Source organism: Mycolicibacter sinensis (assembly GCF_001673565.1).
Classification (GTDB): domain Bacteria; phylum Actinomycetota; class Actinomycetes; order Mycobacteriales; family Mycobacteriaceae; genus Mycobacterium; species Mycobacterium sinense_C.
Genome location: NZ_LZMF01000132.1, coordinates 1 through 57,671, shown reverse-complemented (window position 1 = coordinate 57,671; position 57,671 = coordinate 1). Strand labels below are relative to the sequence as shown.

General features: G+C 70.1%; 47 protein-coding genes (1 of these 47 running past the window's edge). 15 read left to right on the top strand and 32 right to left on the bottom strand.

Annotated elements, in window-relative coordinates:
* Both A5648_RS18995 and hemL read right to left on the bottom strand, forming a co-directional pair.
* Positions 1–522, bottom strand: partial view of a histidine phosphatase family protein gene (locus tag A5648_RS18995; RefSeq protein ID WP_065026030.1) — the 5' portion only. 87 nt of this gene lie to the left of the window's left edge; 522 of the gene's 609 nt are visible here — the first part of the coding sequence; the start codon lies at positions 520–522; its stop codon lies off the left edge, out of view.
* The gene (gene hemL, locus A5648_RS18990; RefSeq protein WP_065026029.1) at positions 522–1,844 is read right to left on the bottom strand and encodes a glutamate-1-semialdehyde 2,1-aminomutase; all 1,323 of its coding nucleotides are present in this window, start codon (positions 1,842–1,844) and stop codon (positions 522–524) included. The genes A5648_RS18995 and hemL overlap by 1 nt, the downstream gene beginning before the upstream one ends.
* Before the next feature lie 95 nt (positions 1,845–1,939).
* On the opposite strand from hemL, the gene A5648_RS18985 reads away from it, so the two are divergent.
* Positions 1,940–2,323 (top strand): nitroreductase family deazaflavin-dependent oxidoreductase, encoded by a 384-nt coding sequence (locus A5648_RS18985; RefSeq protein WP_065026046.1) that lies wholly within the window; start codon positions 1,940–1,942, stop codon positions 2,321–2,323.
* Positions 2,324–2,375: 52 nt separating this feature from the next.
* Here the strand turns inward: A5648_RS18985 and A5648_RS24955 are convergent, their stop codons facing one another.
* Positions 2,376–3,932, bottom strand: a complete 1,557-nt coding sequence (locus A5648_RS24955; protein WP_165607373.1) for a PGRS repeat-containing protein — start codon at positions 3,930–3,932, stop codon at positions 2,376–2,378.
* 128 nt (positions 3,933–4,060) lie between these two features.
* On the opposite strand from A5648_RS24955, the gene A5648_RS18975 reads away from it, so the two are divergent.
* The gene (locus A5648_RS18975; RefSeq protein WP_082966588.1) at positions 4,061–5,302 is read left to right on the top strand and encodes a JmjC domain-containing protein; all 1,242 of its coding nucleotides are present in this window, start codon (positions 4,061–4,063) and stop codon (positions 5,300–5,302) included.
* Between the two features lie 104 nt (positions 5,303–5,406).
* Entirely contained in the window at positions 5,407–6,807 is a 1,401-nt protein-coding gene (locus A5648_RS18970) for a PPE domain-containing protein (RefSeq protein ID WP_065026028.1), read from the top strand.
* Positions 6,808–6,826: 19 nt separating this feature from the next.
* On the opposite strand, the gene A5648_RS18965 is transcribed toward A5648_RS18970, so the two are convergent.
* Positions 6,827–8,230, bottom strand: coding sequence for a PPE domain-containing protein (locus A5648_RS18965; protein ID WP_065026027.1), 1,404 nt, complete (start codon positions 8,228–8,230; stop codon positions 6,827–6,829).
* A 165-nt stretch (positions 8,231–8,395) separates the two neighbouring features.
* Between A5648_RS18965 and A5648_RS18960 the strand changes: the two genes are divergently transcribed.
* From A5648_RS18960 to A5648_RS18950, 3 genes are read left to right on the top strand one after another with little or no spacing between them, the layout of a single operon-like run.
* On the top strand, positions 8,396–9,439 hold the full coding sequence (locus A5648_RS18960; protein WP_065026026.1) for an ABC transporter permease: 1,044 nt from the start codon (positions 8,396–8,398) through the stop codon (positions 9,437–9,439).
* Complete coding sequence (locus A5648_RS18955) at positions 9,440–10,426, top strand: ATP-binding cassette domain-containing protein (RefSeq protein WP_065026025.1); 987 nt, start codon at positions 9,440–9,442, stop codon at positions 10,424–10,426.
* 48 nt (positions 10,427–10,474) lie between these two features.
* On the top strand, positions 10,475–11,293 hold the full coding sequence (locus A5648_RS18950; RefSeq protein WP_065026043.1) for an alpha/beta hydrolase: 819 nt from the start codon (positions 10,475–10,477) through the stop codon (positions 11,291–11,293).
* Positions 11,294–11,298: 5 nt separating this feature from the next.
* Here A5648_RS18950 and A5648_RS24140 read toward each other — a convergent pair whose 3' ends face one another.
* From A5648_RS24140 to A5648_RS18895, 11 genes are all read right to left on the bottom strand, one after another.
* Entirely contained in the window at positions 11,299–11,577 is a 279-nt protein-coding gene (locus A5648_RS24140) for a hypothetical protein (protein WP_342707278.1), read from the bottom strand.
* A gap of 24 nt (positions 11,578–11,601) precedes the next feature.
* Positions 11,602–13,698, bottom strand: a complete 2,097-nt coding sequence (locus A5648_RS18940; RefSeq protein ID WP_065026042.1) for a heavy metal translocating P-type ATPase — start codon at positions 13,696–13,698, stop codon at positions 11,602–11,604.
* A gap of 26 nt (positions 13,699–13,724) precedes the next feature.
* On the bottom strand, positions 13,725–14,015 hold the full coding sequence (locus A5648_RS18935) for a hypothetical protein (RefSeq protein WP_065026023.1): 291 nt from the start codon (positions 14,013–14,015) through the stop codon (positions 13,725–13,727).
* A complete protein-coding gene (locus tag A5648_RS18930) occupies positions 14,009–14,566 on the bottom strand; it encodes a hypothetical protein (RefSeq protein WP_065026022.1) in 558 nt (185 codons plus the stop codon). Before A5648_RS18930 ends, A5648_RS18935 begins: the two co-directional genes overlap by 7 nt.
* 60 nt (positions 14,567–14,626) lie before the next feature.
* Entirely contained in the window at positions 14,627–15,631 is a 1,005-nt protein-coding gene (locus A5648_RS18925) for a PHP domain-containing protein (RefSeq protein ID WP_065026021.1), read from the bottom strand.
* Between the two features lie 57 nt (positions 15,632–15,688).
* The gene (locus A5648_RS18920; protein WP_065026020.1) at positions 15,689–16,120 is read right to left on the bottom strand and encodes a hypothetical protein; all 432 of its coding nucleotides are present in this window, start codon (positions 16,118–16,120) and stop codon (positions 15,689–15,691) included.
* Positions 16,117–17,097, bottom strand: coding sequence for a porphobilinogen synthase (gene hemB, locus A5648_RS18915; protein WP_065026019.1), 981 nt, complete (start codon positions 17,095–17,097; stop codon positions 16,117–16,119). Before hemB ends, A5648_RS18920 begins: the two co-directional genes overlap by 4 nt.
* A 4-nt stretch (positions 17,098–17,101) precedes the next feature.
* Entirely contained in the window at positions 17,102–18,820 is a 1,719-nt protein-coding gene (locus A5648_RS18910) for a uroporphyrinogen-III synthase (protein WP_065026018.1), read from the bottom strand.
* Positions 18,821–18,841: 21 nt separating this feature from the next.
* On the bottom strand, positions 18,842–19,774 hold the full coding sequence (gene hemC, locus A5648_RS18905; protein ID WP_064856788.1) for a hydroxymethylbilane synthase: 933 nt from the start codon (positions 19,772–19,774) through the stop codon (positions 18,842–18,844).
* A 5-nt stretch (positions 19,775–19,779) separates the two neighbouring features.
* The gene (locus tag A5648_RS18900; protein ID WP_065026017.1) at positions 19,780–21,159 is read right to left on the bottom strand and encodes a glutamyl-tRNA reductase; all 1,380 of its coding nucleotides are present in this window, start codon (positions 21,157–21,159) and stop codon (positions 19,780–19,782) included.
* 63 nt (positions 21,160–21,222) lie between these two features.
* Positions 21,223–21,498, bottom strand: a complete 276-nt coding sequence (locus A5648_RS18895) for a glutaredoxin family protein (RefSeq protein WP_065026016.1) — start codon at positions 21,496–21,498, stop codon at positions 21,223–21,225.
* Positions 21,499–21,534: 36 nt separating this feature from the next.
* On the opposite strand from A5648_RS18895, the gene A5648_RS18890 reads away from it, so the two are divergent.
* The 3 genes from A5648_RS18890 to A5648_RS18880 are packed head-to-tail and all read left to right on the top strand — an operon-like array spanning position 21,535 to position 23,529.
* The gene (locus A5648_RS18890; RefSeq protein ID WP_065026015.1) at positions 21,535–21,993 is read left to right on the top strand and encodes a nuclear transport factor 2 family protein; all 459 of its coding nucleotides are present in this window, start codon (positions 21,535–21,537) and stop codon (positions 21,991–21,993) included.
* Between the two features lie 54 nt (positions 21,994–22,047).
* Positions 22,048–22,941 carry an HAD family hydrolase gene (locus A5648_RS18885; RefSeq protein ID WP_109470849.1) on the top strand — a complete coding sequence of 298 codons (894 nt, stop codon included), beginning with the start codon at positions 22,048–22,050 and terminating at the stop codon, positions 22,939–22,941.
* Positions 22,942–23,001: 60 nt separating this feature from the next.
* Positions 23,002–23,529, top strand: a complete 528-nt coding sequence (locus tag A5648_RS18880) for an FAS1-like dehydratase domain-containing protein (RefSeq protein ID WP_065026014.1) — start codon at positions 23,002–23,004, stop codon at positions 23,527–23,529.
* A 5-nt stretch (positions 23,530–23,534) separates the two neighbouring features.
* On the opposite strand, the gene A5648_RS18875 is transcribed toward A5648_RS18880, so the two are convergent.
* From A5648_RS18875 to A5648_RS18840, 9 genes are all read right to left on the bottom strand, one after another.
* Positions 23,535–24,557 (bottom strand): lysophospholipid acyltransferase family protein, encoded by a 1,023-nt coding sequence (locus A5648_RS18875; protein WP_065026013.1) that lies wholly within the window; start codon positions 24,555–24,557, stop codon positions 23,535–23,537.
* Positions 24,558–24,561: 4 nt separating this feature from the next.
* Positions 24,562–25,677, bottom strand: a complete 1,116-nt coding sequence (locus A5648_RS18870) for an SDR family oxidoreductase (RefSeq protein ID WP_065026012.1) — start codon at positions 25,675–25,677, stop codon at positions 24,562–24,564.
* Positions 25,678–25,762: 85 nt separating this feature from the next.
* Positions 25,763–25,864 carry a 30S ribosomal protein bS22 gene (locus A5648_RS22920; protein WP_003402602.1) on the bottom strand — a complete coding sequence of 34 codons (102 nt, stop codon included), beginning with the start codon at positions 25,862–25,864 and terminating at the stop codon, positions 25,763–25,765.
* A gap of 186 nt (positions 25,865–26,050) precedes the next feature.
* Positions 26,051–26,308, bottom strand: a complete 258-nt coding sequence (locus A5648_RS18865) for a helix-turn-helix domain-containing protein (protein ID WP_065026011.1) — start codon at positions 26,306–26,308, stop codon at positions 26,051–26,053.
* Positions 26,309–26,446: 138 nt separating this feature from the next.
* The gene (gene proC / locus A5648_RS18860; RefSeq protein WP_065026010.1) at positions 26,447–27,307 is read right to left on the bottom strand and encodes a pyrroline-5-carboxylate reductase; all 861 of its coding nucleotides are present in this window, start codon (positions 27,305–27,307) and stop codon (positions 26,447–26,449) included.
* Positions 27,308–27,393: 86 nt separating this feature from the next.
* The gene (locus A5648_RS18855; RefSeq protein WP_082966587.1) at positions 27,394–28,248 is read right to left on the bottom strand and encodes a thioesterase family protein; all 855 of its coding nucleotides are present in this window, start codon (positions 28,246–28,248) and stop codon (positions 27,394–27,396) included.
* 21 nt (positions 28,249–28,269) lie between these two features.
* Positions 28,270–29,112: a sugar phosphate isomerase/epimerase family protein gene (locus A5648_RS18850; RefSeq protein WP_065026009.1), complete on the bottom strand. Its 843-nt coding sequence runs from the start codon at positions 29,110–29,112 to the stop codon at positions 28,270–28,272.
* Positions 29,113–29,129: 17 nt separating this feature from the next.
* Complete coding sequence (locus A5648_RS18845; RefSeq protein ID WP_065026008.1) at positions 29,130–30,191, bottom strand: hypothetical protein; 1,062 nt, start codon at positions 30,189–30,191, stop codon at positions 29,130–29,132.
* Positions 30,188–31,183 (bottom strand): Ppx/GppA phosphatase family protein, encoded by a 996-nt coding sequence (locus A5648_RS18840; protein ID WP_065026007.1) that lies wholly within the window; start codon positions 31,181–31,183, stop codon positions 30,188–30,190. The genes A5648_RS18845 and A5648_RS18840 overlap by 4 nt, the downstream gene beginning before the upstream one ends.
* A gap of 71 nt (positions 31,184–31,254) precedes the next feature.
* Here A5648_RS18840 and A5648_RS18835 point away from each other — a divergent pair, with 71 nt between their 5' ends.
* The 5 genes from A5648_RS18835 (at position 31,255) to A5648_RS18815 (ending at position 38,444) form a co-directional block, all read left to right on the top strand.
* Positions 31,255–32,040 carry a hypothetical protein gene (locus A5648_RS18835; protein ID WP_065026006.1) on the top strand — a complete coding sequence of 262 codons (786 nt, stop codon included), beginning with the start codon at positions 31,255–31,257 and terminating at the stop codon, positions 32,038–32,040.
* A gap of 197 nt (positions 32,041–32,237) precedes the next feature.
* Positions 32,238–33,029, top strand: coding sequence for an ABC transporter ATP-binding protein (locus A5648_RS18830; protein WP_234787480.1), 792 nt, complete (start codon positions 32,238–32,240; stop codon positions 33,027–33,029).
* Positions 33,011–35,542 (top strand): ABC transporter permease, encoded by a 2,532-nt coding sequence (locus A5648_RS18825; protein ID WP_065026005.1) that lies wholly within the window; start codon positions 33,011–33,013, stop codon positions 35,540–35,542. The genes A5648_RS18830 and A5648_RS18825 overlap by 19 nt, the downstream gene beginning before the upstream one ends.
* 13 nt (positions 35,543–35,555) lie before the next feature.
* On the top strand, positions 35,556–36,908 hold the full coding sequence (locus tag A5648_RS18820; protein WP_065026004.1) for an FAD-binding oxidoreductase: 1,353 nt from the start codon (positions 35,556–35,558) through the stop codon (positions 36,906–36,908).
* A 90-nt stretch (positions 36,909–36,998) separates the two neighbouring features.
* A complete protein-coding gene (locus tag A5648_RS18815; protein ID WP_065026003.1) occupies positions 36,999–38,444 on the top strand; it encodes an amidase family protein in 1,446 nt (481 codons plus the stop codon).
* Here the strand turns inward: A5648_RS18815 and A5648_RS18810 are convergent.
* Positions 38,441–38,908 carry an SRPBCC family protein gene (locus tag A5648_RS18810; protein ID WP_065026002.1) on the bottom strand — a complete coding sequence of 156 codons (468 nt, stop codon included), beginning with the start codon at positions 38,906–38,908 and terminating at the stop codon, positions 38,441–38,443. The two genes, A5648_RS18815 and A5648_RS18810, sit on opposite strands and share 4 nt — an antisense overlap.
* Before the next feature lie 134 nt (positions 38,909–39,042).
* Between A5648_RS18810 and A5648_RS18805 the strand changes: the two genes are divergently transcribed.
* The gene (locus A5648_RS18805) at positions 39,043–40,590 is read left to right on the top strand and encodes an HNH endonuclease signature motif containing protein (RefSeq protein WP_065026001.1); all 1,548 of its coding nucleotides are present in this window, start codon (positions 39,043–39,045) and stop codon (positions 40,588–40,590) included.
* Between the two features lie 19 nt (positions 40,591–40,609).
* Here the strand turns inward: A5648_RS18805 and A5648_RS18800 are convergent, their stop codons facing one another.
* The 7 genes from A5648_RS18800 to A5648_RS24950 all read right to left on the bottom strand — a co-directional run bounded on the left by A5648_RS18800 (position 40,610) and on the right by A5648_RS24950 (position 57,284).
* Positions 40,610–41,602 carry an NAD-dependent epimerase/dehydratase family protein gene (locus A5648_RS18800; RefSeq protein ID WP_065026000.1) on the bottom strand — a complete coding sequence of 331 codons (993 nt, stop codon included), beginning with the start codon at positions 41,600–41,602 and terminating at the stop codon, positions 40,610–40,612.
* Positions 41,603–41,607: 5 nt separating this feature from the next.
* Positions 41,608–46,980, bottom strand: a complete 5,373-nt coding sequence (locus A5648_RS18795) for a non-ribosomal peptide synthetase (protein ID WP_065025999.1) — start codon at positions 46,978–46,980, stop codon at positions 41,608–41,610.
* A complete protein-coding gene (locus tag A5648_RS18790) occupies positions 46,977–54,059 on the bottom strand; it encodes a type I polyketide synthase (RefSeq protein ID WP_065025998.1) in 7,083 nt (2,360 codons plus the stop codon). Before A5648_RS18790 ends, A5648_RS18795 begins: the two co-directional genes overlap by 4 nt.
* Positions 54,060–54,230: 171 nt before the next feature.
* On the bottom strand, positions 54,231–54,914 hold the full coding sequence (locus A5648_RS18785) for a response regulator transcription factor (protein ID WP_065025997.1): 684 nt from the start codon (positions 54,912–54,914) through the stop codon (positions 54,231–54,233).
* A 58-nt stretch (positions 54,915–54,972) separates the two neighbouring features.
* A complete protein-coding gene (locus tag A5648_RS18780) occupies positions 54,973–56,157 on the bottom strand; it encodes a sensor histidine kinase (RefSeq protein ID WP_065025996.1) in 1,185 nt (394 codons plus the stop codon).
* A gap of 128 nt (positions 56,158–56,285) precedes the next feature.
* Positions 56,286–57,035, bottom strand: coding sequence for a phosphoglyceromutase (locus tag A5648_RS18775; protein WP_065025995.1), 750 nt, complete (start codon positions 57,033–57,035; stop codon positions 56,286–56,288).
* 117 nt (positions 57,036–57,152) lie between these two features.
* Entirely contained in the window at positions 57,153–57,284 is a 132-nt protein-coding gene (locus A5648_RS24950; RefSeq protein ID WP_267887838.1) for a hypothetical protein, read from the bottom strand.
* Between the last annotated feature and the right edge of the window lie 387 nt (positions 57,285–57,671).

Genomic DNA, 57,671 nt, shown 5'->3' with positions numbered 1-57,671 from the left:
CCGCCGACGCGGGTCGTGCCAGAGTCTCTTGCCGCTCAGGTGCTGCCGCACCGTCCACACCGGCAACTGGTGGCTGACACACACCACCTCGTGGCCGGCCGCACGCGACCGGGCCTTGTCCACCGCGGTGGCCATCCGGGCGGCGATCTCGGCATAAGGTTCGCCCCAGGTCGGGGTGAGCGGATTGCGCAGGTGCCACCAGTACCGCGGGTTGCGCCACGCGCCGTCGCCCGGCGAAACCGGCTTGCCCTCAAAAATATTGGTCGACTCGATCAGGTCTTCGTCGGTGTCGACCGGCAGCCCGTGACGGGCGGCGATCGGCGCGGCGGTCTCCTGAGCGCGCTGCAGCGGCGAGGCGATCACCGCGACGATGTCGGCACCGGCCAGCATGTCGGCGGCGGCAATCGCCTGGGCCCGGCCGGTCTCGGAGAGCCGGAAGCCCGGGATCCGGCCGTAGAGAATGCGGTCCGGGTTGTGGACCTCGCCGTGGCGGATCAGGTGTACGCGGGTTTCTTCGGCCATCAGGGTTTCGGCTCCGGGGTTGCGTCGCGGGCCGCTTCGGCTGCCCTGGGCAGCGCGGCCGCGATCCGTTCGAAGGCGTCATCGGACAGTGCCGCCGAGACGAACCAGGCCTCGAAGGCGCTGCACGGCAGGTAGACGCCGGCGTCCAGCAGGGCGTGGAAGAACGGCGGGAAGCGCCAGGTGTCACTTGCGCGTGCGGCGGCGAAGTCGGTGACCGGTTCCTCGGCGAAGAACACGCTGAACATGTTGCCGGCCCGCGGAATCTGGTGCGCCACACCGGCACCGGTCAACGCCTCGGTCAGCAGTGCGGTCAGCCGGTCGGCGTTTTTGTCCAGCGCGGCGTAGACCTCGGCGTCGGCGGCGCGCAACGTGGCCAGCCCGGCGGCGACCGCGACCGGGTTTCCCGACAGCGTGCCCGCCTGATACACCGGCCCCAGCGGCGCCAGCCGATCCATCACCTCGGCCCGGCCGCCGAAGGCCGCAGCGGGCAACCCACCGCTGATCACCTTGCCGAAGGTGAACAGGTCGGCCTCGACGGGATCGACGCCGTACCAACCGCTTTCGGTGACCCGGAAGCCGGTCATCACCTCATCGATGATCAGCAACGCCCCGTGCTCGGCGGTGATCTCCCGCAGTGCGGCATTGAAGCCGGGCGCCGGCGGCACCACGCCCATGTTGCCGGGGCTGGCCTCGGTGATGACGGCGGCGATCTGGTCACCGAATTCGGCGAACGCCGCGCGGACGGCGTTGACGTCGTTGTAGGGCAACACGATGGTGTCGGCGGCGGTGGCGCCGGTGACCCCGGGCGAAGACGGCAGCGCCAGGGTGGCCACCCCGGAGCCGGCGTCGGCGAGCAGCGCGTCGACGTGACCGTGGTAGCAGCCGGAGAACTTGACCACCTTGGCCCGGCCGGTGAAGCCGCGGGCCAGCCGCAGCGCACTCATGGTGGCCTCGGTGCCGGAGTTGACCAACCGGACCTTGCCCACCGCGGGCACCCGGCGAATGATCTCAGCCGCCAGCTCGGTCTCGGTGCGCGTCGGCGCCCCGAACGACAGGCCGGAACCGGCGGCGGCGCGAACCGCCTCGACCACCGCCGGGTGGGCGTGGCCGAGGATCATCGGGCCCCAGGAGCAGACCAGGTCCACATACCGGTGGCCGTCGGCGTCGGTGAGCCAGCAGCCCTGGGCCTCGGTGATGAACGGCGGCGTGCCGCCGACCGAGGCGAACGCGCGGGCCGGCGAGTTCACCCCGCCGGGAATCACCGCGCAGGCCTCGGCGAACAGCCGCTCCGATGCCGCAAGGAGACGATCCGCATTAGCCACGACGACCAGTGTCCCAGCTCCTGCAGCTCAGCCGACTACAGGGTGTAGTTGTTCAGGGGTTGAGGTGGCTGCGCACTCGGAGTTGGATGGCGACCATGCAACTACCGCAACGTCTGGCCCGGTTCAACCGGCACGTCACCAACCCGATCCAGCGCATGTGGGCCGGCTGGGCGCCGTCCTTCGGAATCCTCGAGCATGTGGGCCGGCGCTCCGGCAAGCCCTACCGCACCCCGCTCACGGTGTTCAGCACCGACAACGGGGTGGCCATCATGCTGACCTATGGCCCGGACCGGGACTGGCTGAAGAACATCACCGCCGCCGGTACCGCCAAGGTGCGCCGGCACGGCAAAACATTCACGGTCACCCAACCTCGGGTGGTGAGCCGAGAAGAGGCCGCGGCGCACGTCACCGGATTCGGTCGCCGCGCGTTCGGGCGGCTGCCCTTCGAGCAGGCGGTGCTGCTCACCAGGGCGGGCTGAGCAGTGCAGTTCTGCGTGGCGCACACCCTGCTGCTGGACCGCGCCGGCTGACCTAGCCCGTCTCGGTGCCGGGGTTGCCAGGCTGACCGGGGTTGCCGTCCGGGTTTCCGGCCCCGCCGGCTCCGGCCGCGCCGGCCTTTCCGGCTTGGACACCATTGCCGCCGTCACCGCCGTCGCCACCCGGTCCGCCCGGACCGACCGAGCCACCGGCGGCCGCCGCACCGCCGGCACCACCGGTACCTCCGGCACCACCGGCCACCGCGGCGGCCCCGTCTCCGGCGTTGCCACCGTTGCCACCCATCCCGCCAACGCCGCCATCGGGATGCGCCGCCGTACCCGCACCACCCGCACCACCGGTGCCACCCTTGCCGCCGCCGCCGCTCTCACCGCTGCCCGGGTGACCGACCATGCCCTGGCCGCCGTTGCCGCCGTCGCCGCCGTTTCCGGCGGTGCCGGCCCACGATCCCGCCGCGCCGCCGTTGCCCCCGGCGCCGGCCACCCGGCCGTGGCTGGGGACGCCGCCGTAGCCGCCTGAGCCGCCGTCACCGCCACGACCACCATTGCCACCGTTGCCGTCGGAACCGGCCAGCGCGTCGCCGCCGTTACCGCCCGGGGCGCTGAAGCCGCCGGGCCCGGCGTTGCCCATGAACACCAGGTCGCCGGCGTTACCGGCCGCTCCGCCATCCCCGCCGTTACCGCCGCTCGGGTGGTCGGCGGTGCCGGCCCCGCCGTTGCCGCCGTACCCGCCGGAGCCGCCCGGACCGCCGAAGCCGGCCACCCCGTTTCCGCCGTCCCCGGCGTTGCCGCCGTGGCCGCCGTCGCCACCGCCGTTGCCCCAGCCGCCGTCGCCGCCGTCGCCACCACGCCCACCGGCACCGAACAGCGAGATGGCGTCGCCGCCGAGTCCGCCGTCACCGCCGTTGCCCGCGGTGCCGGAAATGCTGTCCAGTCCGTCGCCGCCCCAGCCGCCTTCGCCGCCGTTGCCCAGCAGCCAGCCCCCGGTGCCGCCGTCACCGCCGGCGGCTCCGGAACCGCCGTCACCGCCCCAGCCGCCGTTGCCGACCATCAAGGCGTTACCGCCGTGGCCGCCGACCACACCCGCAGCGATGTTCTCATCACTGCCCGCGCCGTAGCCGTTGCCGCCGTCGCCGAACAGCCAGCCGCCGTCACCGCCGTCGGGGTGATCCACGGTGCCGTCGACACCGTGACAGATCAGGCCGCAGGCACCGTCGAATGCGAAGAGCGGGTTGATGATCGGATCGATCAGGGCGCCCGGGCCCATGATCCACAAGTTGCCCAGATCGTGGATGGTGGCGTAAAGCTGGTTCTGGATCAACCCGGCGAAGACGACCTCGACCACCGACGTCCAGGTGTAGAGATCGGTGCCCACCTGGGACAGATCCAAGGTGTCCGCCGCCGCCGGACCCGGGTCGGCCGCAGCGAAGGCGTCCATCAGCCCATCGAGGGAGAACAGCTCATCGAAGTCGGCGCGCGCCGGCGCGGCGGTCAGTGGGCTGAGCCCGAGCGCCAGGAACGTGCCTACCGACGTGGCCGCGCCGACGGCACGAGAGGGGCGAGGGTTCTGGTTCACAGCGCGACGACCGGGCATCCACCGAACTTATCCAGCCGGGTACGGATTCCACAACTACGGATATTCGAAGCGGCATTGTTGGGCAGGTGCGGATCAACGGATCGATAGCCGCCGCAGATACCAAGGGGCGTGACACTGGACGCCGGGTGTATTTTGTGCCGGTGTCAGCCGGTGGTGGCTTCTCAGGCCCGGGGTCCCCGCTTGCCTGGTTGCTGGCACCGGTGACGGTGCAGACTTTCCTCGATGAACTGTGGGGCGCCGCGCCGCATCACATCGCCCGAGACAGCGCCGACTACTTCGACCTGCTGGCCGGCCCGTCGTCGGCCGAACAGCTCCTGGCCGCGCTGCGCACCGAGCCGTCCGCGGTGCGATTGGTGCGCGGGGCCGATCATCTGCAGCCGCAGGACTACACCCTCGCCGACGGCACCCTGGACCTGGCCCGGGTTCACGCCGAGATGGCCGGCGGCTACACGGTCATCTGCAACAACATAGAGAAGTACCTGCGCCCGATGTCGACGCTGACCCACGCGGTCGAGGTGGAGCTGAACTTCCCGACGCACGTCAACGCCTACCTCACCCCGCCGGCCTCGACGGGATTCCTGCCGCACTATGACCACCACGACGTGCTGGTGCTGCAGATCCAGGGCAGCAAGAGCTGGTACTTCTACGGCGACCATCCGGTGCCACCGCACCTGATGCAGCAGATGCATGAGGTCGACCCGGCCGGGCTGCCGGAGCCGACCAGCCTGAATTTGGCCGCCGGGGACACTTTGTATCTGCCCCGGGGCCGGGTGCATTCGGCTGAGACGACATCGCAGGCATCGGTGCATCTGACCGTGGGCATTCACGTGCCGACGGTGCTCACCCTGCTGACCCACACGCTGCACATGCTGAGCCTGGGCGACGATGCGGTGCACACCCGTTTGCCCGCAAGGCATTTGGACGACCCGCAGGTGCGCGCCGGCCTGGGCACCTTGATCCGGGACGGGCTGGCCGCCATCGCGGCTCCCGAGGCGCTGGCCGAAGGCCTTGGCGCCATGCAGGATTTCCTGCTGCGGCGCGCCCGCTGCCCGGTCGTCGGACAGGTCTCCGACACCGTCGGCCTCGACACCGACACGGTGGTGCACAAGCAGCAGCCGCTGTACTCCCGGGTGACCACGACCGCCGAGGGCGTCGGCCTGCAGTTCGCCCAGTTGATCGTCAGCGCCCGTCCGGACCATGAAGCGGCGATGCGGTTTCTCTCGGAGCGCACCGACCCGTTCCGCATCGGCGAACTGCCCGGGCTGACGGACGCCCAGCAGGTGGAGCTGGCGCGGAGTCTGATCATGAGTGGATTCCTGGTGCGGCCGACCACCTGGACCACCCAAGCCGCACCGGCGATTCCATAAATGCGGCGATTACCGGGTGCAAAATCCGTATTCCCAGCAGACATCCAGTTATTATTCTTGATTTGAGGATAGGATCTAGGCGTTCGCAACGGGGAAAGGTGACCATGACGGCACCAATCTGGATGGCGTCGCCACCGGAGGTGTACTCGGCGCTGCTGAGCAGCGGTCCGGGTGCCGGGCCACTGCTGGCGGCCGCCGGCATGTGGGACGCGTTGAGCACCGAATACACCGCGGTGGCGCAGGAGCTGTCCACGATGCTTGCGGCGGTGCAGGCCGGCTCGTGGCAGGGACCGAGCGCGGAATCCTATGTGGCCGCGAACGTTCCGTACCTGACCTGGCTGGCCAAAGCCGGCGCCGACGCGATGGCATTGGCGGTCCGGCACCAGAGCGCCGCCACGGCCTACACCTCCGCGCTGGCGACGATGCCGACCCTGGCCGAACTGGCCGCCAACCACGCCGTGCACGCGGTGCTGCAGGCTACGAACTTCTTCGGGGTCAACACCATTCCGATCGCGCTCAACGAGGCCGACTACGCCCGGATGTGGGTGCAGGCGGCCAGCACGATGTCGACGTATCAGGCGGTGGCCGGTGCGGCCGTGGCGTCCTCCCCGGCTGCGACAACGGCGCCCACGGTGCTCAACCCCGACACCCCCGTCCATCGCGACCACCAGCACCGGCCGAACCAGCAGCAGACCCAGGACTTCGGCAACATCTACCAGGAGAGCTGGTGGACCACCCGGATCGCCGAGATCAACGAGGCCATTCAGGCCGATCTTTCCAGCAACAATCCGCTGACCAGCCTGATCAGTGACCCGGTGCTGATGACGATCGCCCCGCATTACGCCGGTGAGATCGTCCTGGGGATGGCGCCGACCGTGACGGCGCTGACCGAGACGATGCTCGGCCTGGTCGCACCGGCGTCGCCGCTGGCCGGCCTCGCCGCGGTCGCCGGGCTGGCCGGCATCAACGTTCCGGCCGCACCGGCGCTGCCGGCCCCCAGCCCGCCGGTGCCCGCCGCGTCCGCTGCTGCGCCGACGTCGCTGGCCGCCCCGCCGGCCCCGGCCTCGGCCACTCCCCCGGCGATGGCTCCGCCGACACTGGCCCCGGCCGCCACGGCTGCCGGCGGCGTCCCGGTGATGCCGCCCCCGATCACCGGAGCGGAAGCCGCAGTCTTCCCGTACCTGGTCGGTAGCGGCCCGACCTATGGGGCAGCCACCCCGATGCGCCTCGCCGCACCAGCGGCGGCCCAGCGCTCCCCCGCGCCTGCCGCCGCCGCGGTCACCGCGCCCACCGAGCGTCAGGCCCGCCGGCGACGGCACCGTCAGGGGCTGAGGGACCCCGGCAACCGCTACGAATACCTCGACTCGGCGAGCGGCGCGGGACAGCTGGGTTTCACCGGCACCGTGCACCAGGAAACCGGTTCTGCGGTAACGGGTTTGACGACTCTGACCGACAGTGCCCCGATGCTGCCGCACACCTGGGAGAGCCCCGAAGGCTCGGGCTGATCCAGATACCCCGACCGTCTCAGTGGCCCAGCAGCCGCATCTTCTGCTCGTTGTACTCGTCGTTGGTGATCAAACCGCGATCGCGCAGCTCGGCGAATTCGCGGATCTCCGCGGCGATTCCCATCATCGACGGCCCGGGGGTGCCGTCGCCGTCGGCCTCACCGGCCGGCGAATCCGCAGCCGAGCCGGCGGTCCGTTGCGGCGTGGGGACGTTCGCCGGAGCCGGCGCGGCGTCGGCGCGGCCGCGGCTGACCGAGCCGGCCAGCGCGCTGCCGCCCATGCCGGCCAGCGCCATCTGGCTGAACGCGCTTCCGGCGCCGGCGAGCGAGGCCGCCGGTGCGCCGCCGACGCCCGGTCCGGCCAGCGGCGTCGTGTAAGACAGCGTGCGGACCTCCGGGGCATTGGCGGCCCAGTTGATCGGCACCGACAGGTTCCCGGCGCTGATCGCCTCGCCCCTGGCCGCGGACGTCACCGACGACACCGATGACGCCGACGAGAGCGCGTCCCCGATGAAGCCACTCGGCCGCGACGGGGTCAACGGCGAGAACAGATCGATGTTGTGCAGGATCTCGTATTCCACCATCTGCAATTGATCCTGCTCGGCGAGGATCTCCCGGGTGCTGGCGTCCGCCGCCGTCCAGGCGCCGGCCGATAGTGCGATGCCGGCCGACGACGCGCCCAGGGAAATCGCCGCGATCAGGTTCAGTCCGATCAGGTCGGGTAACGCCGGGGTCTCCTGGGCCACTCCCGCCGCCGCCACCCCCGCCTGCAGCGCAGCGCTCTGCGGCGACCCGAAGATTCCCGAGGCCAACTGGCCCAGCAGCGACTGGATGTTCGACGACGACGCGTCCAGCCCCGCCGTGCCGGTCGCGGCGGTCTGACTGAGCGGCCCGGCCGGATTGCTGGTCTGCGGGGGCTGCTGGAATGGTGCCAGCCCGGTCGCGGTCGCCGACGCCGCGGCGTAGGCGTACATCGCGGCGGCGTCCTGTGCCCACATCTGGGCGTACTCGGCCTCGTTGGCGGCGATCGCCGCGGTGTTGGTGCCCAGCACGTTGGTGGCGACCAACAGCATCAGCTGGGCCCGGTTGGCGGCCACCACCGTGGGTGGCACCGTCGCACTGAACGCCGCCTCGTAAGCCGCGGCCGCCGCGTTGGCCTGCGCCGCCGTCTGGTCGACCTGCGCCGCGGTGGCGGCCATCCAGGTCGCGTACCGCGCGGCGGACTGCGTCAGCGCCACCGACGCCGGCCCCAGCCAGGCTTGGCCGGTCAGCTCGGCGATCACGGTCTCATAGGAAGTGACCGTCGAGTGCAGTTCGGCGGCCAAGCCGCTCCAGGCGGCGGCCGCCGCCCGCATCGGTGTGGAGCCCGGGCCGGTGTAGATCCGCAGCGAATTGACCTCCGGCGGCAGGGCAGCGTAATTCATTCACTGACCCCCTCCCTGGGCACCGCCGACGGAAACCGTCGTGTGTGTATTTCTATCCGAAAATCGCCCCCGTGGCCTACGATTCCGGTTTTGCGGGGCAGGGTCCGGCTCAGCTGCCGAGATGGCGGTCACAGCCGCATGCTGCGATAACATGCGCGCGTGCGGATGCTGATCACTGCGTTGCGCGACCTGCAGTGGCGGCTGCGCCGGTTCATCGTCGCCGCCGTGGGCACCGCGATGGTGTTCGCGCTGACTCTGGTGCTGGCCGGGCTGACCCACGGCTTCCGGGTCGAGGCGGAGCACGTGGTCGATTCGTTGGGCATCGACAGCTATCTGATCCAGACGGCCGCCGTCGGTCCGTTCATGGGCTCGTCGCGGTTCCCGCAGAAGGAGGCGGGCGACGTCGCCGGCATCTCCGGTGTCGAAGCGGCACTGCCGGTGGTTTACGGCAACACCATCCTGCAGGACGGCGAGTCGCCGCTGAACGTGAACATCTACGGCGTCCCCAAGGAGGCAATGCCGCCGATCATTTCGGGGCGGGCACCGACCGAGCCCAACGAGGTCGCGATGTCCACGACGCTGAAGCGTGCCATCGGCGACGACGTCGAAATGGGGGCGGACAAGCTACGGATCGTCGGCCTGGTGGAGAAGTCGACGACGCTGGCCGGGCAACCCAATGGCTTCCTGACCGTCGCGGGAGCGCAGCGCCTGATGTTCTCCGCGCAGCCGGTGGCCTCGGCGATCGGCTTGCGGGGCACCCCGGCGAAGGTGCCCGAGGGCTACCGGGTGGTGGACCGGGCCGCCGCCGTCGACGACATGGTGCGCCCGCTGGCCGGGGCGCAGATGGCGCTGTCGTACATGTCGGTGCTGCTGTGGGGCGTCGCCGCGCTGATCGTGGGCTCGCTGATCTATCTGTCGGCCCTGGAGCGCACCCGCGACTTCGCGGTGTTCAAGGCGCTGGGGGTGACCACCTGGATGGTGTTGGCCGGGCTGGCGCTGCAGTCGGTGATCGTGACGATGGCCGCGGCGGTGCTCGGCGGGATGCTGGCGGTGGCGATCGGGCCGGCGTTTCCGATGCTGGTGGCCGTGACGTCGTCGTCGTTCTCGCTGCTGATGCTGACCGCGGTCGGCATCGGCCTGCTGGCCAGCCTGGCGGGCCTGCGCCACGCGGTGGCCGTCGACCCGGTGCTGGCGTTCGGGGGGCCGTAAATGGGTGACCTGCGGATCAGCGATCTGGTCATCGAATACGCGACCGGCGGCGGGGAACCGATTCGCCCCATCAATGGCCTGAGCCTGGAGATTCCGGCGGGATCGCTGGTGGTCGTGCTCGGGCCCAGCGGGTGTGGGAAGACCACGCTGCTGTCGTGCCTGGGCGGCATCCTGAGTCCGACCAGCGGTGAGATCCGGTTCGGCGCCACCGAGGTCACCACGCTGAACCGCCGCGAGATCACCTCCTACCGGCGCCGCACCGTCGGCATCGTCTTCCAGGCGTTCAACCTGGTGCCGAGCCTGACCGCCCTGGAGAACGTGATGGTGCCGCTGTGGGCGGCCGACTGGACGCAGTGGTCTGCCCAGGAACGCGCCCGCGATCTGCTCACCCGGGTCGGCCTGGCCGACCGGATCGACCACCGGCCCGGCCAGCTCAGCGGCGGCCAGCAGCAGCGGGTGGCGGTGGCCCGAGCCCTGGCCCTGGACCCGCCGCTGATCCTGGCCGACGAACCCACCGCGCAGCTGGACTACGTCCGCGCCGACGAAGTCGTGCAGCTGCTGCGGGTGCTCGCCGCCGGTGACCGCGTCGTGGTGGTGGCCACCCACGACACCCGGATCGTGCCGCTGGCCGACATCGTCATCCAGCTCTCGCCGACCGCGGCGCCCGCCCCGGCACGCGCCCAGCAGGCCCCGGTCCGGCTGGGGCCCGGCGCGGTGCTGCTGGAACAGGGCACCGTGGAGGATCTGATCTACGTCGTCACCGAGGGCGAGGTGGAGATCGCACCGCAGTCGTCCGATGCCGGCGGGGGTCTGCTCAAGATCGGCAAGCCGGACAACTATGCCGGGCAGCTCGGCCCGATGGTTCGTATCCCCCGCTCGGCGACCGTCCGCGCGCCCCGCGAGGCGACGGTGGTGAGCTACACCGTGGAGGCGTTTCGCGAGCAGTTCGGTCACCCGCCGGCTCCGGACGCCCCTGCATCAACGTGACCGTTCCTGCGGCGTGCCTGTCCAATCGTGGTGCGCGGTCACGAGATGATGCCTGTCATGGCTGATCTGACCCGCCGGGCTGCATTGCGCCTCGGGGTCGGTGCCGCGGGCCTGTTCGGCTCGGGTACGTGGGTCTCGGGTCAGGCGCGAGCCACCGGGAATGCCTACCCCACCCGGGAGTCCGGGTCGTTCGTGTCCGCGGCCCGCGGCGGGGTGGAGACCAACTGGATCATCGCCCGGCCGCCGGGGCAGACCGCGCCGCTGCGGCCGGTGATCGCGCTGCACTGCAAGGACGGCGACGCCGCCTGGGTGATGGATCTCGGGGTCGAGGAGGAGCTGGCGAAGCTGACCGCCTCGGGCCGGCCCCCGTTCGCGGTGGTGGCCGTCGACGGCGGCAACTCCTACTGGCGACCGCACAGCAACGGCCAGGATTCCGGGGCGATGGTGCTCAATGAGCTGGTCCCGATGCTGGCCGACAAGGGCATCGACACCTCGCGGATCGGGTTCATGGGCTGGTCGATGGGTGGTTACGGCGCGATGCTGCTGGGCACCCGGCTGGGCCCGGCCCGCACCGCCGGCATCTGCGCGATCAGCCCGGCGATCTACATGACCTACTTTGGCGCGCCCGCCGGGGCGTTCGACAGCGTCGACGACTGGCGGACGAACTCGGTTTTCAGCCTGGCGCCGCGGCTGGCCCCGATCCCGCTGCGGGTCGACTGTGGCACGTCGGACAGCTTCTACTACGCGACCAACCACTTCGTCGGCCAGTTGAATCCGCGGCCGGCCGGCGGGTTCACGCAGGGCGGCCACGACGTGACCTACTGGCGGGGACAGCTGCCGGCCGAATTGGCCTGGCTGGGTTCCTGATTTACCTAGGGCTGGTTCATCGGGTTCGCCGGGTTCATCGGGCTGTCGATGTTCGCCGGGTTGTCGATGTTCATCGGGCTGTCGATGTTGGCCGGGTTGTCCGGGTTCAGCGGGCTGCTGATGTTGGCCGGGTTGGTCAGGCTGTCGGGTCCGTACGGGCCGGCGTTGCAGGCCGCGCTGGCGTTGGCGATGCAGTCGCTGGGGCTGAACGGGTCGGGGTTGGCCGGGTCCGCTCCGGCCGGTCCGGCCAGTGCCAGGGCACATGCGGCGGCAGCAACAGCCACTGAAGACGTAGCAACGATTCTCACCTAATCACTCCTTCGCTCGGCCGAGAACGCCCGCAGTCGCAGGCTGTTCGTCACCACCAGAACCGAAGAAGCGGCCATCGCCGCGCCAGCAATCATCGGGTTGAGCAGTCCCGCCGCCGCCAGCGGAATCGCGGCGACGTTGTAACCGAACGCCCAGATGAGGTTCTGCCGGATGATGCGGAGCGTACGCCCCGAGAGCCGCAGCGCGGCCGGAACCGTCAAAAGGTCACCGCGCACCAGCGTCAGGTCACCGGCCTCGATGGCGGCGTCGGTGCCGGTGCCCATTGCCATGCCGATGTCGGCGGTGGCCAGCGCCACCGAGTCGTTGACGCCGTCGCCGACCATCGCCACCCGACGGCCGGCGGCCTGCAGGGTCTTGACGGCGTCGGCCTTGTCCGCGGGCAGCACGTCGGCGATGACGTCGGCCGGGTCGATTCCCACCTCGCCGGCCACCTTGCGCGCCACCGCCGCGCCGTCGCCGGTGAGCAGCATCGGGGTGATGCCCATGGCCTTGAGTTCGGCCACCGCCGCCGCGCTGCTGGGCCGCACCGTGTCGGTCAGCGTGATCGTCCCGCGTTCCCGGCCGTCCCAGGACACCTCGACGGCGGTCCCCGTCTGGTGCGCGGCGGCCGAGCGGGCGATCTCGACCCGCACCCCGTCGACCAGCCCGGTCACCCCGTGGCCGGGCCGGCTGGCGAACTCGGTCACCGGTCCGATCATCAGCCCCGCCGCTTTCGCACCGGCGACGATCGCCGCGGCGATCGGGTGCTCGGACGCCGATTCAACGGCCGCGGCGCGGGCCAGCACGGTGTCGGGATCCTCGCCGCGGCTGACCGCAAGGCCGGCGACGGTCATCACACCGGTGGTGACCGTTCCGGTCTTGTCCAGCACGACGGTGTCGATGTCCTTGACGGCCTCCAGCACCTGCGGGTTCTTGATCAGGATGCCCAGCTGCGCGCCGCGGCCGGTGCCGACCAGGATGGCGGTCGGCGTGGCCAGCCCCAGCGCGCACGGACACGCGATGATCAGCACCGCGACCGCCGCGGTGAACGCCGCCGCCGCGGATTGTCCGGCCAGCAGCCAGCCGGCCAGGGTGAGCGCGGCGATCACCAGCACCGCGGGCACGAACACCGCCGACACCCGGTCGGCCAGCCGCTGGATCGACGCCTTGCCGGCCTGGGCGTCGGTGACCAGCTTGGCCATCCGGGCCAGCTGGGTGTCGGCGCCCACCTTGGTGGCGCGCACCAGCACCAGGCCGGTGGTGTTGAGCACTCCGCCCAGCACCGCATCGCCGTCGGTGACGTCGACCGGCAGCGACTCGCCGGTCATCGCGGAGGTGTCCAGTGCGGTGGCGCCGTCGATGACGACGCCGTCGGTGGCGACCCGCTCACCCGGCCGGACCACGACGACGTCGCCCACCCGCAGCTCGGCGATCGGCACCCGGGTCTCCTTGAGGCCGTCGTCGCCGCGGCGCATGACCGAGGCGTCCTTGGCGCCGAGCTCCAGTAGCTCGCGCAGTGCGGCACCCGCCGAGCGTTTGGCGTGCGCCTCGGCGTAGCGGCCGGTCAGCAGGAAGACGGTGACCACCGCCGCCACCTCGAAATACAGGTGGCCCGAGCCGGTGAGGACCGCGACCACCGACCACAGGTAGGCCGCCAGCGTGCCCAGCGACACCAGGGTGTCCATCGTGGCGGCACCGTGGACGGCGGTGCGCAGCGCGGCCCGGTGGAACGGGAAGCCGCCCCACGCCACGATCGGCGTGGTCAGCGCGAGCGCCAGCCAGTCCCAGCCGCTGAACTGCCAGGCCGGCACCATCGACAGCGCCACCACCGGCAGCGCCAGCAGCGCCGAGCCGATCAGCCGGGGGCGTAGTTGTCCGGCGGGCACGTCGGCATGTTCGGCCGGGTGCTCGTGGGCGGCGCCGATCACCGCGGCCTGGTAGCCGGCGGACTCCACCGCGAGCACCAGGTCTTCGGCCGACACGCTCGGGTCGTGTTCGACGTGGGCGCGTTCGACCGCCAGGTTCACCGTGGCCTGGACCCCGTCGAGCGCGTTCAGGCCGCGCTCCACTCGCCCCGCACAGGAGGCACAGGTCATTCCGCGCAGTTCGAGGTCGGTGGTGATCACCCCGCCGATGATACCCCCGCGGGGTATACCGGCGCCGGTCGGCGACGAGCCCGGCGCAGCCGGGCGGTACCGACGACCGCCAGCACGCCGGCGGCCGTCGCCAACAGCAGCGCCAGCAGCACCATCCGGGGGTGGTAGGCCACCGAGAGGGTGGCCGGTTCACCGTCGATCACCGGCGCGACCAGCACCAGATAGCGAACGTTCAGCCAGCTCGCCGCGCAGCCCGCAGCTGCGGCCCCGGCCAGGATCAGCTCGACGATCCCCCGCACGATCGGGGCTCTCACCATGACGTTTCTTCGGTATCGTCGTCGAGCTCCGCCGGCGCGGTGAGGTCGCCGGGCGGGACCGCCTGGGGCACCAGCTCGCTCAGCAGCGCCCGCAACGTGCGGTGATCACGCGCCCAGGCCTGCACCGTACGCCGCCCGGTCAGCCGCAGCCCGATGCCCACCCGGCGGCGCGGCACCCCGCTCAGTTCGCCCAGCGCCCGGGCTTCCTGCCATTTCTCCGGCTGCTGCTTGCCCCAGCCGGTGGGCCGCTTGGCCTCGGGGTAGATCATCACGATGTCGGCGATCCGCAGCGTTTCGGTGCCCTGCCGCAGCGTGGTTGCGGACAGCTCCACCGAGGTGTGGATGCGCGCCGCCTTCACCTGGATGGCCAGCATGGCCGAGACCAGCGCCGCCAGCAGCGCGGGCAACAACGGCTGGACCCCGTAGCCGCCGGAGTTCTGGATCGCCACCAACAGGCTCGCCGCGACCGGCCCGAACAGCACCCACCACCAGCCGGCACCGCTTTCGAAGAACAGCGGTGCGGGGGGCGCGGTCGGCTCGGGGTCAGACATGTCGGGTCAGCCTAACGCGGCGCCGCTACCCGAAAAACGGTGGATCTTTCACCTGAGCTCTCAGGCTGCCGCCCAGGCCAGCAGCTCCTCGACCGGCCAGGTGTTGACGATCCGCTCGGTCGCAATCCCGGCGTCAAGCGCACGCTGGGCGCCGAAGCCGAGGAAGTCGAGCTGCCCGGGAGCGTGTGCGTCGGTGTCGATGCTGAACAGACACCCCGACTCGTGTGCGAGATGCAGCAGTCGGGTCGGTGGGTCGCGTCGTTCCGGGCGGCAGTTGATCTCCACCGCGGTGTTGTGCTCGCGGCAGGCGGTGAACACCGCCTCAGCGTCGAACTGCGACTCCGGCCGCCGGCCGCGCCCACCGGTCACCAGCCGCCCGGTGCAGTGCCCGAGCACGTTGACCCGCGGATTACAGACCGCGCGCACCATCCGCCGCGTCATCGCGCCCGACTCCATCGCCAGCTTGGAGTGCACGCTGGCGACCACGATGTCGAGTCGCTCCAGTAACTCCGGTTCCTGATCCAGGCTGCCGTCATCGAGAATGTCGACCTCGATGCCGGTCAGGATCCGCAGCGACGCAAACTGCTCCCGCAGCCCGTCGATCACCTCGAGTTGGTGGCGTAGCCGCTGCGGTGAGAGCCCGTTGGCGATGGTCAGCCGCGGGGAATGATCGGTCAGCGCGCAGTAGTCATGCCCCAGGGCCACCGCGGTGGTCATCATCTCCTCGATCGGCGCTGAGCCGTCCGACCAGTCCGAATGCAGATGCAGGTCCCCGCGCAACGCCGCGCGCAACACCCCACCACCCAGATCCGCCGCCTCGTCGCGCAGCCGCACCAGGGTGTCGGGCTCAGCACCGGCCCAGGCCTGCGCGATCACCGCGGCGGTCTTCGGTCCGATGCCCGGCAGGGACTGCCAGCTCTCGGCCACGCCATGGCGGCGCCGCTCCTCGTCGCCCAGGGCCTCGATGACATCGGCGGCGCGGCGGTAGGCCATCACCCGACGCGGGTCCTCGCGGGCCCGGTCCTTGTAGAACGCGATCTGGCGCAGTGCCTCCACCGGATCCATGACCCCAGTCTGCCGTGACCGCGCCCCCGCACGAGGGCAAGCGGTTCCTGTTCACGGCTAGCGGGTGAAGTACTCCTGGGCGTCGGCGCGGTGCAGCAGGAAGGTTCCGGCGGCGATGAGCACCGATCCGACGATGCCGGTGACGGCGAGGGTGACCGCGACCGCCGGCCGGGCATCGGCGTGCGACAGTCCGTTCACCGCGTACACCACCGAGCCGATCCCCCCGCCGGTCAACAAGGTGCGGGCCCAGCGGTACCCGGAGCGCATCAGCATCAGGAAGGTCGCCACCACCACGACCAGCACCAGTGCGGTCAGCCCGACAATCGGATAGGTCACCGGCAGGTCGGCGATCTCCGGCGCGGCCAGCAGACTCACCACGTACCCGGTCGTCATCAGCGGCAAGGCGGCCAGCCACAGCCAGAACCCGGTGTCGACGTCGGTGGGCCGGGTCGCCGCCGGTGGCTGCGACCCGACATCCGGGCCCGTCACTGCAGCCAGCCGGCCGCTTCGGCCGCCCAGTAGCTCAGCACGATGTCGGCCCCGGCGCGCCGGATGCCGACCAGCGACTCAAGTGCCGCCGCTCGTCCGTCGATCCAGCCGTTGGCGGCCGCCGCCGCGATCATCGCGTACTCGCCGGAGACCTGGTAGGCGGCGACCGGAACGGGTGAGATCGCGGCCGCGGCCGCGATCACATCCAGGTATCCCATGGCGGGCTTGACCATCACGATGTCGGCGCCCTCGGCGAGGTCCAGGGTGACCTCACGCAGTGCCTCGCGGGCGTTGCCGGGCTCCTGCTGATAGGTGCGGCGGTCCCCCTCCAGGCTGGAGGCGACGGCGTCGCGGAAGGGGCCGTAGAACGCCGACGCGAACTTCGCCGCATACGCCAGGATCACCGTGTCGCTGTGCCCGGCGGCGTCCAGCCCGTCGCGAATGGTGGCGACCTGGCCGTCCATCATGCCGCTGGGGCTCACCACGTGAGCACCGGAATCCGCTTGCGCCACAGCAAGTTCCACGTAGCGCTTCAGGGTGGTGTCGTTATCGACCCGGCCCCGGTCATCGAGTACTCCGCAATGGCCGTGGTCGGTGAATTCGTCCAGGCAGGTGTCGGCCATCAGCACGGTGGCGTCACCGAGTTCGGCGGCCAGATCGCGCAGCGCGGTGTTGAGGATCCCGTCGGGGTCGGTGCCCGCCGAGCCTGCGCTGTCCTTGTCCGCCTCCGCCGGAACGCCGAACAGCATCAGCCCGCCCACCCCGGCGGCCACCGCGTCAGCCGCCGCGGCGCGCAGCGAATCGCGGGTGTGCTGGTAGACACCGGGCATAGAAGGGATGGGCCTGGGCTCGTCGATGCCGTCGGCGACGAACATCGGCAGCACCAAATGCCGCGGCTCCAGCGAGGTTTGGGCCACCAGGCGGCGCATCGCCGGCGTGGACCGCAGCCGACGCGGGCGCTGCCGGGGAAACGCCATGCGGCTAGCGCCTCCGGCTCTTCTTCCGCGGCGGCGGCAAGGCGCCCTCGGCGCGCAACCGGGCGGCGTGCTCGGCCAGCGCGTCGACCAGCGGACCCACCGCAGCCGTCTCGGGCTGCACGTCGACCCGCAGCCCGAATTCGGCTGCCGTCTCGGCGGTCTTGGGGCCGATGCAGGCCACGATGGTCCTCGCGTGCGGCTTGCCGGCGATGCCGACCAGGTTGCGCACCGTGGAGCTCGAGGTGAAGCACACCGCGTCGAACCCGCCGGTCTTGATCATCTCCCGGATGGTCGCCGGCGGCGGGGCGGCCCGCACCGTGCGGTAGGCGGTGACGTCCTCGATCTCCCAGCCCCGCTCGCGCAGCCCCTCGGCCAGCGTCTCGGTGGCGATGTCGGCGCGCGGCAGCAACACCCGGTTGACCGGGTCGAAAACGTCGTCGTAGGGCGGGAATTCATCCAGCAGGCCCAGCGAGGACTGCTCCCCGGCCGGCACCAGCTCAGGACTGATCCCGAACGCCCGGACCCGCTCGGCGGTGGCTTCGCCGACGCAGGCGATCTTGACGCCGGAGAACGCGCGAGCGTCCAGACCGAACTCGCCGAACTTCTCCCACACCGCGCGCACCGCGTTGGTCGAGGTGAACACCACCCACTGGTAGCGGCCGTCCACCAAACCCTTGACGGCCCTTTCCATCTGGGCCGGGCTGCGCGGCGGCTCCACCGCGATGGTGGGCACCTCGACCGGCAGGGCGCCGTGGGAGACCAGCCGATCGCTCATCTCGCCGGCCTGATCCTTGGTGCGCGGCACCAGCACCGTCCAGCCGTACAGGGCGCGGCTTTCCCACCAGTTCAGCTTGGACCGGTTGTTGACCGTCTTGCCGATGGTCACCACCAGCGTGCCGGCGGTGGTCTCCTGACCGTTGGGCAGCACGACCGGGTCGATCCCGGCCAGCGCCGCCGGTTCGGTCAGCCCGGCCAGGGTGGACTCGACCGAACGCTGCGCGCACGTGGTGCCCGACGTGGTGACCACGCACGGCGTGGCGTCGGCGAGGCCGTACTCGATCAGGGTGCGGGCCGCCTCGGGCAGATGCGAGGTGGTGGCCTGCAGGATCAGCGGGCCCGGGGCGGCGGCCAGCGCCGCCCAATCCACCTGCGGGTCGCGGACATCGGCCACGGTGTGCGACGAACCCAGCGGCAGGCCGGCGTAGGTCGGCACCGCGCTGGTGGCCGGCAGACCCGGCACGATCTCGAACGCCACGTTGGTGCGGGCCACCGCGTTGACCTCGGTGATGACCGCGTCGACCGACAGCGGGTCGCCGGCCACCAGGCGCACCACGTCGGCGCCCGAACGTGCCTCGGCGGTCAGGATCTTGGCCACCTCGGCCGGCTCGCCCAGCGCCGGGCGGATGTCGGGCCCGCCCGGAACGGTCGCGGCGGCGGCCTTGTCCGAGTCGGCGTCAGCGCCGTCGGTGCCGTCGGCGTCGGCGTCGTCGGTCTTGTCCGCCTTGGGGTCCGGCAGAACCGGCCCGGCGATCGGCGGCAGGTCGGTACCGACCAGCCCGAGCACTGCCTCGGGCACGTCGGGGTCGACGAACACCAGCGCGGCGTTCGTCAGCGCCGCGCGCGCCCGCGTCGTCAGCAGGCCCGGGTCACCCGGGCCCGAGCCGACGAACACGATGCGGCCCGGCTTGGGCTTCTGCCCTCGCACGCTCAGATGGCGAGCCATTTTTTCCCACTCCCAGTCACTTCACGCGTCCGACATCAGCTCACGTGCACCCAACTCGAACAGCTCCGTGGCCACCGAGATCCCCAGTTCTCGGGCCGCCTCGGGGCTGCCGATGCCGGATGCACGGATCACGTCGGATCCATCCAGCGCCGCCACGCAACCGCGCAGCGACAGCTCTTCGAAGACCCGGCCGTCCTCATCGATCGACTCGACCACCTCAGCGATCGCGCCGACCGGTGCGGAACAACCCGCCTCCAGTTCGGCGAGCAGGGCACGCTCGGCGGTGACCGCGACGCGGGTGTCGGTGTCGTCCAACTCCGCCAGCACTGCCGCCAGTGCGGTGTCGCCGGCGCGACACTCGATCGCCAGCGCACCTTGAGCCGGCGCCGGCAACATCTGCACCGGCTCCAGCGTCTCGGTGATCACATCGAGGCGTCCCACTCGGGCCAGACCCGCCCGGGCTACCACGATGGCGTCGAGTTCTCCGCTGCTTACCCTGTTCAACCTGGTATCTAGGTTGCCTCGTAGGGGGCGAATTTCCAAACCGAGACCCAATGCTCTAAGCTGCGCGGCCCGCCGCGGCGACGACGTGCCCAGCACCGCCCCGGCCGGCAGCTCGCCGAGCACCAGCCCGTCGCGCGCCACCAGCGCGTCCCGGGCGTCCTCGCGGGCCGGGATCGCGGCCAGCTGGAACCGCGGATCGGTGGCGGTGGGCAGGTCCTTGTGCGAGTGCACCGCGGCGTCGACGCGGCCGTCGGCGATGGCCTCCCGCAGCTCGGCGGTGAACACCCCCACCCCGAGGTCGGCGATCGGGCCCGACGAACGGTCCCCGGCCGTGCTGATCAGGACCAGTTCCGCGGGGTGCCCGGCGGCCACCAAGGCGTCACGAACGGTCCCGGCCTGAGTGGTCGCCAGCACGCTGGCCCGGGTACCGATACGGATTACGTCACCCAAAACGTCTACCCGGCTGACCCGGTTTCGGCGCCAACGTCCATCCCGTCGGGCACCACTGGCAATTCACCGGCGGTCGCGACCGCGTCCACGGCGGTCGGGTCGAGCTCGAAGAGCTCGCGAAGCGCTTCGGCGTAGCTGTCGCCGCCGGGCGAGCTGGCCAGCTGCTTGACCCGCACGGTCGGGGCGTGCAGCAGCTTGTCGACGACGCGGCGCACGGTGCGCGCCACCTCCTCGCGCTGGGCGGTCTCCAGATCCGGCAGCCGGTGATCCAGCCGCAGCAACTCGGCGGTGACCACGTCGGCGGCCCGCTGGCGCAGCGCGGTCACGGTCGGGGTGACCTCGGCCATCCGCTGACCGGCCAGGTAGGTGGCGACCTCGCGGGCCACGATGCCGTGCGCGGCGTCGGTGTCGGAGCTGGCGACCTGCGCCGACGGCTCGCGCTGGATCCGCTCCATGTCGATGACCTGCACCCCGGGCAGGCCGGCCACCGCGGCGTCGACGTCGCGCGGCATGCCCAGGTCACAGATCATCAGCGGCTGGGTCGCCTCATCCCGGTTACCGGCGGCCAGCGCGTGGTGCACATCGGCCAGCGACACCACCGGGCTCACCGCGCCGGTGCAGCACACCGCGACGTCGGCGTCGGACAGGGTTGCGGTCATCCGGTCCAGGGCGACGGCCTCGGCTGCCACACCGGACTCGCGGATCTTGCGGGCCAGGCGCTGGGCGCGCGACAGCGAGCGGTTGACCACCCGGATGCGTTTCACCCCGGCGCGCGCCAGGTGCGCCGCGGACAGCGCTCCCATCGATCCGGCGCCGATCACCACCGCGGTCCGGCCCTGTAAACCGTTGTCGCCCAGCTGGTTACTCGCGATACCCAGCGCGACCGACACCACCGAGGCGCCGGCGGCGTCGATCCCGGTTTCGGAGTGCACCCGCTTGCCCACCGACAGCGCGCGCTGCGCCAGTTCGTGCAGCACCCGGCCGACGGTGTTGTTGGCCTCGGCGGAGGCGTAGGCGCGGCGCACCTGCCCCAGCACCTGCTGTTCGCCGACGACCGCCGAGTCCAGACCACTGGCCACCGAGAACAGGTGCTCGACGGCGGCTTCGCTGTAGCGGACGTAGGCGTACTTGGTCAGGTCGGTCATCGACATGCCGGAGTGTTCGGAGAGCACCTGCCCGACCGCCGACAGCCCGCCGTGGAACGCCTCGACAACGGCGTAGACCTCGACCCGGTTGCAGGTCGACAGGATCATCGCCTCGGTGACGAGCGGCGATTCCAGCACCTGCTCGACGATCTTGACCTGATCTGGTTCGGCGGTGCTGAGCTGCTCGAGTACGGAGACCGGGGCGCTGCGATGCGAGACCCCGAAGAGCAGGACGCTCACGGCAAGATCACCTGGTCCGCTCCTTGCTGTCACCCGTGAACAAACTTCACTCCACGGTAGAGGCTAAAGCGCTGGCCCACCAAATTCGGCGAGATCCGCGCGCAACCTGGGCTCGTCGACCTCCCAGTAACTGTGCTCGCGTCCGTCGAGCAGCACCACCGGTAACCGGTCGCCGAATTCCGCTCGCAGCGCGCTGTCACCGGCCGCTGCGGCGGCGTCGACGTCGACTGCGTGCAGGTCGAACCCCAGCTCAGCGGCGAGCTGCGCCAGCTGGGTGTGCACCTCGACACAGACCGGACAGCCGTCGCGGGTCAGCAGCTGCACCTGGGGGCGGGTCATGAGTCCAGTCTGGCGCAGGGTGGCTATCTTTTCGATATGCCCAGCGGAAGTGCGGTCTCGATCACTAACCTGCTGTACCGCTACGCCGAGCTGATGGACGCCGGCGACCTGGACGCCGCCGCGGCGCTGTTCACCCACGCCCGGATCAAGGCCGACGCCGAGGGCCGCGTCGTCCTCGACAGCGCCGGGCTGCTGCAACTGTGGCGGGGGCTGGTCAAGATCCACCCGGACGGCACGCCGCGCACCAAGCACGTGGTCACCAACCCGATCCTCGATATCGACGAGGAGGCCGGCACCGCGGCGTGCCGGTCCTACTACACCGTGCTGCAACAGACCGACGCCGTGCCGCTGCAGATAGTCGCCGCCGGCCGCTATCACGACGAGTTCGAGCGGGTCGACGGCGTCTGGCGGTTCAGTTTCCGGGACTACTCGATGCTCGATTTCACAGGCGATCTGCGCGATCACCTGGGGGTCTTGGGGGGCGGGGCCGGTTAGGGTTGACGGCGGCCGGAGAACCGGCTGCCCATGCCGAGCGGAAGGAGTCGGGTGATGGCGTTACCGGGCCCGGCCAACGGGGATTCCGCAGCGGGCGCCGACCCCTTGCTAGTCGGCGGCGCCAGCGCCGACCGGGCGCTGGAGGACCTGCCCGACGAGGACACGCCCGCCCCGGTCGACCTGACCGCGGCCGCGTTCTTCGACGTCGACAACACCCTGGTGCAGGGCTCGTCGATGGTGCATTTCGGCCGGGGACTGGCCGCGCGCGACTACTTCACCTACCGCGACGTCGTCGGGTTCCTCTACGCCCAGGCCAAGTTCCAACTGACCGGCCGGGAGAACAGCGACGACGTCGCGGCCGGCCGGCGCAAGGCGCTGGCGTTCATCGAGGGCCGGCCGGTGTCGGAGCTGGTGGATCTGGGCGAGGAGATCTACGACGAGATCATCGCCGACAAGATCTGGCCCGGCACCCGCGAGCTGGCCCAGATGCATCTCGACGCCGGCCAGCAGGTGTGGCTGGTGACCGCCACCCCCTACGAGCTGGCCGAAACCATCGCCCGTCGGCTCGGGCTGACCGGGGCGCTGGGCACCGTCGCGGAGTCGGTCGACGGGGTGTTCACCGGCCGGCTGGTCGGCGAGATCCTGCACGGGCTCGGCAAGGCGCACGCGGTGCGATCGCTGGCCATCCGCGAGGGGTTGAACCTGCGGCGCTGCACCGCCTATTCCGACAGCTTCAACGATGTGCCGATGCTGTCGCTGGTGGGCACCGCCGTCGCGATCAACCCGGACGCCGCGCTGCGGGAGATGGCGCGCAACCGCGGCTGGGAGATCCGCGACTTCCGCACCGCGCGGCGGGCGGCGCGTATCGGCGTGCCGTCGGCGCTGGCGCTGGGGGCGGTCGGCGGGGCCCTGGCTGCGGCCGTGGCGCACCGGAACGAGCGCGCCTAGCGTGACCGCTGATAAGCTTCCGCCCGCCGAACACCACGGCGAGCGGAGGGGTAGACCGGCATGGCAGTACACACCGAGTCGCAGGGAATCATCGGCACGCACTACCGGTTCCCGGACTACTTCGAGGTCGGCCGGGAGAAGATCCGGGAGTTCGCCCGCTCGGTCAAGGACGACCACCCCGCCCACTTCGACGAGGACGCCGCCACCGAGGCCGGGCACCCCGGCCTGGTCGCGTCGCTGACGTTCCTGGCGGTCGCCGGGCGCCAGGTCCAGCTGGAGATCTTCGAGAAGTTCGACATCCCGATCAACATCGCCCGGGTGCTGCACCGTGACCAGAAGTTCACCTTCCACCGGCCGATCATGGCCGGGGACAGGCTGTACTTCGACACCTACCTGGACTCGGTGATCGAGTCCCACGGCACGGTGGTCAGCGAGGTCCGCAGCGAAGTCACCGACGCCGAGGGCAAGCCGGTGGTGACCAGCGTCGTCACCATGCTCGGCGAGTCGGTCAACCAGGACGCCGACACCGAGGCGGCCACGATCGCCGCGATCGCAGCGATGCGCGACCGGGCGCAGGGCAAGAAGTAGGCGGCTCAGCCCAGGAACATGTTGCGGCGGGCGGCCAGCAGCCGGTACAGCGTCTGCTGAATCGTCTCGCGCACCTGGTCGGTCAGCTCGAAGGTGACCATCGGGTCGTCGGCCGCACCGGGCTCGTAGTCGGTGGTCTTGATCGGCTCACCGAAGGCGATGTGCCACTTCGACGGCAGCGGCACCAGACCAGCAGGCCCGGCCAGCGGGAACAGCGGGGTGATCGGGAAGTAGGGCACACCGAGCAGCCGGGCCAATAGCTTGACGTCGGCGATCATCGGATAGATCTCCTCGGAGCCGACGATCGAGCACGGCACGATCGGCGCCTGGGTGTGCAGGGCCGCCGAGACGAAGCCGCCGCGACCGAACCGCTGCAGCTTGTAGCGGTCCTTGAACCGCTTGCCCAGGCCCTTGTAGCCCTCCGGGAACACCGCGGTCAGCTCGCCGGCGGCCAGCAGCCGGTTGGCGTCGACGGTGCAGGCCATGGTGTGGCCGGCCTTGCGGGCGGCCGGGCCGATCAGCGGCAGGTCGAACACCAGGTCGGCGCCGAGCATCCGCAGGTCGCGGTGCGACGGGTGGTGGTCGTGCACCGCCACCGAGAGCATCAGCGCGTCGATCGGCAGCACCCCGGCGTGGTTGGCCACCACCAGTGCGGGCCCCTCGGCCGGCAGGTTCTCGATGCCACTGACCTCGACTCGGAACCACTCGTTGAAGACCAGCCGCAGCAGCGGCAGCGCGACGGCCTCGTTGAAGTGCGGGTCGAAGCCGAACTCGTCGACCTGGTAGTCGCCGGTGATCCGCTCGCGAAGGAACGCGACGACGGCGGCCACCCGCCGGGCGAACTCGGCCGGGGTCGGCTCGGCATCGCTGGACACCGCAGCGCGGCGCTCATCGATCTCGCGGACGACGGCCGCGATCTGCTCGGCCGAGGCCCGTTCGGAGGGGCTGCTCAGCGTCGACGGGTGCCGCCGCCCGGCGCCCGAGTTTTTGTGCAGCGGAATGACTTTGGCTTTTGCACCACCAGCCATCGCATTAACCTCCCCGCACCCTGTCCATACCGATATCACCTAGTCGTTGCGCCACGCTCACCGCGCGTCGCTCCACCGACTCCACCCATTTGGGGTCGATGATCGGAGTGAGACCTCGCCCCCGAACGTAGTCATCAAATGCCTCAGCGGTAGTCCACTTCGTGCTGTACCCGAGGTCGGTTCGCATTCTAGTCGTATCCATCACCCGGCCAAAGCTGAGATAGTTCAGCTGCTCCCGGTTGATCTCGGTGTAGTTGTTGGCCCGCCGCAGCGAATCCAGCACCGACAGGCCTAAACCGGGCAGCGGCAACGGAATCCGGCCCGAGCGGCGGATCGCCTGCGACATCATGATGATGCCGTCGGCACCGACGTTGAAGGTGCCCGCCTTGCCGGCCATGCTGGCACGTTCCAGCGCGCCCAGCGCGTCCTGCTCGTGCAGCAGCTGCAGGCGCGCGTCGCGGCCCAGCACCATCGGAACCAGCGGCCCGTCGAGGTAGCGCGACAGCGCGGTGTCCATGGCCGGGCCGATCATGTTGGCCATCCGCAGGATGGTGACCGCGACGTCCGGCCGGCGCCGGCCCAGCCCGCGGGCGTAGCCCTCGATGTCGATGCTGTCGCGTGGAAAGCCTTGGGTGGGCGGCCGGTGGCTGGTGCTGTCCTCGGTGAACAGCACCGGGTCACGCGAGCAGGACCCGTAGACCTCCGAGGTCGACTTGAGCACCACCCGGCGCACCGAGGGCGCCTTCTGGCAGGCGGCGAACAACTGCATGGCGCCCATCACGTTGAGCTCCTTGAGCGCCGCCCCGCCGCCGGAGCGCGGCACATACGACGCCGCGGCGGCGTGCACCACGGTGTCGACCTCGCCGTTTCGAATCACCTTGGCGATAAAGGGATTGCGAATGTCGGCGCGGACGAATTCAGCGCGCCCCATCCGGCGCAGCATGTCCTTGCTCGGCATGACCGCATCGACTGCGATCACCCGGTTGATCAAGGGGTTCTGCGTGAGCCTGGCGGTCAAATAACCACCTAGAAACCGGCACGCGCCGGTGACCAGCACAACCTTGGGGTAGTGCCGGACGTCGCTTCGCGTGCTGTCGCTCGGGGGGCCGGCCTCGTCCACTCCGCAAGCCTAACGGCCACTGGTGAAAAGCAATACCGGCGATCGGCCGTCCACGGTCGTAGGCCGAGTCTCAGGCCAGACGGAGTTACTTACCGAGTTTTCTGCGCTGAACCCGGGTACGGCGAAGCAGCTTGCGGTGCTTCTTCTTCGACATGCGCTTGCGCCGCTTCTTGATGACTGAACCCATGAACTCCGCTATCTGCTTCTGCCCGCGCCGCCACAGGGGCGCTGGGCGAACTTGCTCGACCGGCTCACTTTACCCGTAGACAGGTCCGGGACTGAAAACCGGCACCTGAGGCGGACCGACGACACAGCCGACCCCGGGCGTCGCCGTGCGGCGACGCCCGGGGGGCGCTTAGTTGTCGACCGGCGGTCAGCCTGCGTCGAAGAAGGAGGTCTCCAGCAGGTCGTGCACTGCCTTGGCGTGCACCCGAAAAGACCGACCCACCCGTACCGCGGGCAGCTCGCCGTTGTGCACCAGGCGGTACACCGTCATCTTGCTCACCCGCATCAACGCGGCCACCTCGGCCACGGTGAGAAATTGTGTCCGACCCGCCTCGGCGGAGCCGGCATCCCGTGCCGCCCTGCCGCCAGCCGAGTCTCGTGCCGAAGGCCCGTTCGCAGACGTCATCGTTACCCATTTCAATCAGGCACGTGCAGTCCCAGCGGCTTCCCCTCCGCTAGCCCACACGCGCAGACATAGAGGAGAATAGCGGGACGAATGGGGTTCCTGCGACGTGTGAGAGCCAATATGTGAAAAATAAGTGAATTACTCTGATGTAATTCTTAGCTGCTCAGAGCGGGTTTTTGCGGCCTGGACCGCCCGATCCACCGAGGTCCGCAGGCCGCCGGCCTCCAGTTCCCGCAGCGCCGCCGCGGTGGTGCCCCCGGGAGAAGTCACCATTGCTCTCAGCTGCGCCGGAGCGGTGTCGATCACCGCGTTCGCGGTCCCCACCGCCTCGCTGCGCCCGTCCAACAGCATCTGCGCCGCCCCGGCCATGGTCTGCACGGCCAGATCGGTGGCGCCCTGCCGGCTCAGCCCGGCCGCCACGCCGGCGTCGACCAGCGCCTCCACCATCAAGAAGAAGTAGGCGGGCCCCGAACCCGACACCGCGGTGACGGCGTCCAGCTGTTCTTCCGGAACGATCGTCACCGTGCCGACGCATTCGAACAGCGCGGCAACCTGGTCGACCTGCTCGCTGGTGGGGAATCGGCCCTTGGCCAGCGCGCTGGCTCCCGCACCGACCTTGACCGGCGTGTTCGGCATCACCCGGATCACGGCCGCGCCCGCCGGCAGCTTGGACTCCACGTAGGCGGTGGTGACACCGGCCACGATCGACACCAGCACCTGTTCGGCGCTGTCGCCGGAGGCGGCGGTGACGTTCTTGGCGAACTCGGCGACCACGGAATCCACGTCCTGCGGCTTCACCGCGACGATCACGATGGCCGCGTTCTCCATCGCGTCGGCCACCGAGGTCACCAGCACCGAATACGTCTCGGCGAGCTGCCGGGCCCGGTCCCCGAACCGCTCGGCGACCACCAGGTCCTTGACCGGGCGCCCCGCCGCCAGCAAACCTGCCAGCAGGGCTTCGCCCATGTTGCCGCCGCCGATGATCGCGATTCTGGCCATGGCGACAGCATGGCAGACCCGGGCGATCGCAAGCACGGCGGAGCCGGGCGCGGCGGGTCGCCCGCCGAAGACGCAGCTCGGCCGGGCTACCGGGCGGGCACCATCGCCAGTTGCCGGGACTGCACCACGATCCGGCCCTCGCAGTCGACCACGGTGTGGTCCTCGTCGAACCAGTCCTGGCCGATCTGCACGCAGCTGCACAGCACCCGCAGCCAGCCGTCGGCGGGCAGGCCGCGCAGGTAAGCGGTGAGCTGCACCGTCGGCGCCCAGCCGGTGCGTTCCACCGCAAATGTCACCGGCGCCGACACGTCCCCGCACAGCAGGGCGAACAGAGCGTCCGGGGCGATGCCGCGGGGCCGCACCCACAGCTGGATCAGCGGAGGCCTGCCGTTGTCGCTGGGCTGCAGCGTCGAGACCACCGGCCGGATGTCGCAGCCCTCGGCCAGGTTCACCAGCCCGGCCATCGGGTGCCCGGGAGCGATGGGGGCCAGGTCGTCGGGCGGTTCGGGCGGCATCAAGGCGGTCACCGGGTTGGCCGACAGCAGCGGCGGGGCGTGATGCTCGGGCTCGCCGAGGGTGATGACGGCGTGCACGGCGGTCCGCTCCCCCTGAGTGAGCTCCACGTCGACGACGCTGATCCGGCGGCCCCGTTTGCGCGCCCGGGTGGTCAGCTGCATCGGCCCGGGTTCGGGCGCCCACAGGAAGTTGCCGGAGACCGCGACCGGTTGCAGGCCGCCGGAGGCACCATCGCCGGATCGGCCGTCGGCGCAGGCGGTGCGGGCGGCGTTGGCGCACAGCGCCAGCATCGCCCCGCCGTGCACCTTGGGGCCGATCGTCCAGTGCCGGTTGAGTTCCCCAGCGAAGCTCATGACGTCCCCGGATTCTTCGATCGGGGTGAGCCGCATGGCGTCGGCGAACGAGGCGAGCGAAGTCTGGCCCATGGTGTCCCTTCGGTGTCGCGATCAGCGCAGCAAGTGCGTGCGGGCGAACTGTAGCGACTCGACCAACAACGCCTCGCGCTCGTGTGGCGACCGCGCCTGGGAGGTGGTCACCTCCAGCACCACGTGACCGGTGAAGTCGCTGGCGGCCAGCAGCTGGCACACCTCGACCGTGGGCTGATCACCGCGCCCGGGCACCAGATGCTCATCGGCCGGCAGCCCGGTGCCGTCGCACAGATGCAGATGGGTCAGGCCGGACCCCATCCGGCGGGCCATCTCCAAGGCGTCGGCGCCGGCGGTCGCGGTGTGCGACAGGTCCAGGGTGTAATGCGCGTGGCCGCCGTCGAGCGGATCGTGGGACGGCGCGAACGCCGAGATGCCCGCGCCGGGGCCGCCGCCACGGCGTCGCATCCGCTCCCGAGACTGGTCAGCGCCGAAGAACCGGTCGGCGCGGAACGGAAACATGTTCTCCACCGCCACGATCACGTCGCTGGTGGCCTCCAGCTCGGCGACCTGATCGCTGAATCCCTCGGCGTAGCGCCGCTGCCAGCGAAACGGCGGGTGCACCACCACGGTCTGGGCCTCGAGCCGTTCGGCGGCCCGGACGCTGCGTTCCAACTTATGGACCGGGTTGGCGCCCCAGACCCGCTGCGAGATCAGCAGACACGGCGCGTGCACCGACAGCACCGGCACCCGGTACTTCTGCGACAGCCGCCGCACCGCGCCGATGTCCTGGCTGACCGACTCCCCCCACACCATCAGCTCGACGCCGTCGTAGCCGAGCCGGGCCGCGTACTCGAAGGCGGCCTCGGCCCGCAGAGGGTAAACCGAAGCCGTCGACAGGCCGACCTTGATGGCGGGACGCACGGACTAATAGTGAACGGCTAATTGGCGTGCAACGCCAGCGGCCCCAAGGTGACCAGCAGCCCGACCGCCACCGCGATCAACGTGCTGACGATGTCGACGGTCTTGCGCACGGCCTGTACCGCGGCCACCAGGCCGAGCGTGACCAGCACGGTGAGCACCAGAGCCACGATGCTGTTCCACCGCCACAGCTGGTCGAAGGCGATGAACAACCCGCCGCCGAACGCCACCGCCAGAATCGACTGCAGCACCACCAGCGCCCCGCCGACCGCTCCGGGCCGGCCGACGTATTCTTCGACCGGCTCGGTTTGCGCGGCGTCGGCCTCGACCGGGTCGGTGAAGTCGGCGGCACCGCTGCGATCGTCGGCGTCGGCGCCGAAATCCGACCGGACCGACCGGTCGGTACCGCCGGATGCACTGAGGACCGAACGCACGTAGGCGGAATCTCCGACCGACAGGTCGGGCTCGCGCACCTCGGTGTCCATCACGTCGACTTCGATGTCGGTGTAGGTGTCGACCGGGTCGGGGCGCATCCGTTCGGCGCCGGAGCCCGTCGGCCGCGCGGCGCTCTCGGCGGCTGGGCGGCCGTTCTCGGCGGCAGGCCGGCCGTTCTCGGCTGCCGGCGGATCGGCGCGGCGCATCGGCCGCGGGTAGGAACTCTGCTGCGGACCGCTACCGCGCGGCGGCGGCGGGGGCGGAGATTTGGGCCAGCGCGGCTCGGGGGTCGACCGCTGAACGAACTCCACCCGCTCGACGGGGCGCGCTCCGGTGGCCGGCCGGTCCTCCTCGACGAATCCCGGTGCCGGGCCAAGGAGCAGCCCGCCACTCGGCTCGTCGTCGGACGTCTCGGAGCTGTCCGACGGCTCGGCTGCAGCTTCTGGTTCGGGGGGACCGTCCTCGTCGCGGATGATGGGGATCTCGCCGGTCAGCTCGGCGACGGTGACGGCGTCTGCGTTGCCCCGCCTGCGCCGACGGCGCCCGGTGACCGGTGGCGAACCGATCGTCCCGTTCTTGGCGAGCAGTTCGGCTACCGAGATCGGCCGCGTCTCGACGTCGCGAGGATCAGGCTTGGGACCAGTCATCGTCCGCCCCCTCCCGGCCGGGCGGCGGCCAAGCCCACGGCCGAGGATGCCAGCAAGGTGGCGCTGTCGGCTTCGCGATCGAGCCGCCGCAGGATCAAGCCCTCCCGCAGTGCCCACGGGCAAATCTGAACCGTTTCGATCGACAGCGCTCGCATGCTCGCCTCCGCCACCAGGGCGCCCGCCACGATCTGCGGGGCCCGCTCGGCGCTCACCCCTTCCAATTCGGCACGATCTGCCGTGGTCATCCTAGAGATGAATGATATGAGCTGCCTAAGGCCTGCGGCGGTTAATGTGCGCCGTACCCGCGGTCCGGCGGCCGACGGCGCGGCCCCGGTGAGCCGAGCCAGCGAACGAAACGTCTTGGAGCTGGCGACCGCGAGATCGGGCGGGCCGGCCTCGAGGACTGTCGCGGCCGCGCCCGCCAACTCGGTGTCCAGCCAGTCCCGCAGCATCGCCACCCGGCGCCGCCCGGGCGGGTCCTCGGGCAGCCATTCCCGGGTGAGCCGTCCGGCACCCAGCGGCAGCGACAACGCCACCTCCGGCGCCTCGTCAAGACCGCTGGACAGCTCCAGCGAACCGCCGCCGATGTCGAGGTTGATGATCCGCCCGGCGCTCCAGCCGAACCAGCGCCGCACCGCCAGGAACGTCAGCCGGGACTCGTCCTCGCCCTCCAGCACCTGCAGGTCGACACCGGCCTCGTTGCGCACCCGCGCCAGAACATCCTCGGAGTTGGACGCATCGCGCACCGCCGAGGTGGCGAACGCCATCAGCTCCGCACAGCCCGAACTGGCTGCGATCGTGGCGAATTCGCCGATCGTGGACACCAGTTTGTCGGCGCCGCGCCGGGTGATCTTGCCGGAGCTGTCGGTGGCCTCCGCCAGCCGCAACGTGGCTTTGGTCGAACTCATCGGGGTCGGGTGACCGCCCCGGTGGGCATCGACCACCAGCAGATGGACGGTATTGCTGCCGACGTCGAGCACGCCTAATCGCACCCACCCAACTTAGTAGGGCGAAGCAGTGGCACGGTGAGGCAACGCCAATTTCTGGTCTAGCCTGGAGTTTTGTGACCCCCGCACAGCCTGCCTCCCCTCGGCGCGAAGTCGGCCTGGACTTTGCCCGCGAATGGGTGGAGTTCTACGACCCGGACAACCCCGAACACCTGATCGCCGCCGATCTGACCTGGCTGCTGTCGCGTTGGACGTGCGTGTTCGGCACGGCGGCCTGCCGCGGCATCGTGGCCGGCCGGCCCGACGACGGGTGCTGTTCGCACGGTGCGTTCCTGTGCGACGACGACGACCGCGCCAAACTCGACGACGCCGTGGCACAGCTGACCGACGCCGACTGGCAGCTGCGCGACAAGGGGCTGGGCAAGAAGGGTTACCTGGAGTACGACGAGAACGACGGCGAGGAGCAGCTGCGCACCCGGACCGTCAAGGGCGCCTGCATCTTTCTGAACCGGCCCGGGTTCGCCGGCGGTGCGGGCTGCGCACTGCACATCAAGGCGGTCCGCCTCGGCGTGGAGCCGCTGACCATGAAGCCCGACGTGTGCTGGCAACTGCCGATCCGGCGCAGCCAGGAGTGGGTCACCCGCCCCGACGACACCCAGGTCCTCAAGACCACGATCACCGAGTTCGACCGACGGGGCTGGGGCCCGGGCGGTGAAGACCTGCACTGGTACTGCACCGGGGATCCGGCGGCGCACGTCGGCGCCAAGCAGGTGTGGCAGAGCCTGGCCCCGGAGCTCACCGAATTGCTGGGCGCCAAGGCCTACGCCGAGCTGGCGGCGATCTGCGAGCGCCGCAACGAACTCGGCCTGGTGGCCGTGCACCCGGCCACCGGCGCCGGCTGACCCCCGGAACCGCCGCCGACCTGGGCCATCAATGGTGTGCGGGGTCACGGCTGAACGATTTCTGGCAAGCGGCTCAGGTCGGTATAATCGGGAGTAGTCTCCGCGTAGCGCAGCACCACCATCGGAATGCGCACTGAATTGAGAGCCACGCCCTACGCGGGCATGATCCTGTATTTACGCACGCCCGCTGGAGATTCATGATCAGGACCGACATGCACACCGTGGAGCGCGACCATAACGGACACGCGCCGCCGGTCGTCCTCCGGCCTCCCGTGGTCCTGGAAGCCCGCAAGCTCAACAAACAGTTCGGCGCGGGCGATACGGCCACCCCGGTATTGCGCAACGTCGATATCCAGATAACCCGCGGGGAATTCGTCGCCCTGGTCGGGCCGTCCGGGTCGGGCAAGTCGACGCTGCTGAGCATCCTGGGCCTGCTGGACATGCCGACCAGCGGCGACGTCCTGGTCAACGGTCACAGCGTCTCAGCGCTGTCGCGCCGGCAGCTGGCCACCGTCCGATGTCAGACGCTCGGCTACGTCTTCCAGGCATTCAACCTTCTGGCGGGCCTGTCGGTCGTGGAGAACGTCATGCTGCCCGGCCTGCTGGCGGGCAAGTCCGGTCGCTCCCAGCATGCCCACGCGATGAGCCTGCTGGACCAGGTCGGGTTGGCCGCCAAATCCAAGCGGGTGCCGTCGGAATTGTCCGGCGGCGAACAGCAGCGCGTGGCCGTGGCGCGAGCGCTTTTCATGAAACCCGACGTAATTCTCGCCGACGAGCCGACCGGTAACCTGGACACATTGAATGGCCACCGGGTCATCGATGCGTTGTATAACTTGAATGCGGCCGGCCAGACAATTGTTCTGGTGACCCACGACCGCAAAATTGCCGACGACGCCCCGCGCCTGGTTTCATTGCTCGACGGTGAAATCGAAACCGACAGCGGAATGATTCACGCGCCTAACAATGTGTCATGGCTCGCGGGACATTAGCCGCGACTTTCGGCCTGCTTCGGATCATCAATTTCCGGGCCGTTCGTAAACACGCCTTCCGGGCCGCATTGGCCGCGTTCTCCCTCGGCGGCGGCGTCGCGGTCGTCGTGGCCGTCATGATCGAGGTCACCAGCGTCTCCAAGGCCGTCGAAGACGTCGGCTACCAGATCGCCGGACCCGCCCCGCTGCGCGTGGTCGGGGCGGCCACCCGTGGCGGCATCAGCCCGGCCGTCGTCGAAGACTCCCGATCGGTTGACGGGGTGGCGGCCGTGGTGCCGGTCATCCGCGGGGTGACGATGATCCGCAGCGACGGTACGGAGAGCTACGGGCTGGGTCTGGGCGTGGACTGCTCGGCGCAGTGGATCGTCGACCCGAAGGTCTGCCAGACCGGTCAGCAAGAGCCCCCGCCGGCGATCTCGAAGTCGCTGGGTGACTCCCTGGACTCCTCGGCGACCCTGGTCACCGACGTCGGGCAACTGTCGGTGAAGAAGTTCCAGCGGGTGGCCGATCTCGATGAGGTCAACAACGGCCTGGTCGCGGTGCTGCCGCTGAGCATGGCCAAAGTGCAGTTCGCCCGCGGCGACCGGGTGGACATGCTCTACGTGACCCTGAACTCCGGCGCCGACGCCGCCGCGGTCCAGCAGAAGCTGAAGACCGCGCTGGGCCCCACCTACAGCGTGCAGCCCCGCAGCGAGCCGGCGCGGGGATACAACGTCAACGACGTGCTGCTGCCCCTGCTGGGCATCTTCGCGCTGATCTCGATCGGGGTCGGGGTCATCCTGATCACCCAGATCACCCGGCTCTCGGTCGAGGAGCGCCGCCGCGAGATCGCGATCGCCTCCGCGCTGGGGGCGTCGCCGGCCTCGATCATGACCGGGTTCCTCAGCGAGGCCGCGCTGTTGGGCGCGGCGGGATCGGCGATGGGCGTGCTGACCGGCATCGTCATCTCCGAACCCATCGTGGCCAGCGCCAGCGAGCTGACCGAACGGTTCGTCGGCGTCACCGTCCCGGTGATCCTCAAGCCGGCGATCCTGGTCCTGGGCGTCCTGGTCGGCGTCTTGCTGGCGGTGGGGGCCGCGATCGGTCCCGCCCTGTCGGCGTCCAACACCCCGATCGCGGCCGAGCTGTCGGGGCGCGCGGCCCAGGAGCAGACCACCCAGCGCAAGATCTGGTTCAAGGCGCTGCTGTTGCTGGCGATCGGGCTGGCCGGGGTGATCGCGGCACGGCTGGCGACACTGTCCGGCGCGCTGGTCGCCTGGCAGGCGATCCTCGCCGACATCGGCGCGGTCGTCGCACTCATCGGTCTGCTGCTGGCTACGGCGTACCTGAGCGCGCAGGCGATCACCAGCCTGCGCCCGAGGCCGGACAAGTCGAGCGGGGCAACGCTGACCATCGCGCTCAACGCGCTGCGCTCGGACCGCTCGCGCACCGCGGCGATCTCGGGCGCCATCGCGGTGCCCGTCGTGGTCGCCATCCTGCTGTCCGGATTCCTGGTGGCGATCCACATCGGCGCCACCAAGGTCGCCGAATCGCAGGCGGACGGCCGCATTGCCATCACCACGACGCAGTTCGCCGATTACGGGCCCATTGACGCCCGATTCGCCCCGCAGACGCTCAACAAACTGAACTCGGTGGCCGGGGTGGAAAAGACCGAGCGGATGGCGGAAATCGAGATCAGTCTCAAAGACGGGTCGCTGGCGCATATTCAGTCCCAGGACCGGCCCACATTTCCGTTCGGACTACTCGCCGGGCAATCCCCGGAGGCAAGCCAGAAAGCCAATCAGGTCGTGATCGGCAGCGTCCTGGCGCGCGAGAAAAATCTCCACATCGGTGACGCACTCGTATTGGGAAGTGGACTCGAGGCGCAAGCAATGAGCATCGGGACCATTGTCGCAACCCCGGAATACGGCGGCCGCCGGATCTACCTGCCCTACTCGGTCGCCGAGCAGATCTACGGCCCGCAGCCCGCCGGCCTGATCTTCGCCACCCCGGCGGCCGGGTTCACCGCCGGAGAGGTCATCGAGAACATCGGGGCCACGAAATTCGACCAGCCGGTGACCGCGGTGGACACCGATGGCTACGCCTCCGACATCGCGGCGTCGATCGGGCGCTACCTCACCCCGCTGAACACCCTCAAGTACGGCCTGCTCGCGATCGCCTTCATCTCGGTGCTGTCGACGCTGCTGCTGGTCGGTATCCGGCGCAGGCGCGAGGTGGCCCTGATCCAGGCGCTGGGCGCCACCCGAGCGCGGGTGTTCAGTATCACCACTATCGAGGCCGTGGTTGCCGGCGCCGCCGGCGGCCTGTTCGGCGCGGTGCTCGCGATTGCCATCTCCGAAGCGGTTCGGCGGGCAGCCGTCGTCAACGTCGGCCTGATCACCCCGCTGGTGTTCCCCTGGACCGACGCGCTGCTGTATGCGGTGCTGGCCACCGTCGCCGCCGTTTTCGCGGCCATCATTCCCGCGTGGAAGTCCACCCGGTCTACCCCGGCAACCGAACTTCGCGACGAGTGACACGAAGGATGCAATGACCGCGACCGTGCCGGGGTTCACCGGCGACGCCATCTACCCCGCCGACGCCCGCTACGACACGGTGCGTCAGGTCTTCAACGGCATGATCGACAAGCGGCCGCAGGTAGTGCTGCAGTGCCGTTCGCGCGAGGACATCGTCGCCGCGGTGCGCTACGCCGTGGACGCCGGCGCCGAGATCGCGGTGCGCGGCGGCGGCCACAGCGTGGCCGGCCACTCGACCACCGACGGCGGCGTCGTCATCGACCTGACGCAGATGCGCGGAGTGCGCGTCGACGCACCGGCCCGGATCGCCTACGTCGACGCCGGCGCCACCTGGGGCGACGTCGACCCGGTCACCAGCAAGCACGGCCTGGCGTGCCCCGGCGGGGTGGTGTCGACGACCGGTGTCGGCGGCTTCTCGCTCGGCGGCGGCATCGGGTGGCTCTCCCGCGCGTACGGCATGACCTGCGACAATCTCATCGGCGCGGAGCTGGTGCTGGCATCCGGCGAGGTGCTGACGGTCAGCGAGACCGAGAACGCCGACGTGCTGTGGGGCCTGCGCGGCGGGGGCGGCAACTTCGGCGTCGTCGCGCAGTTCATGCTGCGACTGCACCCGGTGGATTCGGTGGTGGCCGGCGTGCAGTCCTACCCCGACACCGACGCCGAGGCGGCGCTGAAGCATTTTCGGTCCCAGATGGACAACGCCCCCGATCATTTGGCGTCCATCCTGGACTTCTCCAGCGACCTCAAGTCCGGTCAGTCGCTGGTCAACATCCTGGGCTGCTCGACGCGCACCGACCAGATCGGCGTCGACGACACCCATGCGCTGCTCAACGTCCGTGGCGCGGCGGCCAAGCCCGTGCTGGCCCTGCAGCACAAGCTGGAGTACCCGACCTGGCAGCAGGCCATCGACCAGACGGCGCCCTTCGGCTGGCTGAACTACTGGAAGTCGCTGTTCGTCACCGAACTCACCGACGAGGCGATCCGCCGCATCGCGCTGCTCGGGCGCTCGCGGCCCTCGGCGCAGACCCGGCTGCATTTGATCCGGCTCGGCGGGTACGCCAGCCGGGTGCCGCCGGAGGCGACGGCCGTGGCCACCCGGGAGCACCCCTACATCATCCATCTGATGACGACCTGGACCGACCCGGCCGACACCGCGCGCTGCACGGCGTGGGCCGGCCAGGCCTTCGAGATCTTGCGGCCGCTCGGCCCCGCCGGTGCCTACCTCAACTTCGTCGGAGACGAAGGGCAGGACCGCATCCGCGCGACATTCGGCGACGCCGGCTACCAACGCCTGGCCGAGCTCAAGGCGCGCCTGGACCCGGACAACCGGTTCACCCTCAACCACAACATCACGCCGGCGGGCTGACGTTCGCAGTTCTCAGTGTGTCGCCAAGGCCGACACACGTTTACGCAGCGCACGGTGGGTATTGTTGTCCGCGGGGGAAAGGACGCAAGCATGTCTGGCGCGCGCGATGATGGGTTGGCCTTTGCCGGCGTCGCGCGCTTGGCGCAGCTGGTGCGCGAGCGGGAGGTGTCCCCGCGCGAACTGGTGACGCTGTATCTGGATCGGATCGCCCGACTTGACCCGGCGCTGAACGCATTTCGCACCGTGCTCGGCGACCGGGCGATGGACGAGGCCGCGCAGGTCGAGCGCCGGCTGGCCGCCGGAGAGGTGCTACCGCTGGCCGGTGTGCCGATCGCGGTCAAGGACGACACCGACGTCGCGGGAGTTTCGTCCATGTGCGGCACCGGAATTGACGCCGGTCCGGCGAGCACCGACAGTGCCGCGGTACGCCGGCTGCGCGCCGCCGGCGCGGTGATCATCGGCAAGACCCACCTCTCGGAATTCGGCGCCTACCCGGTGTGCGAATCGGCGACCTGGGGGGTGACGCGCAATCCGTGGGATCTGTACCGGACCCCGGGCGGATCCAGCGGCGGCTCGGCCGCCGCCGTGGCTTCCGGGATGGTGCCCGGCGCGACCGGCAGCGACAGTGGTGGCTCGGTACGCATTCCGGCCGCCTGCTGCGGGCTGGTCGGTCTGAAGGGCCAGCGCGGACGGATCAGCGCCAAGGAGTCACCCGAACGGGCCTACCGGTTCCACGGCCTCAACCACATCGGGCCGCTGGCCCGCAGCGTCGTCGACGCCGCCCTGCTGCACGACGCGATGACCGGCCCCGAACCCGACGACGAGATTCCCTCGCCGCCACCGGCGCCGCCGCTGATGGACGCGCTGCTGGCGCCCACCCGGCCGCTGCGGATCGCGATGTCGTTCAAGCCGGTGGTGCCGGTTTCCGTGAGCGACGAGGTGCGCCGGCCGGTGTTGGAGACCGCGGAGTTGTTGCGGTCGCTGGGCCACGAGGTCGTCGAGCGCGACCCGGTCTATCCGGTGGTCGGCATCGCCGCGGTGCTCGCGCTGTTCATGAACGGGTTCGCCCATGAGATCGAACGGCTGCCGAGAACCGAACTGCTGGAACGGCGCATGCAGGCCGAGGCCCGCACCAGTCGCCTGGTCCCGGACTGGCTCGCCCGCCGCGCGGTGGCCGCCGAGCCCCGGATCACCGCCCGCTCGCAACGCGCGATCGCCGACTTCGACATCCTGATGACACCGGTCGTGGCGATGCCGCCGGTGCAGGTGGGCTACTTCGAGGGCTATGGTCCGACCCGGGCCATGCTGCGGATGCTGAAGTTCATCCCGTTCACCTTCCCGCAGTGCTACAGCGGCCAACCGGCGATCTCGGTGCCGACCGGGATCGCCGCCGACGGCGTACCGGAGGCGGTGCACCTGGTGGCCCGGGCCAACGATGAGGCGACCCTGATTTCGCTTGCGGCACAGCTGGAGTCGATGCGGCCGTGGATTCAGCGCCGGCCCCCGACCGAAGCGCTGCTCTCGCAGGTGGGTTAGTCGGCCGAGTAGCGTTCGCGCAGCCCGGACAGCGTCGCCTCGATACCCGCGGCATTGGTCTTGGCGGACCGGGTGAGCTCGTAGAACTTCAACTTGAGCGCACCGCCGTTGCGGTAGTCGAATGTCTCAGTGACCCTGGTCAGGCCCGGCGAGAGCGCCTCGAACTGCCATCGCCACCGATGGCCTTCCGGGTGGCGCCACTCGACCAACTCATCCGGCTGGTACGCGGTCACCGTGCTGGTGATGCGGTAGGGCACGCCGTACATCTTCATCTTCGTCGAGAATTTCGACCCCACGGTGATTTCGGCCGGCGCCTTGACGTTGTCGCGGACGGTTCCCGACCCGTCGAGTTCCCGATGGCGGCGGGGGTCGGCCGCGATCGCGAACAGTTCAGCCGCCGGGGCCGCAACCTCCACTGACCGGCTGACCTGCCGGGGCCCGGCATCGACAACGGTGACCGCCATGGTGTTTCCCTTCGGTGACGGGACTTCGGTCCGACCCTACCGAGTCAGGAGGGCCGATTTCCTCAATGGTTTCTTAAACGTCGGTGCCGGATCGGGCCGGTTTCTTGTCGGTGTGCCGAACTAGTGTTCGATTTATGGGCAGGGACGCTTTCGCGGATCGGGACACCATCATGCGGTGCCTCGATGAGCAGGAGGCGATTAATGCCCGGTTGGCGCAGTGTTCGTTTGATGCGTTGAGCGCCGAGGAGCTGGTGGAGGTGCTGGCCCGCCGGGAGGCGTTGGCGTGGCAGGCGCCGGTGATCGAGCATCAGATCTTGGCCCGGCTGGTGGCTGAGGGCCACGGTGAGGTACTGGCGGCGTGCTCGCTGGCCAAGGCGTTGAGTGAGCGGTTGCGGATCAGCGCGAAAGAAGCCCGACGGCGCATCGATGAGGCCGGCGAGTTGGGCCTGCGCACCGCCATCACCGGCGAAACCCTTGAGCCGGTGCTGCCGGCGCTGGCAGCCGCCCAAGCCGACGGGCGGGTGGGCCCCGAGCAGGTGGCGATCGCGCGTAAGGCGATGGCGAAGATCCCCGCCGGCGTCAGTGCTGCCGATCGCGAGCGCGCCGAGCGTGATCTGGCGGCGTTGGCCTCCGAGTTCGCCCCGGAGACCTTTCAACGCCTGGCTGTTCACCTAATCGCGGTGCTGGATCAAGATGGCGACGAGCCCGACGACCGTGAACGCCAAGCCCGGCGCGGGCTGCGACTGGGCCGCCAAGACGCCGACGGGATGAGTTCGTTGAGCGGCAAGATCACCCCAGAGTTGCGGGCCACCCTGGAGCCGATCCTGGCCAAACTGGGGGCACCGGGTATGTGCAACGCCGCCGACGAAAAGCCCTGCGTCAGTGGCACGCCGAGCCAGGAGCAGATCCAAGGCGATCACCGCACCCGCGACCAACGCCACCATGACGCGCTGCTGGCCGCGTTCCGGGCGGTGCTGGCCTGTGGAGATCTGGGACAGCTCAATGGCCTGCCGGTCACTGTCATCGTCTCGACCACGCTGGCCGAACTGCAGGCTGCGGCGGGCAAGGCCCACACCGCCGGCGGTTCGTTGTTGCCGATGAGCGACCTGCTGCGGATGGCCGGCCACGCATATCACTACCTGAGCGTGTTCGACGGCCAAGGCCGGGCGCTGTGGCTGGGCCGGGCCAAGCGGATCGCCTCGGCCGATCAGCGCATCGTGTTGCACGCGCGCGATCGCGGCTGCACCCGGCCGGGGTGCACGGTCTCGGGCTATCTGTCCCAGGCGCACCATCTGGAACACGATTGGGCGAACAACGGCCAAACCGATATCGACTCCCTCGCGCTGGCGTGTGCGCCGGATAATCGGATGGCCAGCGAGCAGGGCTGGGTCACCCGGCTCGGTGAGACCGGCCGGGTCGAATGGATTCCCCCACCGAAACTCGACCACGGCCAGCCCCGGGTGAATCCCTTCCACTTCATCGAAGCCGTCATCGACTACCACCGCCGCCTGCCACCCGGTGATCCGCCCGACGAGCAACCACCACCCGACGACGAATGGCCACCGCGCGATGACCCGGTATTCGACGACCCATTGTTCGACGAGGCCGCCTACGACACGATCGACTTCGAAGTCCACGCCCAACGACACCTCTTCGACGACGACTGGGCGGAAGCCGGATGACGACGCTGCCGCCGGTTGGTCAGCGGGCGAGGTAGCCGTTGTCGCGGTACCAGTGGTAGGCGTCGCGCAGCGCGGTGCGGAACGAGGTGAACGGCAGGCGCAATTCCTCGCGGGCCTTGGTGGAGTCGGCGAAGATCTCCGCCGCCGAGAGCCGCATCTGGTGGGCGCCGATCGGCAGTCGCGGCCCCACCACCGCACGGGCAACGCTGATGCCGGCCGCCGCCACCGGTATCGTCCAGCGCGGCAACACGATCGAAGGGCCCCGCTGGCCGGTGACCTCGTTGGCGATGGCGAACGCCTCACCGAACAATAGGTTCTCCCCACCGAGGATGTAGCGCTCGCCGACCCGGCCTCGCTCGGCGGCGGCGACGTGGCCGGCCACCACGTCCTCGACCGAGACGAAGTTGGTACCACCCGGCGCGGCGACCCGCAACCGGCCGCGCTGCGCCTCGACGATCATCGCGCTGGCGATCCGGTTGACGTCACGCGGGCCGATGACCACCGACGGATTGACGATCACCGCCGGCAGCCCCGCCGCGACAGCGTCGCGCAGTACGGCCTCGGCCAGGTGCTTGCTGTGGCCGTAGGGGAACCGGCGGGGGCGGATGTTGAACTCGTCGGTCTCCACCAGCTCGCGCCCACGCGGTGGAATACCCAGGGCAGCAATCGAACTGGTGTAGACGAACCGCTTGACGCCGGCCCGCCGGGCGGCCTCCGCCATGTCGCGGGTGCCGTCGACGTTGGTGCGGTACAGCCGGGTCTGAGTCCGGTGACGCCAGTAGTCCGACACCGCCGCGGTGTGGAACACCCAGTCGCAGCCGGCCATCGCCGCGGTGAGCGCCTCGACACCGTCGAGCACGTCGCCGACCCGGGTCTCGCAGTCCAAACCTTCGAGTGCGGCCATCGGCGACGTCGAGCGCCGCAGCACCCGCACCTCGATGCCGCGGTCGAGCAATGCGGATACCAGGTTCGAGCCGACGAATCCGGTTCCCCCGGTGACCAATGCGCGCATCGAGTTCAGAACCGGTAGGTGGTGCAGCCGACTTCGACGCCGGAACCGACGGCCATGATCAGCGCGACCTCACCCGGCTTGACCAGCCCGCGCCGCCGAACGTCGGCGATCTGATAGGGCAGGGTCGAGGTGAACGGGTCAGTTGTCCAGCCCTGCGCATCTGGGTCGACGAACCGCGACCGGTGCACGCCGATGCCCGCGGCCAGCTCGTCGAGAGCGGCACCGGGCAGCTGCGGCGGCAACACCAGCGCGATGTCTTCGGGCCCCAGGGCCTCCAGGGCCAGCAGCTGCTTGACCGCCGACGGCAGGCAGCTCACATAGATCGCCGCCAGGTTCGGGTCGCGGTCCACCCGCAGCCACATCCGGCCGTCGCGCTCCTGGGTGTGGGTCGCCAGCGCCCCGCGGTACTCCGGGTGGTGTTCGAAGACGAAGCGGCCGAAGCCTTCCGGGCCGTGGCTGGGGCTCAGCATGATCGCCGACCCGGTCTCGGCGATGCCGGTGCGCGGGTAGCCACTGTCCGGAGTGTTGTTCTCCACCTCGGAGGCCAGCACCATGGCGTGGCCGGTGCGGCCGGCGCCGATCATGCCGGCGGCGACGTGGCAGCCGTTGAGGAAGCCGACCGCGCCGTTGAGGATGTCGAACGCGAAGGTCTTGGGAGCGTCCGCGGACTCCGGCTCGGCGTTGATCCCGACCTCGCCGGCCACCAGGGTGGCGACCGCCGGTTCGCTGAGGAAGTCGTCGCGGTAGATGCCGGTGTGGATCACCAGGCCGACCTGGGACCCGTCGACACCGCTGTCGTCCAAGCAGGCCCGAGCGGCGTCCACCGCGAACGCAATGGAACTCGGCGGGTCCTGGCCATCCGAGGCGATACCGACACCGTCGATCTGCACCCGCGGTGTCGCCGGCAACTCCCGGCGGCCGGGGGCGGACCGCCCGGCACGGGCGGGCTGACCGTTGGCGGCCCGTCGCATCCGGTCGGGCAGGTCGTCGAAGGTGTACAGCGCGGTGCCGATGGTCTGCCCGGAGCCGGTGATCGACAGCACCACGTTGTCGCCGGAGTTGATCCGGCCCGCGTTGATGTAGTCATGCAGCGCGACGAAATGCGTTGTGGTGGCGGTGTTACCGCGTTCGGCCAGGTTGCAGATCGTGTTGGCCCGGCTGGCCGCGCCCGCCCCGAACACCCGGTTGATGGTCAAGATGGCGTCGTTGATCGACGCCTCGGAGGTCTGGTGCATCAGCAGCTGATCGGCCGTCTCGGGCCGCCAGCCGTGGCGCTGCATCACCGCCGCGACGTAGGGCACCGAGTGCTTCACCGCGATCGCGGTCTGGGTGACCGAGTCGGTGACCATGATGGCGCCTCCGTGCGGGCCGTCGGTGGCCTTGGCGATGCACAACTTGGCGAATTCGCTGTAGGTGGCCAGATCGAGGTCGTGGAAGCCGACCCGGTCATTGGGTCCGAGTTCGAGCATCACCGCCGCGCCGGCATCACCAACGGTCAGGCAGGCCAGCCGCGGATCCATCGCGTTCTCGATCTCCTGTTGCGCGGTTTCGGTGATGTGGCTGATGTACTCGCCGCTGACCACCAGGGCGTTGCGCACCAGGTGAGTCTTGAGGAAGTCCTGGGCCACGCTGACGCCGGTGAACATGCCCGCGCAGGCGTTGTTGATGTCGAAACACACCGCGTTGGTCAGGCCCAGCTGATCCCGCAACTGGGAGGCGGTGCTGGGTTCGAAGGTGAACATGTGCTCCGGGCCGTCGCACCGGGAGATGTTGCACGCGATGACCAGGTCGATCTCTTCGGGGGCGTAGCTCGACCGGGACAGGCAGTCGCCGATCGCCTTGCGGCCCAAGTCGATCGAGAACTCGTCGACGCCGGCCATCCGCCGGTTCTTGATGCCGGTGAGGCGCTCCAGCGGGATCTTCACCTCGTTGACGCAGTCGGCCAGCACCTGCTCGGTGGAGACCGACCGCGGCGGCAGGTACACCCCGAGGCTTTCGATCACGACGTTGCGAGCCGGGCCGGCCTGCACCGGCTTGGTCACCGGCGCCGCAACGGGTTTCGGCGGTGCCGGCTGCTCAACAGCGGGGGCTTGCGGCGCTGCGGCGGTGGTGTCGTCACCGATCGGGCCGAATTCTTCGGCCAGCTCGGCGATGGTGCCGTAGACGAACAGCGACTCCGGGCGCAGCTCCATGCCGAACTCGCCGACCCGCACCGCGACCTCCAGGGCCTGGGTGGAAGCCCCGCCGAGCGCGAAGAAGTCGTCGGTGACGCCGACGCGCTCCACGTCGAGCACCTCGCGCCAGATCTCGGCCAGCGTCTCTTCGGTGCGGTTACGCGGTGCCACGAACTCTTTCGGCGCGGCGTCGAGATCCGCATCGATGGCCAGCAACGCCCGGCGGTCCACCTTGCCGCTGGGCGACAGCGGAAGCAGGTCCGTGCTGCGGAACACCGCGGGTACCATCGCCGCCGGCACCAGTTCCAGCAGGAAGCGGCGCAGCTCCGCGGTGCCGGGCGCTGCGGCGACCGGCACGATATGCGCGATCAGCGCGGTGTTGCCGGCGGCGTCTTTACGGGCCACCACAGCGCATTCGGCGATGCCGGGGTGCTTGGCCAGCGCGGCCTCCACCTCGCCGAGCTCGATGCGGAAACCGTTGATCTTCACCTGGTCGTCGCGGCGGCCCAGGTACTCGATGTTGCCGTCCGGGCGGTAGCGGGCCAGGTCGCCGGTGCGGTAGAGCAGAGCACCAGGTTCAGAGCTAAGCGGGTCGGCGCCGAACGCGGCGGCGGTGGCCTCCGGCCGGTTCAGGTAGCCGCGGGCCACGCCGACCCCGCCGATGTACAGCTCGCCGGGCACCCCCACCGGAACCGGGTTTCCCGCGGCGTCCAGCAGGTGGATCGCGATGTTGGCGATCGGTCGCCCGATCGGGATGATCGGTTCGGTTATCCCACGCCGGCAGTGGAAATGGGTGACGTCGATGGCGGCCTCGGTCGGGCCGTAAAGGTTGTAGAGTTCGGCGGGCAGCGTCTCGAAGAACGCGTCGCGCAGGTCGCCGGTGAGCGCCTCCCCGCTGCAGAACACCCGGCGCAGCTCGGTGCAGGACGCCGCCCCGGGTTCAGCTAAGAAACGGCGGAGCATCGACGGCACGAAATGCATTGTGGTGACGCGCTCGTCGACGATGGTACGGGCCAGGTAGCCGGCGTCCTTGTGACCCTCCGGTTTGGCGATCACGACCCGGGCGCCAACGATCAGCGGCCAGAAGATCTCCCAGACGAAGGGGTCGAAGTTGATCGGTGTCTTGTGCAGCACTCGGTCGTCGGCGGCCAGCCGGTAGGCGTCCTGCATCCACAGCAGCCGGTTGCGGATGCCGGCGTGGCTGTTCAGCGCCCCCTTGGGCGCACCGGTGGAACCGGAGGTGTACATCAGGTAGGCCAGGTCGGCGCCGCTCACCTCGGGAGCCGACTCCTGCTCTGCGGGCAACGCCGAAGACTGGTCCAGACACAGCCGGGCGCCGGTGAAATCCGTTGGCACACCGGCCAGGTGCTGGCGGTGGGTGACGCAGACCGGCGCGTCCGGAACGTCGGCCAGCATCGCCTCCATGCGCCGGGCGGGCTGGGCCGGATCCAGCGGCAGGAAGACACCGCCGGACTTGAGCACACCGAGCAGTGCGATCACCAGGTCTTCGGAACGCTCCAGCAGCACCGGCACCACGTCGGTCCCGTTGCCGGCGCCGACGCCGAGCTGACGCAGCCGGTGCGCCAGGCCGTTGGCCCGCCGGTCGAGCTCGCCGTAGCTGAGCTCGCGGCCGTCGTAGCTCACCGCGACGGCGTCGGGTGTGCGCGCAGCGGCGGCGGCGACCATCTCATGCAGGAAGGCCGGGGCATCCGGGTAGTCGACCTGGGTTTCGTTCCAGGACTGTAGCTTTGCCCGTTCGACGTCGGTGAGCATCGGCAGCTGCGACACCGGAGCGTCGGCAGCGCCCGGCTCCACCAACCCGGCCAGCAGCATGGCGAAGTGCTGCGCCATCGCGGTCATGGTGTCGGCGTCGAACAGATCGGTGTTGTACTGCAGCGCGAGCTGCAGCTGGTCGTCGTGCTCGCCGACCTGCATGGTGATGTCGAACGGCGAGCCGCCCTGGCCGATGTGCAGGGTTTCCAGGGGCAGCGTGCCGTCAGACTCCGATCCGGCGGAGCCGGCACTGGCCTCCGCTTCCTCGAACAGCCGGACCTGCTGCCAAGCGAACGACACCTGGAACAGTGGGGTGCGCCCGGCGTCGCGGACCGGCCGCAGACGCTCGACCAGCAGCGGCAGCGGGTATTCCTGGTGGCCGATGGCGCCCAGCACGGTGTTTTTGATCTGGCCCAGCAGCGCAACGAAACTCGGGTCTTCGCTCACGTCGACGCGCAGCGGCAGCGGGTTGGTGACGTAGCCGACCATGCCCATCAGGCCGGATCGGTCACGGCAGGCGAACGGCGAGCCGATGATCAGGTCGTCCTGGCCGCTGTAGCGGTGCAGCAGCACCGCGTAGGCGGCCAGCAGGGTCATGTAGGGCGTCGCCCCGACGGTCCGCGCCACCTGCTTCAACCCGGCGGTGACCTGCGCGTCGACGCTGAACCGGTGCAGCGCACCGGCGTAGGTCTGCACGGCCGGCCGTGGCCGGTCGGTGGGCAACGCCAACGTCGGCAGCTCACCGCCCAGCGCGTCGCGCCAGTACTCCCAGAGCCGCTCGCCGTCGGGCCCGGCCAGCATCCGGTTCTGTTTCGCGGCGTAGTCGACATACCGGTCGGCGGGCGGCCCCTCGGGCAGCCCGACGCCGTGCTCGGCGGCGTACAACGCAGGCAGTTCGTCGAGGATGACGTCGATGGACCAGAAGTCGACGGCGATGTGGTGCACGGTCAGCAACAGCACGTAATCGTCGGGACGCTGCAGCAGGGTCAGCCGTATTACCGGCCCGGTGCTCAAGTCGAACGGCCGGTCGGTCTCGGTCTGGATCCACTGCTCGAGCTCGGCCGCGTCCGTACCGATGCGATGGGTGGCGATCCGCATCGGCCAGTGCGGGTGGACCAGCCCGACCGGCTGGCCGTCCCGCTCGGTGTAGGTGGTGCGCAGCATCGGGTGCCGGTCCACCAGGGCTTGGGCGGCCCGCTCGAGGGCCGGCACGTCGAGTCCGCTGCGGATGCGTCCCGCGTAGGCGACGGTGTAGGCGGCACTGTCGGGAGACAACCGGTGGACGAACCACATCGAGCGCTGCCCGTAGGACAACTCGTGTTCAGACGCCGCGTTCCGGGCTTTGGCGGCCAGCAACTGCGCCAGCAGTTCGCGCTTTTCCTCCGGTGACAGGCTGGCGATGTCGATGGGCGCCTCGGGTTGGTCCGTCATGGGCTACCCCCATCCTTGGCATGCTCGCCGTCGGCGAGCATCTTCGCCAGCAGCGCATCCACCGCGTCGTCGGAGAGGTCGGACACCTGCGACAGCAGGTCCATCTCCGGCGCGGGCTCGGCGGCGCTGGGCGCTGCGGCCTGCTCCGGCCGGGCCTCGCCGGCGGCCGCCAACTGCTCATTGAGCCAGCCCGACAGGCTGACTACACTCGGCCCATCCAGCAGCCGGGCCACCGGAACGACGATTCCGAGTTCGCGCTCCACCTGAATGCGAAGTTCCAGGGTGATCAGCGAGTCCACCCCAAGGCTGTTCAGCGGCGCCGCCACGTCCAGGCCGGCCGGGGCCAGGCCCAGCTTGCCGGCGACCAGATCGCGCAGGTAGGTCTCCAGCAGCCGCTGGCGTTCTTGGGCATCCGCGGCTTGCACCGCCTCGAACAGACCGCTTCCGATCGCCGCCTCGCCGGAGACCTGCAGGTCCCCCAGCAACGGTGACTGCGCGCTGGGACGCCACCGCGCCCAGTCGATGTCGAGCACCATGACCTGCGGCGCGACTGTGCCGCCCAGCAGGCCGGCCAGCGCGGTGAAGTAGTCCTGCGCCGACATGCCTTCGACGCCGTAGTGCGAGAAGTGGCGGTGCAGCTCGGAGTTGGTGAACATGCCCAGCCCGGCCCACGGGCCGAAGTTGACGCTGAGCGCGGGCCGCCCGGCGGCGCGGCGGTGCCAGGCCAGGGCGTCCAGGAAGGCGTTGGCGGCACCGTAGTTGGCGGCTCCGGGCGAACCCAGTACGGAGGCGGCCGAGGAGAACAGCACGAAGAAATCCAGCGGCGCATCGGCGGTCAGCGTGTGCAGGTTCCAGGCGCCCTGCACCTTCGGCGCCATCACCTCGCGCAGCTGGGCGGCGTCCAGGCGGGCCAGGATCGCGTCGTCGACGGTGCCGGCGGCATGCACCACACCGCGCAGCGGCGGCATTGACGCGCCGACGCCGGCGAGCACCGCGGCGACGTCCTCGGCCTTGGTGACGTCGCCCTGGGCGACCGTCACCTCGGCACCGGCCGCACGCAGCGCATCCAGCGTCGCCTCCGTCGCAGCTGACGGCGCGCGGCGGCCCATCAGCACCAGGTGCCGCGCACCGCGCTCGACCAGCCAGCCGGCCACCTCGCCGCCGACCGCGCCGAGGCCGCCGGTGACCAGGTAGCTGGCGTCCTCGCGGAGCGCGAACTCACCCGGCTGCTCGTCGTAGGCCTCGCGGTAGGGCTCCAACCGTGCCACATAGCGCCGGTGGCCGCGCAGCGCTAGATCCGCCTCGCGGTCGTCCGACCAGATCTCGGTGAACAGCGCTCGCAGCTCCTCGGGACCGCCGCCGGCGGACAGGTCGACGCCGGTGACGCGCAGCTCCGGGTGCTCGTGATCGATGCTGCGGCCCAGCCCCCAGACCGGGGCCTGCCCGATCGACAGGGCGGCGGAGTCGTTGTCACCGGCCGGCTGCGCCCCGCGGGTCACCAGCCACAGCCGCGGCGATTCCGGCCAGCCGGCCAGCGTCAGCGCCTGAATCAGGTGAACAACGCTCAGTGTCCCGAGCGTCGTCGCGGCCTGCAGCGAGTCGGCGCTGGTGTCGGCCGGCGCTGCGGCCAGCAGGTTCCACAGGTGCAGCACCCCACGGCACGGCGGCCGGTCGCCGCCGAACGCCGCGCGCAGCAGCTCGCCGAAGTGTTCGGGCCGGCCCGGGTCGATGCGGTAGCTGTCGGCACTCACCCGTTCGATCGCGGCCAGCCCGACAACCGGTTCCACCAGCACGCACGACTGGGCCTGCGCCTCGAGGTGATCGCGCAGCGTGTCGGCCACCGGGCCGTCGGCCAGGATGAGCCAGCTGCCGGGCTCGCCGGATCGGCCCTCCCCTTCGGCCGCGATCGACGCGGGCTGCCAGCGCACCTGGTAGCTGCGATCGGCCGGGTCCGCGGGGGCGGTCGTGATGGCCGGCGCGCCGGGTTGTCCGGTGACAAGGGTGCCGGTGGCCAGCAGCGTCCAGTCCCCGCCGGCCGCGCTGCCGTAGCAGTCGAACCGGTCGTCGGTCAGGGCGAACTGCACGGTGCGCGCCTCGGCCGGAGCGCCGCGCAGGTTCAGTGCACCGACCGACCGGCTGCCCGGGCCGAAGGCCACCTCGGCCGCCTGGCCGGCCAGCTCACCGAGTTGCTCGGCGGACAGCGCCCCGGTGGTCACGTCGATCTCGGCCAGCACCGCGTTCTGGGTGGCCGACCGGATCGGCCCGCGCCAGCCGCCGGGCGCACCGGCGCTGCGGGGCGCCGCGATGGAGCCGGCATCCAGCCAGGAGTGCACCCGCTGCCAGGGGTAGGTGGGGGCGGGCACACAGCGGCTGCCCTCGGGGTAGATCCGCTCCCAGGCCACCGGGTGCCCGAGGGTGTAGAGGGTGCCCAGCGAGCCGAGCATGGTCGAGCGGCCCTCGTCGTCGCGGCGCATCGACGGCAATAGGGTGCAGGTGCGCCTCATGTCTTCAACGTCTTCGCGGGCCGCCGTCAGCAGGATCGGGTGCGGGCTGAGCTCGACGAAGGTGTCGTGCCCGGTCTCCAGCAGCCGTCGCAGCGCGGCCGAGAACCGCACCGGCGAGCACAGGTTCGCCACCCAGTAGTCGGCGTCGAGCAGCGTGTCGCCGACCAACTCCCCGGTGACGGTGGAGTACAGCGGCACCGTCGGCGCGGTCGGCTTCAGCTTGACCAGGCTGCCGCGCAGTCCCGCGCCGAGGGCCTCCATCTGCGGGCTGTGCGAGGCGACGTCGACCTCGATCCAGCGGCAGAACCGGTCGCGCTGCGTCAGCGTGGCCATGAGCTCTTCGAGTACCGCACGCTCGCCGGCCAGCACCGTCGACCGGTGGCTGTTGCTGGCGGCGATGGCCACCTGGTGTTCGTGACCGGCGATGAGTTCCTGCGCTTCGGCCATGGTGGTCTCGGTGACCATCATCGCCCCGCGGCCGCGCACTCCGCGCAGCATGCGGGCCCGGGCGCAGATCACCCGCGCGGCGTCCTCCAAGCTGAGCGCTCCGGCGACGTGGGCGGCGGCGGCCTCGCCGAGGCTGTGGCCGACCACCGCGGCGGGCTCGACGCCCCAGGACCGCCACAGCGCCGCCAGGGCCACCTGAATCGCGAAGATCGTGGGCTGCAGGATGCCGATGTCGGTGAGCGTGGACTGCTCCTGCGGCTTGGCCAGTTCCTCGAGGATCGAGTGCCCCAGGTGCGGGTGCAGCGCGTTGTCGCAGGCGGCCAGGGCGTCGGCGAAGACCGGCTCGTCGGCCTGCAACCGCTGGGCCATGCCGGGCCACTGCGAGCCCTGACCGGAGAAGACGAAGGTCACGCCCGGCCCGGGCCGGCTGGGGGCGCAGTGCCCGACCGACAATCCCGGCCGTGATTCGCCCAGGCGGTAGGCCGCCAACGACTCGAACAGCGCCGCCGGAGAGTCACCGACCACCGCGAGCCGGTAGTCGTGGTGGCCGCGGCGGGCACCGGCGGTGTAGCACAAGTCGGACAGCGAGCCGGCGGTCGCGAGACCGCTGGAGAACAGGGCCATCTCGTATTCGCCGACCAGCGCGGCCAACGCCTCCGGCGACCGGGCCGAGAGCGCCAGCAGCTCGGCGCGCGCCGGCGCGAAGTCGTCGGGGTGACTGCTGCGGACCTGCGGGGCCTCGGTGAGCACGACATGGGCGTTGGTGCCGCCGAAGCCGAACGAGCTGACCCCGGCCACGGCGCGGCTGCCCGCCGGCCATGGCGTCAGGGTCTGCACCACGTCCAGCGGCAGGCTGTCGAACAAGATGTGCGGATTAGGCGAGGTGTAGTTCAGGCTGGGCGGGATGGCCCGGTGCTGCAGCGACAGCGCCACTTTGATCAGGCCGGCGATGCCGGCGGCCGCCTCCAGGTGGCCGATGTTGGTTTTGACCGAGCCCACCAGGCAGCGGCTGCCTTCCGGCCGGCCCTCGGCCAGCACCGTGCCCAGCGCGTTGGCCTCGATGGCGTCGCCGATCGCGGTGCCGGTGCCGTGCGCCTCGATGTATTGGACCGCACCGGCCGGCAGGCCGGCCCGGCGGAACGCCTCGGTGACCGCGCGCTCCTGGGCCCGCCCGCTGGGGGCGATCAGGCCGTTGGTGCGGCCGTCGGAGTTGGTGGCGCTGCCGCGGATCACCGCGTAGATCGGATCGTTGTCCTCCAGCGCCTTGCTCAGCGGCTTGAGCACCACCACACCGGCGCCCTCGCCGCGCACGTAACCGTCGGCGTCGGCGTCGAAGGTCTTGCACCGGCCGTCGGGTGCCATCACCCGGGCCTTGGAAAAGTTGATCGCCAGGGCCGGCGACAGGATCACGTTCACCCCGGCGGCCAGCGCCATGGAGCACTCACCGTCGCGCAGGCTGCGGCACGCCAGGTCGACGGCGACCAGCGACGACGAGCAGGCGGTGTCGACCGACAGGCTCGGCCCGTGGAAGTCGAAGGTGTAGGACAGCCGGTTGGCGGCGATGCTCAGCGCGTTGCCGGTGCCGGTATAGGCGTCGACGAGCTGGGGCTGGCCCAGCCGCAGGAAGCCGTAGTCGTTGGTGGAGATCCCGACGAACACCCCGGTGCGGCTGCCGGCCAGCGCGTCGGGCACCTGACCGGCGTCTTCGAGGGCCTCCCAGGCCACCTCGAGCAGCAGCCGCTGCTGCGGATCCATCTGCGCCGACTCGCGGGGCGAGATGCCGAAGAACTGGAAGTCGAATTGGTCGACCTGGCCCAAGAAGCCACCGCGGCGGGTGACGGCGGTACCCGGCACCGAGGGGTCGGGACTGTAGAAGGCGTCGACGTCCCAGCGGTCGGCCGGGACCTCGCTGGTGGCGTCGACCCCGCCGGACAGCAGCCGCCAGAAGGCGTCGGGCCCGTCGGCGCCCGGGAAGCGGCAGCCGATGCCGACGATCGCGATCGGCTCGTCGGCCGCAGGCCGTTCGGTGCGCTCGAGGGCGGCTACCGCGTCCGGAGCCGCTGGAGTCGTCGCTGCGACGCGGGCCAGGTGCTGCGACAGGATGTCGATCGACGGGTATTCGTAGGCGATGGTCGGGGCCAGCTCGCAGCCCAGGAACTGCTCCAGGGCGGTCGACAGGCGCACCGCGTGGATGGAGTCCAGGCCGTAGAAGGCGAACGGCTTGGCCGGGTCGATCTCGGCGGGGGGCAGTTCGAGTTCACCGGACAACCGGTCGACGAGCCAGGCGCTGATCTCGGCCGCGCTGCGCTCCCCGGCCTCGGCCTTGGCCTCGGGCGCGGGTTCGGGTTCGGCCGGCGCGGGCGGTTCGGCGGCGGCCGGCCACTGCGCCACTACCGGCAGCTCGCCGTCGAGGTAGCGCTGCTTGCAAGCGCTGCGCTGGATCTTGCCGCTGGAGGTCGTCGGCAGTTGCAGTGGCTGCACCAGCACGACGGCGTGGGTGCGAACCGCGTGGTTCTCGGTGACCGCGGTGCGGATGACCTGCATCGCCTCGTCGGCCGCGTCCCCGCTCAACCGGCTCGGGTCGACCTCCTGCACCACGACGAGTTGCTCGGCCGCGCCCGGCTCGGGGGCGATCGAGAACACCGCGCCGCGGCCGCGCAGCAACGCCGGGTTGGTGTTCTGGACGGTCAGCTCGATGTCGTTGGGGTAGTGGTTGGTGCCCCGGATGATGATCAGGTCTTTGCGGCGGCCGGTGACGAACAGCTCCCCGGAATGCAGGAATCCCAGGTCGCCGGTGCGCAGGAACGGACCCTGGCCGGTGTCGGACAGGGTCGCGGCGAAGGTCTCGGCGGACAGCTCGGGGGCGCCCCAGTAGCCGTGCGCGACGCTGCCTCCGCTCACCCAGATCTCGCCGACCCGGCCGGCCGCGCATTCCCGGCGAGTCTCGGGGTCGACGATGCTCACCCGCTGGCCACCACGCGGCTTGCCGCAGCCGACCAGGGCCGCCACATTGGGATCGTCGGCGGAGACCTCGATGACCCGGTTGTCGCCGAGGGCGACCCGGTCGACGTGCCGCACCAACGGCAGCGGCGAGTCGGACCCGCCGGAGACCAGCAGGGTGCCCTCGGCCAGCCCGTACACCGGTAGGAACGCCTCCCGCCGGAATCCGGCCGGGGCGAACGCCTCGGCGAAGTTTTTCAGCGTCGCGGTGCGCACGGGTTCGGCGCCGCACATGGCCGTCGCCCAGTGGGACAGGTCCAGCGCCGCGCGCTCCTGCGGGCTGCTGAGCTCGACGCACATGTCGTAGGCGAAGTTGGGGGCCGCGGTGATCGTCCCGCCGTGCCGGGAGAACGCTTCCAGCCACCGCATCGGCCGTTTGATGAACGCGGTCGGCGGCATCAGGATCGAATGGCCGCCCGCTCTGAGAGTCGAGAGCAGCCCGCCGATCAGCCCCATGTCGTGGTACGGCGGCAGCCAGAACACACCGGTCACGTCCCCGTCGATCCGGTCGCCCCAGGCCTCGAAGATGGTCTCGAGGTTGTGCACCAGATTGCCGTGGGTCAGTACGACGCCCTTCGGCGCGCTGGTCGACCCGGAGGTGTACTGCAGCATCGCGACGGTCTCGGCGTCGATCTGCGGCGGCACCCAGCCCGCCTCGCTGCCCCCGGCGGTCTCGTCGGTGATCATCCACCGCAGCGCCTGCCCACCGGGCAACGCGTCGATGGCGGGCTTGATCCGGGGCTCGATGTCGGCGGTGGTCAGCGCGAAGCCGGGTTCGACATCGGCGATGATCGACTCGACGCGGCCGATTAGGTGCTCGCGCATCGGCGGGTGCACCGGGATCGCGATGGCGCCGGCGTAGAGACAGCCGAAGAAGCTGGCGATGAAGTCCAGCCCGGGCGGGCACAGCACCAGCACGCGCTGCCAGGTGGCACCCTGACTCTGCAGGTCGGTGGCGATCTGGCGGGCGCGCAGGTCCAGCTCCCGATAGCTCACCCGGCTGGTCTCGTGCTCGTCGCCGTCGCGGGAGAAGGTGAACGCCGGTTTGTCGCCACGCCGCTCGGACTCCTGCCGCAACAGGTCCACCAGCGTGCGTACGGCGTGCACCGTGTCCTCCGGCCCGCTCATCGATCACGCCTCCCGTATGGCTAACGAAGATTGGTTTTAGATTGGGCCCAGCACCCTGCAGGTGACCTTGTTTAAGGTTACCTTAAGAACGAAGGCGTCAATTCCGTGATTTTCGGCGACGGCGACCGCGCGGGCAAATTTAGGTCGCCCATTCAACCAGCGGAAGCGGGTTCAGCCCTCCAGTTTGTATCCCAGACCGCGCACGGTAACCAGGTGCACGGGGTTGGCGGGGTCGGTCTCGATCTTGGACCGCAGTCGCTTTACGTGGACATCCAGGGTTTTGGTGTCGCCGACGTAATCCGCGCCCCAGACCCGGTCGATCAACTGGCCGCGGGTGAGCACCCGGCCGGTGTTGCGCATCAGGTATTCGAGCAGGTCGAACTCCTTGAGCGGCAAGGTGATCTGCTCGCCGTTGACCAGCACCACGTGCCGTTCGACGTCCATGCGCACCGGGCCGGACTCCAGTACGCCCTCCCCGACGCCGCCCTCGTCGTCGCCGCCGCGGCGCAGCACCGCGCGGATCCGGGCGATCAGTTCGCGGGCCGAATACGGCTTGGTGACGTAGTCGTCGGCACCCAGTTCCAGGCCGACAACCTTGTCGATCTCGCTGTCGCGGGCAGTGACCATAATCACCGGCACGCTGGAGCGGGCTCGCAGCGCCTTGCAGACGTCGGTGCCGGACATTCCCGGAAGCATCAGGTCGAGCAACACGATGTCGGCGCCGGCCCGGTCGAACTCGGCCAGCGCCGAGGGTCCGTCGGTCACCACGGTCGCCTCGAAACCCTCCTTGCGCAGCAGGAACGCCAGCGGATCCGCCAGCGACTCCTCATCCTCAACGATCAACACGTGAGTCATCGCTGCTGCTCCTCCTCATCGCTCCGCACGCTCCGCTCTGCATCGTCGCCAGCAGGTGTCATCGCTGCTCTTCATCCCTTCGCTCCGAATCGGCTTGATAGGCAGGAATCGCCAGGGTGAACGTCGAACCGGTGCCCGGCTGGCTCCACAGCGTGATGGTGCCGTTGTGGTTGGCCGCCACGTGCTTGACGATCGCCAACCCCAGCCCGCTGCCGCCGGTGGCCCGCGAGCGCGCCTTGTCACTGCGGAAGAACCGCTCGAAGACCCGCTGCTGGTCCTTGCGCGCGATTCCGATGCCGCGGTCGGTGACCGCGATCTCGATCAAGCCGTCCCGGCTGCGGCGGCTGATCGACACCGGTGAGCCGTGCGGCGAGTAGGCGATCGCGTTCGACACCAGGTTAGCCAGCGCAGTAATCAGCAGCGGCTCGTCGCCGAGCACCCGAAAGCCACTCGGGGCGTCGGTGGTGATGGTGATCTCCGCATTGTCGGCGGCCACCTTGTGCCGGGAGATCGCCTCGTTGACCACGCTGTCGACGTCGACGACGCCCAAGTCCGGCAGCGGATCGGCGCCCTGCAGCCGGGACAGCTCGATCAGCTCCCCGATCATGCTGGCCAGCCGATTCGCCTCGACCAGCACCTTCTCGGCGAACGGGCGTACCGCCTCGGGGTCGTCGGCGGAGGCCAGCAGCGCCTCGGCGAGCAGGCCCATCGCCCCGACCGGGGTTTTGAGCTCGTGGCTGACATTGGCCACGAAGTCGCGCCGGCTGGCCTCCATCCGGGCCTGTTCGGACTGGTCGTCGACGATCACCACCGCAAACCGGCGATCCTCCTCGGACAGCAACCGGGCGTACCCGCGCACCGCCGACAAGTCCGACCGGATCGCCCCGGTCGCACGCTTGGCCGCCGAGAGGTCGAACACGACCTCCTCTTCACCGGCCAGTGCCCGTTGCGCAGCCGCCCAGGCGACATCGTCGAGCAGCCGGCCGTGCACCAGACCCAAGGCCGAGGCGCGATCGTTGAGGTAGACCACGTCGCGGTGGGTGTCGACGACGGCGATCCCCAGCGATGCGTGCGCCACGATCCGCTGCAGCATTTGGGAGACGGTGATGCCGGCGCGTTCGGTGACCACCCGCCGGCGCCGCTCGGCCAGCCGGGGCGAGAGCCAGATACCGGCCGCCACCCCCGCCACCAGGGCCGGCAGTGCCGACACCGCAGCGAGCGTCAGCGCCGAAGTCGCAGCCACGGCAAAATCGTACGCAGTTCGAGCGCCCTATCCGACCAGCGGTCGACCACGACGTGCGCCGAATGTGAATTCAGGGGGAAGATTTCACCCGCTTTCCACCGGTCATTCACACTGGCGGCGCACTGCGGCTACTTGGCGCCCTGACTGGCCACCGCGGCGGCCCCGGCCGCGGCCGCCTCGGGGTCCAGGTAAATGCCGCCGGCGACCGTCGGACGCAGGTCGGCGTCCAGGTCGTAGCGCAGCGGAATACCGGTGGGGATGTTCAACCCGACCACCTCATCATCGGACATCCCGTCCAGGTACTTCACCAGCGCCCGCAAGGAGTTGCCGTGCGCGGCGAGCAGCACCGTCTTGCCGCACCGCAGGTCCGGGATGACGACGTCGGTGTAGTACGGCAGGAAGCGTGCCACCACATCGGCCAGGCACTCGGTCAGCGGACCGCCGCCGATGTCGGCGTAGCGGGCGTCGGTGTCCTGGCTGTAGCGGCTGCCGGCCTCGATCGGCGGCGGCGGGGTGTCGTAGCTACGCCGCCACGTCATGAACTGGTCGTCGCCGTAGCGGGCCTTGGTGGCGGCCTTGTCCAGACCCTGCAGGGCGCCGTAGTGGCGTTCGTTGAGCCGCCAGGTGCGGTGCACCGGGATCCAGTGCCGGTCGGCGGCGTCCAAGGCCAGGTTCGCGGTGGTGATGGCCCGGCGCAGCAGCGAGGTGTAGGCCACGTCCGGCAGCACGCCGTGCTCGACGAGCAGCTGGCCGGAGCGGATTGCCTCGGTGCGGCCCTTGTCGGTCAGGTTGACGTCCATCCAGCCGGTGAACTGGTTGCTGGCGTTCCATTCGCTCTCTCCGTGGCGCAGCAGCACCAGCGTGGCGGTCTCAGACATAGGCGTCAGTGTCTCACGGGGGAACGGTCGAAGAACCCCGGGCGGTGTCAGGGGACGATGCCGAGACACACCATCAGTGAGCGTTCGGTCTCCACTATGAGATCCGCTCACCACGCTTCACTCGTCGACCGGATCTGCGATCGCCTCGACGAAATCCACCTCGTCGCTGTTCCGGTCCGCGGCGGCCAGCGCCAGCGCCTCCCGGTCGCGATATCCGCGAACTCGGCGGACCGCACATCGGGCACCCACATCTCGACGGAGCGGTACCCCCGCTCGCGCATTCGCCGGCGATATTCTTGCGGCGATTCACCCGCGGTGTCGCTGTCCGACCTCCGGGCGTGCCAGGCGTGAACGACCGATCAACGACCGTGGTGCACCGTGATCTCGTCGCGCCATGCCCACAACTGAGTGACGTCGCCGCGGCCATCGGTGAAGACACGCAGCACCTCGACGTGGACCACGAAGGCCGCTATCGACCCTTCGGCACGGGGTCGTCGACGACCGCTCGGTCATACAACGAGGCCAGCAGCCGGGAATCCCCGAGCCGGTCCAACAGCCGGGCGCCGAGTTTCTCCATGGTCTGCACCGAGAACGGTTGCGCCATCCGCCGGTTGATGCCCGGCGCGATACGCAGCA

Excerpts from the sequence above, each read along its gene's own strand:
- A5648_RS18985 (WP_065026046.1), top strand. The coding sequence starts at position 1,940 with ATGCAACTACCGCAACGTCTGGCCCGGTTCAACCGGCACGTCACCAAC.
- A5648_RS24955 (WP_165607373.1), bottom strand. The coding sequence starts at position 3,932 with ATGCCCGGTCGTCGCGCTGTGAACCAGAACCCTCGCCCCTCTCGTGCC.
- A5648_RS18970 (WP_065026028.1), top strand. The coding sequence starts at position 5,407 with ATGACGGCACCAATCTGGATGGCGTCGCCACCGGAGGTGTACTCGGCG.
- A5648_RS18965 (WP_065026027.1), bottom strand. The coding sequence starts at position 8,230 with ATGAATTACGCTGCCCTGCCGCCGGAGGTCAATTCGCTGCGGATCTAC.
- A5648_RS18960 (WP_065026026.1), top strand. The coding sequence starts at position 8,396 with ATGCTGATCACTGCGTTGCGCGACCTGCAGTGGCGGCTGCGCCGGTTC.
- A5648_RS18955 (WP_065026025.1), top strand. The coding sequence starts at position 9,440 with ATGGGTGACCTGCGGATCAGCGATCTGGTCATCGAATACGCGACCGGC.
- A5648_RS18950 (WP_065026043.1), top strand. The coding sequence starts at position 10,475 with ATGCCTGTCATGGCTGATCTGACCCGCCGGGCTGCATTGCGCCTCGGG.
- A5648_RS18940 (WP_065026042.1), bottom strand. The coding sequence starts at position 13,698 with ATGACCTGTGCCTCCTGTGCGGGGCGAGTGGAGCGCGGCCTGAACGCG.
- A5648_RS18935 (WP_065026023.1), bottom strand. The coding sequence starts at position 14,015 with ATGGTGAGAGCCCCGATCGTGCGGGGGATCGTCGAGCTGATCCTGGCC.
- A5648_RS18930 (WP_065026022.1), bottom strand. The coding sequence starts at position 14,566 with ATGTCTGACCCCGAGCCGACCGCGCCCCCCGCACCGCTGTTCTTCGAA.
- A5648_RS18925 (WP_065026021.1), bottom strand. The coding sequence starts at position 15,631 with ATGGATCCGGTGGAGGCACTGCGCCAGATCGCGTTCTACAAGGACCGG.
- hemB (WP_065026019.1), bottom strand. The coding sequence starts at position 17,097 with ATGGCGTTTCCCCGGCAGCGCCCGCGTCGGCTGCGGTCCACGCCGGCG.
- A5648_RS18910 (WP_065026018.1), bottom strand. The coding sequence starts at position 18,820 with ATGGCTCGCCATCTGAGCGTGCGAGGGCAGAAGCCCAAGCCGGGCCGC.
- A5648_RS18895 (WP_065026016.1), bottom strand. The coding sequence starts at position 21,498 with ATGACCCGCCCCCAGGTGCAGCTGCTGACCCGCGACGGCTGTCCGGTC.
- A5648_RS18890 (WP_065026015.1), top strand. The coding sequence starts at position 21,535 with ATGCCCAGCGGAAGTGCGGTCTCGATCACTAACCTGCTGTACCGCTAC.
- A5648_RS18885 (WP_109470849.1), top strand. The coding sequence starts at position 22,048 with ATGGCGTTACCGGGCCCGGCCAACGGGGATTCCGCAGCGGGCGCCGAC.
- A5648_RS18880 (WP_065026014.1), top strand. The coding sequence starts at position 23,002 with ATGGCAGTACACACCGAGTCGCAGGGAATCATCGGCACGCACTACCGG.
- A5648_RS18875 (WP_065026013.1), bottom strand. The coding sequence starts at position 24,557 with ATGGCTGGTGGTGCAAAAGCCAAAGTCATTCCGCTGCACAAAAACTCG.
- A5648_RS22920 (WP_003402602.1), bottom strand. The coding sequence starts at position 25,864 with ATGGGTTCAGTCATCAAGAAGCGGCGCAAGCGCATGTCGAAGAAGAAG.
- A5648_RS18865 (WP_065026011.1), bottom strand. The coding sequence starts at position 26,308 with ATGACGTCTGCGAACGGGCCTTCGGCACGAGACTCGGCTGGCGGCAGG.
- proC (WP_065026010.1), bottom strand. The coding sequence starts at position 27,307 with ATGGCCAGAATCGCGATCATCGGCGGCGGCAACATGGGCGAAGCCCTG.
- A5648_RS18855 (WP_082966587.1), bottom strand. The coding sequence starts at position 28,248 with ATGGGCCAGACTTCGCTCGCCTCGTTCGCCGACGCCATGCGGCTCACC.
- A5648_RS18845 (WP_065026008.1), bottom strand. The coding sequence starts at position 30,191 with ATGACTGGTCCCAAGCCTGATCCTCGCGACGTCGAGACGCGGCCGATC.
- A5648_RS18830 (WP_234787480.1), top strand. The coding sequence starts at position 32,238 with ATGATCAGGACCGACATGCACACCGTGGAGCGCGACCATAACGGACAC.
- A5648_RS18825 (WP_065026005.1), top strand. The coding sequence starts at position 33,011 with ATGGCTCGCGGGACATTAGCCGCGACTTTCGGCCTGCTTCGGATCATC.
- A5648_RS18820 (WP_065026004.1), top strand. The coding sequence starts at position 35,556 with ATGACCGCGACCGTGCCGGGGTTCACCGGCGACGCCATCTACCCCGCC.
- A5648_RS18815 (WP_065026003.1), top strand. The coding sequence starts at position 36,999 with ATGTCTGGCGCGCGCGATGATGGGTTGGCCTTTGCCGGCGTCGCGCGC.
- A5648_RS18810 (WP_065026002.1), bottom strand. The coding sequence starts at position 38,908 with ATGGCGGTCACCGTTGTCGATGCCGGGCCCCGGCAGGTCAGCCGGTCA.
- A5648_RS18805 (WP_065026001.1), top strand. The coding sequence starts at position 39,043 with ATGGGCAGGGACGCTTTCGCGGATCGGGACACCATCATGCGGTGCCTC.
- A5648_RS18800 (WP_065026000.1), bottom strand. The coding sequence starts at position 41,602 with ATGCGCGCATTGGTCACCGGGGGAACCGGATTCGTCGGCTCGAACCTG.
- A5648_RS18795 (WP_065025999.1), bottom strand. The coding sequence starts at position 46,980 with ATGACGGACCAACCCGAGGCGCCCATCGACATCGCCAGCCTGTCACCG.
- A5648_RS18790 (WP_065025998.1), bottom strand. The coding sequence starts at position 54,059 with ATGAGCGGGCCGGAGGACACGGTGCACGCCGTACGCACGCTGGTGGAC.
- A5648_RS18785 (WP_065025997.1), bottom strand. The coding sequence starts at position 54,914 with ATGACTCACGTGTTGATCGTTGAGGATGAGGAGTCGCTGGCGGATCCG.
- A5648_RS18775 (WP_065025995.1), bottom strand. The coding sequence starts at position 57,035 with ATGTCTGAGACCGCCACGCTGGTGCTGCTGCGCCACGGAGAGAGCGAA.